Raw genomic sequence first — 57,671 nt, 5'->3', positions numbered from 1 at the left:
CAGCGTTATGCGTCGATCAATACTTCTCGATCTTCGCCGCTGCTTCCAACTGCTTACGGTAGGCCGCGAAATCCTGCTGACCCTCACGGGACGACAGGAAACGACGGTACTGGCTCTTCTCCTCATCCGACGCCGGCGCCGCCTGATTCACGCCATTCAGACGCACAATCACAAAGCTGCCATCCGCCGCCGTCAGGCTGCCATAAACCGGCTTGTCCTTGCCTTCCGGCTTCGGCATACGGAATACAGCCTGCAGCACCTGAGGATCGACACCCTCCTGGCTGCGTGAGGCCGCTTCCACGACCTTCCAGCTCTGGCCTTCCTGCTTGGTCGCCGCATACGGCACTTTACCGTCACGCAGGCCTCCCAGCAGCGCCTCGCCCTTGGTCTTCACCGCATCGCTGGCATGTTCCTTCGCCAGTTGCGCACGAATCGGCGCCGATACCGCTTCCAACGGCAACTGCTCAGGCTGACGGTGCTCTTTGACATGCACCACCACCACGGTCTCGGGATCCAGCTCCAGCGCGGAACTGTTGGAACCCTCTTCCATCACTTCCGGGCTGAAAGCCGCCTGAATCACCGCACGGTTGGCTGCAACGCCTTCGCCACCCTCGCGACCGAACGGCGCAGTGGTCTGCACTTTCAGTCCCAGATCCTGAGCAGGCTGCGACAGATCCGACGCTTCGAACGCCGCGTCTTCCAGTTTCTTGCTTGCATCGACAAACTTCTGCTCGACCTGCTGAGACTTCAGGTCGTGGGTCAGCTTGTCTTTCAGACTGGCGAACGTCGGCACCGACGGTGCTTCAACGCCCAGCAGCTTGATCAAGTGCCAGCCGAACTGACTGCGAACAGGTGCGGACACCTGATCCTTGTTCAGCGCGTACAGCGCGTCCTCGAAGGCCGGGTCATAGACCCCCTTGCCGGCATAGCCCAAGTCACCGCCCTTGGTCGACGAGCCCGGATCCTGGGAGAACTCCTTGGCCAGCGCAGCGAAATCTTCGCCTTTGGCCACACGCTGCTGGATTTCTTCAATCTTGGCTTTCGCCTGAGCGTCCGTGGTCTTGTCGTTGACTTCGATCAGGATGTGGGCCGCACGGCGCTGCTCGGCCAAGTTGGCGATCTCTTTCTGATACGCCGCCTGCAGGTCTTCGTCCTTCACCGACACTTTGTCGAAGAAGGAGGACTTCTTCAGTTCGATGTAGTCGAGGACCACTTGCTCAGGACTCAGAAACTCTTTGGCGTGCTGATCGTAGTGCGCCTTGATCTCGTCGTCGGTGACTTTCACGCTCGACGGATCGGCCGGCAGGGTCAGCGTCGCGAAATCCCGGGTCTGTTTTTCCAGACGGGCGAATGCGTCGACTTGGGCGTCAGTGACGAATGCACTGCCGCCAATACCGGCACGAATCTGGCCGATCAGCATTTCCTGGCCCAGGATCTGGCGGAACTGCAGACGGGAATAGCCGAGCTGGCGAATGACCTGATCGAAGCGATCAGCACTGAATTTACCGTCGACCTGAAATTCAGGGGTCAGCAGCATCTGCTGGTCCAGCGCAGCTTCGGAGAAACCGAACTTGGAATCGGCGGCGCCCTGCAACAGCAGCTTGCGGTCGATCAAGCCCTTGAGGGCCGAGTCACGCAGCATCTTTTCGTTGAGCATTGCAGGATCGAAATCCTTGCCCAGCTGTTGCATCAGCTGACGGCGTTGCATTTCAACCGCTTGACCCAGTTCAGCCTGGGTGACTTCTTCGCCATTCACCTTCGCAGCATCCTGCGAGTGGCTGGTTGCGCGGAAGATGGCATCGAACCCGGTCAGGGCCATCAGAGCGATGATGACCCCGATGATGGTTTTGGCAATCCAGCCCTGTGAATTGTCCCTGATATTCTGCAGCATGTATCCCCCAGAGGGTTGTACTCGACTCACCAGGCTGCTGCACACGGTAACGCGGAGCGTGGGTTGAATCCGGATAGAAGAAAGGCGCATCGGAGGATGCGCCTTCTCGTAACTTGCAAAGCGGACGGGGTTCGATGTGCGTTCCCCGAGTGACAGTCCAGCGCTTGACCAACCGCACTTGCCGCTTCACGCCCTGAACAGAGATAACGCTGTCCTGGGCGGGCAAAGTAAAAAGAAACTTAGTTGACGGCTTCTTTCAGAGCTTTACCGGCTTTGAAACCTGGTTTCTTGGCCGCTGGAATTTCCAGGGTTTTACCGGTCTGAGGGTTACGGCCGGTACGGGCAGGACGATCAGTGACAGAGAACGTGCCGAAGCCTACCAGTACAACAGAGTCGCCACCCTTGAGAGCGCCAGTGACGGATTCGATTACAGCGTCCAGCGCACGGCCGGCAGCAGCTTTCGGGATGTCAGCGGATGCGGCGATGGCATCAATCAGTTCCGACTTGTTCACTCTAAGTCCCCTTATGTATTTGAGTATTTCTAAGTTTTTTTTGGTGTAACCAAACGAACACTGAGCGGCCTGAACAGGCTTGAAGAGCCGCTTTATAGCAAGGGCTCCAAAAACCTGTCAAGGAAGGCCTCCCAGACTAATGCGTGCTGATCCTCTCCTTGGCGTCAGACTCGCGCTTTTCATCCTTGGCAACCATCTCGGGAGCCACGTCCGGCAAGGGCTCTGGCGCGTATTGCAGCGCAATTTGCAAGACCTCGTCAATCCATTTAACCGGTTTGATCTGCAGGTCGGCCTTGATGTTGACAGGGATCTCCTTCAGATCGCGAACGTTCTCCTCGGGGATGATCACTGTCTTGATGCCACCACGGTGAGCAGCCAGCAATTTCTCCTTGAGACCGCCGATTGCCAGCACCTGTCCACGGAGGGTGATTTCACCCGTCATGGCCACGTCGGCACGAACCGGAATCCCGGTCAGGGCGGACACCAGCGCCGTGCACATGCCTACGCCTGCGCTCGGGCCGTCTTTTGGCGTCGCACCTTCCGGCATATGGATGTGCGTGTCGCGCTTCTCGTGGAAGTCCAGAGGGATGCCCAGGCTCTTCGCACGGCTGCGCACAACGGTCAGCGCGGCAGTGATCGACTCGACCATCACATCGCCCAGCGAACCGGTCTTGATCAGTTGACCCTTGCCCGGAACGACCGCCGCTTCGATGGTCAGCAGCTCGCCACCCACCTGCGTCCACGCCAGACCGGTCACCTGACCGACCTGATCCTGCTGCTCGGCGAGGCCATAACGGAATTTGCGCACACCCAGGAAGTTCTCGAGCATGTCCGCGGTCACGGTCACGGAGAAACGCTTCTCGTGGGCGTGTTCCTTGACCGCTTTACGGCACACCTTGGCGATCTGACGCTCGAGGCTACGTACGCCCGCTTCACGGGTGTAGTAACGGATGATGTCGCGAATCGCCTCGACCTCGAACTCGACCTCGCCTTTCTTCAAGCCGTTGGCAGCGATCTGCTTGGGCGAGAGGTACTTGGTGGCGATGTTGATCTTCTCGTCTTCGGTGTAACCGGGCAGACGAATCACTTCCATACGGTCAAGAAGCGCCGGTGGAATGTTCATCGAGTTGGCGGTGCACAGGAACATTACGTCGGACAGGTCGTAGTCGACTTCCAGGTAATGGTCGTTGAAGTTGTGGTTCTGCTCGGGGTCGAGCACTTCCAGCAATGCCGACGCCGGGTCACCGCGCATGTCACTGCCCATCTTGTCGATTTCATCGAGCAGGAACAACGGGTTGCGCACACCAACCTTGGTCATTTTCTGGATCAGACGACCAGGCATGGAACCGATGTAGGTGCGACGGTGGCCACGAATTTCAGCTTCATCGCGCACGCCGCCCAGCGCCATACGGACGAACTTGCGGTTGGTGGCGTGGGCGATCGACTCCGCCAGCGAGGTTTTACCCACACCAGGAGGACCGACCAGGCACAACACCGGGCCGCGAATCTTCTTCACGCGCTTTTGCACGGCGAGGTATTCGAGGATGCGCTCTTTGACTTCATCCAGACCGTAGTGGTCGGCGTCGAGGATGTCCTCGGCGCGGGCGAGGTCCAAACGGACCTTGCTCTGAGCCTTCCACGGCACCTGAACCAGCCAGTCGATGTAGGAACGAACGACGGTGGCCTCGGCGGACATCGGCGACATCTGCTTGAGCTTGTTGAGCTCAGCGGTCGCTTTGGTCATCGCGTCTTTAGGCAGACCGGCGGCATCGATGCGCTTTTTCAGCTCTTCGATTTCGTTGTGGCCCTCTTCGCTGTCGCCGAGCTCCTTCTGAATAGCCTTCATCTGCTCATTCAGGTAGTACTCGCGCTGACTGCGCTCCATCTGTTTTTTCACGCGACCGCGGATGCGCTTCTCGACCTGCAGCAAGTCAATTTCGGCATCCAGCAACGCCAGCACGTGTTCGACACGGGCCGACAGGTCAATGATCTCGAGAATTTCCTGCTTCTGTTCGATCTTCAGCGCCATGTGGGCAGCCATGGTGTCGACCAGACGACCCGGCTCATCGATGCTGTTGAGGGAGGAAAGCACTTCCGCCGGGACTTTTTTGCCCAGTTGGACGTATTGTTCGAACTGAGCCAGCAGGCTGCGGACGAAGACCTCGGATTCACGATCCGGCGCGTCCACTTCATCGATCAGCGCGACTTCGGCGCGGCAATGGCCGTCGACCTCGATGAAGCGCTCGACCGAGCCACGCTGCTCGCCTTCAACCAGAACCTTCACAGTGCCATCCGGCAGCTTCAGCAGCTGCAGCACGGTGGCGACGGTGCCAACGTTGTACAGCGCGTCTTCACCGGGATCGTCGTCGGCCGGGTTCCGTTGCGCCAGCAGCAGGATTTGCTTGTCGCCGGTCATCGCCGCTTCAAGGGCCTCGATCGACTTCTCGCGCCCCACGAACAGCGGAATAACCATATGCGGGTAAACCACAACATCGCGCAGTGGCAAGAGAGGCAGTTCAATGGTCGTCTTCATGATTTCGCCTCTACGGCGGCCTTCAGGCCATGGACAGATATAAATAAGCTGAAAATCAAGATGGGGGTTGAACCTTAAAAAAACAAGCGCCGCTTTGAGTTAAAGCGAAAGGACCCTGAAACGCGGGCCGGACTTGAGGGAAACGCGAAAAGGGCCCGAGGGCCCTTTTCGTTTCCAGTCGCCCGGTGCGTTGCCAGCAGGCTACGCGTCCGGTGCCGCCTTGGCAGGTGGCTCGCTGTTTTCATAGATCAACAGCGGCTTGGAGGTGCCCTCGATCACGCTCTCATCGATAACCACCTTGCTCACGTCGGATTGCGACGGGATCTCGTACATGGTGTCGAGCAGAACGCCCTCGAGGATGGAGCGCAGACCGCGAGCACCAGTCTTGCGCTCAAGCGCACGACGGGCAACCGATTTCAACGCATCCGGGCGGAACTCGAGGTCCACGCCTTCCATTTCGAACAATTTGCCGTATTGCTTGGTCAGCGCGTTCTTCGGTTCGGTCAGAATCTGCATCAGCGCAGCTTCGTCCAGTTCGTCCAGCGTCGCCAGTACAGGCAGACGACCCACGAACTCCGGGATCAGACCGAACTTGACCAGATCGTCAGGCTCGACTTCACGCAGGGATTCGCCGACCTTCTTGCCCTCTTCCTTGCTGCGCACTTCGGCGTTGAAGCCGATGCCGCCTTTGGTGGAGCGATTCTGGATGACCTTTTCCAGGCCAGAGAACGCACCGCCGCAGATGAAGAGGATATTGCGCGTGTCCACCTGCAGGAATTCCTGCTGTGGGTGCTTGCGACCACCTTGAGGCGGAACGGAAGCCACGGTGCCTTCAATCAGCTTCAGCAAGGCCTGCTGCACGCCCTCGCCCGACACATCACGGGTGATGGAAGGGTTGTCGGACTTGCGCGAAATCTTGTCGATCTCGTCGATGTAGACGATACCCATCTGGGCCTTTTCGACATCGTAATCGCACTTCTGCAACAGCTTCTGAATGATGTTCTCGACGTCCTCACCCACATAACCAGCTTCGGTCAGGGTGGTGGCGTCGGCGATGGTGAAAGGAACGTTGAGCAAACGAGCCAGCGTTTCCGCCAGCAGGGTCTTGCCGGAGCCCGTCGGGCCGATCAGCAGGATGTTGCTCTTGCCCAGCTCAACGTCGTCGTTTTTCTTGTCGCGCTGGTTCAGTCGCTTGTAGTGGTTGTACACCGCTACTGCGAGAACCTTTTTGGCACGCTCCTGACCAATGACGTACTGGTCAAGGATGCCGCTGATTTCTTTAGGCGATGGCAATTTATGCGCGCTGCTTTCGGCCTGTGCTTCCTGCACCTCCTCGCGGATGATGTCGTTGCACAGGTCGACGCACTCGTCACAAACAAATACCGAGGGGCCGGCAATCAACTTGCGCACTTCATGCTGGCTTTTGCCGCAGAAGGAGCAATAAAGCAGTTTGCCGTTGTCCTCGCCGTTGCGGGTGTCAGTCATTCGATCGATCCAATCCGGTAGGCTTGCAACACAAGATGAAGGCAATTGCTCGATTTTTCAAGTCCGCAGGCGGCACGGAAGTACCGACCGCCCGGGATCATTGCCCTTCACGCAGTCATTTGGTCATTTGACGCCGATCGATGACCGAGTCCACCAGACCGTATTCGGCAGCGCGTTCTGCGCTCATGAAATTGTCGCGGTTGGTGTCGCGTTCGATCGTTTCGAGCGACTGGCCGGTGTGGTGCGCCAGCAGTTCGTTCAGACGTTGACGGATGAACAGGATTTCCCGTGCGTGGATGTCGATGTCCGACGCCTGGCCCTGAAAACCGCCCAACGGCTGGTGAATCATGACCCGGGAGTTCGGCAGTGCGAAACGCTTGCCCTTGGCGCCACCGGCCAACAGGAAAGCGCCCATGCTGCAGGCCTGGCCCATGACGGTCGTGGAAACGTCAGGCTTGATGAACTGCATGGTGTCGTAGATCGCCATGCCCGCAGTCACCGAACCGCCTGGGGAGTTGATGTAAAGATGGATATCCTTGTCCGGGTTTTCCGCTTCAAGGAACAGCAGCTGCGCCGAGATGAGGTTGGCCATGTAGTCTTCAACCGGACCGACCAGGAAGATGACGCGTTCCTTGAGCAGGCGGGAGTAGATGTCATAGGCGCGCTCGCCACGGGCGGACTGCTCGATAACCATCGGGACCAGGCCGCCAGCGGCCTGGATGTCAGAGTTCTGCTGAATATAAGAATTGCGGGACATGTCTCGCATTCACTCCCAAATAGTCATGTCTTGAATACGCATAAGCCAGCGCGAAGGCTGGCTTATGGTGTTTTCGAACGAGAGAAGGAAATCAGTCGGCTTGTGGAGCTTCAACCGGCTTGACTGCCTCTTCGTACGAGACCGCTTTATCGGTCACGCTCGCTTTCTGCAAAACAGTATCCACAACTTGTTCTTCCAGCACAACCGAACGAACTTCGTTCATTTGCTGTTCGTTCTTGTAGTACCAGGCCACAACCTGCTCTGGCTCCTGGTAAGCGGAAGCCATTTCCTGAATCAGCTCGCGAACGCGGGTGTCGTCAGGCTTGAGGTCGAACTGCTTGACGACTTCAGCCACGATCAGACCCAGTTCAACGCGGCGCTTGGCCTGCTCTTCGAACAGCTCTGCCGGCAGCTGGTCAGGCTTGATGTTGCCGCCGAACTGCTGAACAGCCTGGACGCGCAGACGGTTCACTTCGTTTTCCAGCAGCGCTTTAGGCACTTCGATCGGGTTGGCGGCCAGCAGACCGTCCATTACCTGATTCTTGACCTTGGACTTGATGGCCTGACGCAGCTCGCGCTCCATGTTCTTGCGAACTTCGGTGCGGAAGCCTTCGATGTTGGTTTCCTTGATGCCGAACTGCTTGAAGAACGTTTCGTTCAGCTCAGGCAGGGTCGGTGCCGACACAGTATTGACAGTGACGGTGAACTCGGCGGTTTTGCCAGCCAGCTCCAGATTCTGATAATCCTCTGGGAAGGTCAGGTTCAGAACGGGCTCTTCGCCGGCTTTGGCGCCAACCAGACCGTCTTCGAAACCCGGGATCATGCGACCCGAACCCAGCACCAGCTGAGTACCGGTGGCCGAACCGCCAGCGAATGCTTCACCGTCGATCTTGCCAACGAAGTCGATGTTCAGCTGGTCTTCGTTTTGCGCAGCGCGGTCGGCTACTTCGAAGCTGACATTCTGCTTGCGCAGGATTTCCAGCATGTTGTCCAGATCGGAATCAGCGACGTCAGCCGACAGACGCTCGACGGAAATGGAGTCGAAACCGGCAACGGTAAATTCAGGGAACACTTCGAAAGTAGCGATGTACTCGAGGTCCTTGCCCTTTTCGAAGGTTTTCGGCTCGACGGAAGGTGCGCCAGCCGGGTTCAGCTTTTGCTCGACGACGGCTTCGTAGAAGGTCGCCTGGATCAGGTCGCCCAGTGCGTCTTGACGAGCACCGTCTTCGTAACGCTGGCGGATCACGCTCATAGGCACTTTGCCTGGGCGGAAGCCCGGGATCTTGGCTTTACGTGCGGTCTGCTGCAGACGCTTGTTGACTTCAGTCTCGATGCGCTCAGCGGGCACGCCAATGGTCATGCGGCGCTCGAGAGCGGAAGTGTTTTCAACAGAAACTTGCATGGATATTCCTCGTTGCACAGACGTTAGCCGGCCGTTTCCGACCCCAGAATCAAGGGCAAGCATTCTAGTGGGTCAAACTCAAGAAGTCACCCTACTGAACAAGGGTAAATAAAGTGGCATGCAGCCCGGGTATCGCAGACGAATGTTTCAGCCTGCGCGAGGTGTCTGGAACGCACCTGATACGCCCCTATATAAAGGAAGCAAAAGGACGACCGAAACATGATCCAGTCCCTGGAAGCACACCGGACGAGCCCCGCGTTCCTGGACCCATCAAGCTCGCACCGCGTCAAAAAGCAGTACGCTGAAACAAAAAAAGCCGCACAAGGCGGCCTTCTTTCATCCCTCAACACCCGAGGTGTTGCGAGACCTGTAACTGGTGCGGACGGAGAGACTCGAACTCTCACACCTTGCGGCGCTGGAACCTAAATCCAGTGTGTCTACCAATTCCACCACATCCGCGTTTTAAAGCGCTTAAAGCAAAGGCGCCAGATTATGAATCTGGCGCCTTTTCGAATATGGGGTGGACGAAGGGGATCGAACCCTCGACAACGGGAGTCACAATCCCGTGCTCTACCAACTGAGCTACGCCCACCATATTGCGTTGTAACCGACGCATTCAACTTGAATGCTACTTGTGCCAAAGCTGCCTAATGGCGCACCCGGCAGGACTCGAACCTGCGACCATCCGCTTAGAAGGCGGATGCTCTATCCAGCTGAGCTACGGGCACTTATTTCATTTGCCTTCGTAAGACTGCAAATTAAGAGCTTTCAATCACGCTGAGCAGATCTTAACTCTACCTGACTTATTCAACCTTTCGACCTGATTTGCCGCTTCCGGCTAATCCTGTGTGGGGTTGTGCCCGACAAGTGCGACGAATCTTATAGACGGCCCAAAAGGTCGTCAACACTTTTTTCAAAAAAATTCAGTTAATTAAAGGGGTTAGCTTATTAAGCGGACCAACCGTCTTTGCCCTTGGGTCAGGTCATGCGAGAATGCGCGCTCTTTTTCCCTCCCCTTCCGATGGTTAATCACGCGTAATGACTGCAAAACTAATAGACGGCAAAGCGATCGCAGCCAACCTGCGCCAGCAGATCGCCCAACGAGTCGCCCAGCGTCGCCAGCAAGGCCTGCGCACGCCGGGCCTCGCGGTGATTCTGGTCGGCAGCGACCCCGCCTCTCAGGTTTACGTCTCGCACAAACGCAAAGACTGCGAAGAGGTCGGCTTCATCTCCCAGGCCTATGACCTGCCCAGTGAAACCACCCAGACCGAACTGACCGATCTGATCGATCGTCTCAACGACGACCCGGCCATCGACGGCATCCTGCTGCAACTGCCGCTGCCCGAGCATCTGGAATCTTCCAGCCTCCTGGAGCGCATCCGCCCGGATAAAGACGTCGATGGCTTCCACCCCTACAACGTAGGGCGACTGGCCCAGCGCATTCCACTGCTGCGGCCCTGCACCCCCAAGGGCATCATGACCCTGCTGGAAAGCACCGGTGTCGACCTGTACGGCAAGGACGCGGTCGTGGTGGGCGCTTCCAACATCGTCGGTCGTCCGATGGCGATGGAGCTGCTGCTGGCGGGCTGCACCGTGACCGTAACCCATCGCTTCACTCAGGACCTGGCCGGACACGTGGGCCGTGCCGATCTGGTGGTCGTGGCGGCGGGCAAGCCGGGCCTGGTCAAGGGCGAGTGGATCAAGGAAGGCGCGATCGTTATCGACGTCGGCATCAACCGTCAGGATGACGGCAAGCTGGTGGGTGATGTGGTGTACGACACCGCCCTGCCCCGTGCCGGCTGGATCACGCCAGTGCCAGGCGGCGTTGGCCCTATGACCCGCGCCTGCCTGCTGGAAAACACACTGTACGCGGCAGAAACGCTGCACGGCTGATCATTCAAGCCGACGCATCAAGACGCGCACATGAAAAACGGCACCCGAGGGTGCCGTTTTTTTATGGGCTGAACGTGGAAGCGTGCAGCTTACTTCTTGGCCGCTTCCCAGCTCTTCAAGAGGTCGGAGTAAGCGATGGTTTCGCCCTTCGGCTTCTCGTTGGCCAGTTTGCGCTGCGGTGCGAGGAAGGCACCGTTGCTCTTCTCGGCTTTGGTGTACCACTCTTCCGCCGAGGTTTCCGGGTTCATCTTCGGCGCGCAACCGCTTGGTTCCTGAACCTTGGAGCGCTCGATCCGGGTCATGATTGCATCCTGGTCCTTGGCCAGACCGTCGAGAGCCGCCTGCGCGGTTTTCTCGCCGGTAACGGCTTCAGCCACATGACTCCACCACAGCTGTGCCAGCTTCGGATAGTCCGGAACGTTGGTGCCGGTTGGCGACCATTGCACGCGGGCCGGGCTGCGATAGAACTCGACCAGACCACCGAGTTTCGGCGCCAGGGCGGTCATCTCTTTGGAGTTGATGTCCGATTCACGAATCGGCGTCAGGCCCACGATGGTTTTCTTCAGCGAGACGGATTTCGACGTCACGAACTGCGCGTAAAGCCAGGCGGCCAGGCGTTTCTTCTCCTCGGTGGACTTGAGGAAGGTCCAGGAGCCCACGTCTTGGTAACCCAGCTTCATGCCCTCTTTCCAGTAAGGGCCTTTTGGCGATGGAGCCATGCGCCATTTCGGCGTGCCGTCGGCATTCATGACCGGCAGACCCGGCTTGGTCATGTCGGCGGTGAAAGCGGTGTACCAGAAGATCTGCTGAGCAACGTTACCCTGGGACGGCACCGGGCCGGACTCGGAGAACGTCATGCCTGCCGCTTCAGGCGGCGCGTAGGCCTTGAGCCAGTCGATGTACTTCTGAGTGGCGTACACAGCGGCCGGGCCGTTGGTGTCGCCGCCGCGGGTAATGCTCGAACCGACCGGGTGGCAGTCCTCTACGCGGATACCCCACTCGTCGACCGGAAGACCGTTCGGCAAGCCTTTGTCGCCGCTGCCGGCCATGGAGAACCAGGCATCGGTGAAGCGCCAGCCCAGGGACGGGTCTTTCTTGCCGTAGTCCATGTGACCGTAGACTTTCTTGCCGTCGAGTTCCTTGACGTCTTCGCTGAAGAACTTGGCAATGTCTTCATAGGCCGACCAGTTCACCGGAACGCCCAGCTCGTAGCCGTATTTGGCCTTGAATTTCTCTTTCAGGTCAGGACGCTCGAACCAGTCGGCGCGGAACCAGTAAAGGTTGGCAAACTGCTGGTCAGGCAGCTGATAGAGCTTGGCCGGCGTAACGACTTTGCCGGACGCGTCTTTGACTTCTGGCGACGTGGTGAACGAGGTGCCGATGAAGTCCTTGAGGTCGAGGGTCGGAGAAGTGACTTTCGCCCCTTCCGGGCTGGCCATCAGGTCTGTCAGAGACATCGCCTTGCCGTAGCGGAAGTGCGTACCGATCAGGTCGGAGTCGTTCACCCAGCCGTCATAGATACTCTGGTTGGACTGCATGGCGGTCTGCAGTTTCTCGATCACGTCGCCTTCCTGCAGCAGGTCGTGGGTGACCTTGATGCCGGTGATTTCGGTGAACGCCTTGGCCAGGGTTTTGGATTCGTATTCATGGGTGGTCAAGGTTTCGGACACCACCTTGATGTCCATGCCGCGGAACGGCTCGGCGGCCTTGATGAACCACTCCAGTTCCTTGAGCTTCTCGGCATCGGAGAGCGTGCTCGGCTTGAACTCGCTGTCGGCCCATTTCTTCGCCGCATCCTCGTACTGATCGGCCCAAGCCGACACGCTCAAGCCACTGAGCATTACCATCGTCGCTACCGTCACACTATGTCGCAGCTTGTTTTTCTTATTGAACATAGACACCTCTTGTGTTGATTCTTATGTGATCCCGCGTTTCAACCTTCGTCATTCGTTCGCGGCACAAGCGCGTCTGCGCTTGCACCGTCAAAACCTTTCAACCCCAACGCATCACCACCAACAGCCAGACCAGGGACAACCCGGAGGCCACCCAGATATCCCAGCTCGTCGCGCCGATGACCAGCAGATGCAGGTAAGCGCTTCCGAGCAGGCCGATGAACAGACGATCGCCGCGCGTGGTGGCAATCGGCAGAAAACCGCGACGCTCAATACTCGCCGAACGCAGTTCCCAGGCCGTCATCGCCACCAGAATCGCGGCGATGGACGCAAAGAAAATAGCAGTTGGCAGGGTCCAGGACATCCACTCCATTTTTCGACTCCTCAGACACGACCAAGAGCAAAGCCCTTGACCACGTGATTACGAACGAACCAGATCACCAGCATGCCCGGCAGAATGGTCAACACCCCCGCCGCTGCCAGCACCCCCCAATCGATCCCCGACGCTGAAACGGTACGGGTCATGACCGCCGCGATCGGCTTGGCATTGACCGAGGTGAGCGTGCGCGCCAGCAACAATTCGACCCAGGAGAACATGAAGCAGAAGAACGCCGTGACACCGATGCCCGAGCCGATCAGCGGGATGAAAATCTTGCCGAAGAACTTGGGAAAGCTGTAGCCATCGATGTAAGCCGTTTCGTCAATCTCCTTGGGAACCCCGGACATGAACCCTTCCAGAATCCACACCGCCAGCGGCACGTTGAACAAACAATGCGCCAACGCTACCGCAATGTGCGTGTCGAACAGGCCGATGGACGAATAAAGCTGGAAGAACGGCAGCAGGAAAACCGCCGGTGGTGCCATCCGGTTGGTCAGGAGCCAGAAGAACAGGTGTTTGTCGCCGAGGAAACGATAGCGTGAAAACGCGTAGGCCGCAGGCAACGCGACGCTCAGCGATATCACCATATTCAGGCAGACGTAGTACAGCGAGTTGATGTAGCCGCTGTACCAGCTTTCGTCGGTGAAGATAACCTTGTAGTTCGCCAACGTGAAGTCCTGTGGGAACAGGGTCAGGCCGCCGAGGATTTCGGTGTTGGTCTTGAACGACATGTTGACCAGCCAGTAGATCGGCACCAGCAGAAACAGCAGGTAGATCCACAGCGGTATGAGCTTTTTGAACGACACTTTCTCGCGCTTGTTCATGGGCGCTCCTCAGTTCTTTTCGCTGTGGGTCATGGCGGTGTAGAACACCCACGACACCAACAGAATGATCAGGAAATACACCAGCGAGAACGCCGCCGCAGGGCCCAGGTCGAACTGGCCGAGGGCCATGGTCGTCAGGGTCTGGCTGAGGAAGGTCGTGGAGTTGCCCGGACCGCCTCCGGTAAGCACGAACGGCTCGGTGTAGATCATGAAGCTGTCCATGAAGCGCAGCATCACGGCGATGAGCAGCACGCTTTTCATCTTCGGCAGCTGGATGTGTCGGAACACGGCCCAGTTGGACGCCCGATCGATTCGTGCCGCCTGGTAGTACACGTCCGGAATGGCGCGCAGCCCCGAATAGCACAGCAACGCCACCAGTGAGGTCCAGTGCCAGACGTCGATGACCAGCACGGTCACCCAGGCGTCCGACGCATTGGCCGCGTAGTTGTAGCTGATGCCCAGCACGTCGTTGAGGACCCAGCCCAGCAGGCCGATGTCGCCACGGCCGAAGATCTGCCAGATGGTGCCGACCACGTTGAAGGGAATCAGCAACGGAATGGTCATGACGATCAGGCACAGCGACGACCAGCGACCCTTGGTCGGCATGGTCAGGGCGATGCCGATGCCCAGCGGGATTTCAATCAGCAGCACGCACCCGGAGTAGATGAACTGGCGCAGCAGCGAGTCATGCAGACGCGGGTCCTGCAGCACTTGCCGGAACCAGTCGGCGCCGACGAAGTAGCGGCTGGACTGGTCGAAGATGTCCTGCACCGAATAGTTGACCACGGTCATCATCGGAATGATGGCGCTGAACGCCACCAGCAGGAACACCGGCAGCACCAGCCACCAGGCCTTGTTGTTTTGCACTTTAGTCATGGGACACCTCGCTGGCCGGCAGTGTGTTCGTGGCGGCCTCCAGCAGAAATTCATCGGCGTAGAGCATCAGCCATTGCGCCGGGAAACTGATCCAGGCCTGGCCCTGGGGCACCGGCTTGTCTTCCTGCAGGCGCACTTTCAGCGACTGGCCGGCCAGGTTGACGGTGATGATCTTGTAGGTCCCCAGGTCCTCGACATAGGTCACCTCGGCCTGCATGGCGTCGTCGTTGGGGCTGTCCCAGACGTGTACGAACTCGGGGCGAATCCCGACTTTCAGCGTGCTCCACTGAGTCGATGCAAGGCGCTGCTGCAGGGCATCGGGCAATGGCAGGTGAATGCCGCCAAAGCCCACGCCGCCGGCTTCAGGCTTGACCTCGATGAGGTTCATGCCGGGGCTGCCGATGAAGTAGCCGACGAAGGTGTGGTGCGGCTTTTCGAACAGTTCACGCGGGGTGCCGAACTGGACGATCTGGCCGCCGTACATCACCGCGATCTTGTCGGCGAAGGTGGAGGCCTCCAACTGATCGTGGGTGACGTAAACCATGGTGATGTTGAACTGCTCGTGAATCTGCTTAAGCTTGCGGCGCAGTTTCCACTTCAGGTGCGGGTCGATCACGGTCAGCGGTTCGTCGAACAGAATCGCCGACACGTCATCGCGGACCAGTCCGCGGCCCATGGAGACTTTCTGTTTTTCGTCAGCGGTGAGGCCTTTGGCTTTCTTGCTCAACAACGGCTGCAGATCCAGCACGTCGGCGATTTCCTGCACCTTGATCTTCACTTTCGCTTCCGGCATGCCCTGATTGCGCAGCGGAAACGCGAGGTTGTCGTACACCGTCATGGTGTCGTAGACCACCGGAAACTGGAAAACCTGAGCGATGTTGCGCTCCTCCGGCGACATGTCGTTGACCACCGTGGTGTCGAACATGACCTTGCCTTCAGACGGGCTGAGCAGGCCGGAGATGATATTGAGCAGGGTCGATTTGCCGCAGCCGGACGGGCCGAGCAAGGCATACGCGCCGCCCTGCTCCCAGATGTGGGTCATTTCCCGGATGGCATAGTCTTCAGGGCCGGTCGGATTGGCGCTGTAGCTGTGCGCGAGTTTTTGCAAGCGGATCTCGGCCATCAGGCAACCCTCGCCATGCGCAGGCCCGGCGCCTGAATCAGGCCGCCCTGCTGATCGAATACGAACAGTTTGTGAGTCGGGATGTACACGCGAATCGGCGTGTCCACGTCGTACTCGTGGACGCCCGGCAGATGCAGCACCAGCGAGAAATGCTCGTTGCGCACGTGCAGAAAGGTTTCCGAACCGCTGATCTCGGCGAGTTCGACGGTCACCGCCAGTTCGAGGTCGTCGTCGTTGGACGGCACCAGGCTGAGATGGCTCGGGCGCACGCCAAAGCGGTATTCGCCGTCACCGATGCTGCGCAGGTCAACATTCAGCGGGAAGTGCACGAAATTGGCGAAGCTGACTTCGTTGCCTTCGATACGGCCGGGCATCAGGTTGATCGGCGGCTCGGAGAACAATTCGGCGGCCAGCACGGTTTTCGGCTGGTGATACACCTCGGGCGTGCGGCCGCTCTGGATCACGCGGCCTTCGTGCAGAATCGTGGTGGTCCCGCCCAGCGCCAGCGCTTCGTTCGGCTCGGTGGTGGCGTAAATGGCGATGGTGTTGCGCGTTTCGAACAGCTGGCGCATTTCCTGACGCAGCTCTTCGCGCAGCTTGTAGTCGAGGTTGACCAGCGGCTCATCGAACAGAATCAGCTCGGCGTCCTTGACCAGCGCCCGCGCCATGGCCGTGCGCTGCTGCTGACCGCCGGACAATTCGAGGGGGTGACGGCTGAGGAATTTCTCGATGCGCAGCATCTTCGCGGTTTCGCGGACGCGTCGGTCGATTTCGTCTTTCGACATCTTGGCCTGGCGCAGCGGCGAGGCGATGTTGTCGTAGACGGTCATGCTCGGATAGTTGATGAACTGCTGATAAACCATCGAGACGTTTCGATGACGCACCGCGACCTGGGTGACATCTTTGCCATTCATCAGTATCCGGCCGCTGTCTGGCTTGTCCAGACCGGCCATCAAGCGCATCAGGCTGGTTTTGCCTGATAAGGTGCGCCCCAGCAATACGTTGAATGAGCCGGGTTCAAAGCTCAGCGAAGCATCGTCGATCCAGATCTGACCGTCGACGGCGCGGCTGACGTGCTCAAGCGTGAGAGACATGGCGTGCCCTTTTTATTTGTTTTGTTCGGGGTGTTGCGTGTATGCCGTATGGCAGGTCGTGACATCCGTTGACCGATTGTGCTGACCGATTGTTGGATAGCGACAATCGTGCCAACCGGCCCGCTCAGGCGCTTTCTGGCTGGGATACGCGGACTAGAGCGGTTGCGACAATTTGCCGCACAGACCGGCATTCGTTGATGAACGTAAATGAACAGGAAATGCTGAACACCTGAACAAAATGAACATTGACTTTGAACAATACTGAACAACAATGGGTGGACGTTTTCGAGCAGGGATGCTCTGCCTGGCGGCATCTCGACAACAACAAATAAAAGTACTCGGACGGAGCCATTTCATGGCCACAGCAGGCGCATCCCCCAGCCACGACATGATCATTCAGGACTCCTGGGCCCGTTGCCGCGAGTTCGGCCTCGACCACCAGTCACGCCCGTCCTTCGGTCGCCTGCCCGATCAGCAGGTTTCGCAGCTGCTCGAGCGCCATCATTCCCTGGTGCAGACTACCCATCAGCAGGTGCTGCCCTTCTACGAGAACATCCTGAGCAATTCCAATTGCCTGATCCTGCTCGCCGATCAGCAGGGCCAGGTGCTCAATTCCTGGGGCAACAAGCGCTTCGTCGAGCCGGATCAACAGCCGGGTTTCGTCGCCGGCGCCAGCTGGCTGGAGCAAAGCGCCGGCACCAATGCCATCGGCACTGCGCTGGCCTGTGAACAGGCTGTTCACATTGAACACGATGAACACTTTCTCAAGGCCAACCGTTTCATGACCGGGTCGGCGGCGCCGATTTTCGATGCGTCGCGGAGGATGATCGCGGTGCTCGATGTGTCCAGCGACAGCTTCCTGCCGCCTTCCCACACCCTTGGGATGGTCAAGATGATGAGCCAGACCATCGAAAACCGGCTGATCCTCGACCAGTTCCAGCACAGCCATTTTCAACTGGTGTTCAACACCGGCCTGAACAACCTCGACAGCCAGTGGGCCGGCCTGCTGGTGTTCGATGAAAGCGGCCGTGTGCTCTGCGCCAACCGCCGCGCCGACACCCTGCTGGGCGTCAGCCTGCTCAACGCCAACATCGAGAACCTGTTCAAAGCGCCGGTTGCCGATCTGCTTGACCAAATGGAAGGCCAGCCCTTCCCGCTCCAGGCGTCGGGCCACAACCGTTTCCATTGCGTGCTGAAGCGGCCGAAAGCACCGGTGCTCAAGCTCAGAACGGTGCCGGTGCAGGTGCCGATGCTGTCCCGCCCACTCGCGGTCGGTGTCATTGAGCCCGGCATGGGGGACGAGCGGGTCGAGAAAGCCGCGCGTCAGGGTCAGCGATTGCTGGAGAAGAACGTCCCGCTGTTGATCCTTGGCGAGACGGGTGTGGGCAAGGAAGTGTTCGTCAAGGCCCTGCACCGCGCCAGCTCCCGCGCCGATCAGCCCATGATTGCCGTGAACTGCGCGGCCATCCCGTCGGAGCTGGTCGAGGCTGAATTGTTTGGCTATGAAAAAGGCGCGTTCACCGGCGCTCACCATAAAGGCAGCATCGGGCTGATCCGCAAGGCGGACAAAGGCACGCTGTTTCTCGACGAGATCGGCGACATGCCGCTGCCGGTTCAAGCGCGTCTGTTGCGGGTGTTGCAGGAACGGTGTGTGCAGCCGGTTGGCAGCAGCGAGTTGTACCCAGTGGATATTCGGGTGATTTCCGCCACTCACTGCTCATTGCGCGAACATGTGCAGAACGGACGGTTTCGTCAGGATTTGTACTACCGCATCAGCGGCCTGAACCTGGAGTTGCCGCCGTTGCGGGATCGCAGCGACAAGCCCGCGCTGGTCCGTGCCATCTGGGAACAGCATCGCGAACCGCAGCAGACAGCAGGCTTTGAGCCACAGGTGATGGAGTTGTTCGAACGGCACCCGTGGCCGGGCAACCTGCGGCAGTTGAGCAACGTGATTCAGGTGGCGTTGGCGCTGGCCGATGATCAACCCATTTCCACGGAGCATCTGCCGGAAGACTTTTTTGCCGACCTGGCGATGGGCTGCGAGCGCGTCGAACCCGAGACAGTGTTCAACCGCAAGGCAGCGCTGGACACGCCGGAAGAGCTGAGTGAGTTGCTGCAGGCGGCCGGCGGGAATATCTCGCAGTTGGCGAAACGCCTGGGGGTGAGCCGGAACACGCTGTACAAGCGGCTGAGGGAACAGGGGTTTTGAAGGCTTAGATGGTTCCCACGCTCCGCGTGGCAACCCGCCGATGACGCTCCGCGCCAAATTAGACGCGGAGCGTCAGACGAGGTATTCCCACGCGGGGGGGGTCACCGCAATCAGCACAGAATTGTAACGGTGGCTTGGGCAAGAAGAATTATATGGCTATATTTGGCCAATATTTCCGAATGCGAGCATACGTCATGATTATCGTCCCTCTCGGTGAGGCCAAGGACAATCTGTCAAAACTGGTAGATGACGCTGCGGCGGGCCAGACTATCACGATCGCCAAACATGGTCGCGCAATGGCGCGCCTCGTCCCGATCGGGCGGCCCACCGGTAAACGCATCGGTGCTATGAAAGGTATTCTTCAACTACCGGACGACTTCGATGCGCCGCTTTCTGACTCTGTGCTGGATGATTTCGAAGGCAGTCGCCCATGAGGATACTGCTGGATACTCATATTCTTCTGTGGGCTCTGACTGACGACCCGAAGCTTTCTCCCAAAGCAAAAAAACTGATCGAAACCGCTACTGAGGTTTACATCAGCGCCGCCACGTTTTGGGAGATGTCGATAAAGATTGGCTTGGGGAAACTAACGGCTGATCTTGAGGAGATTCGCGAATACTGCCGAGACAGCGGCTTTATCGAGCTCCCTGTCAGCGTTGAACATGCAATCGCAGTCAAAGATCTGGAACACCATCATCGCGACCCATTCGATAGGCTAATCGTTGCTGCCGCCATCACTGAACCGATGAAGCTAATTACGTCAGACGCGATGGTTGCTAAGTACACGTCGCTCGCAGTGCTGGCTTGAGGCGCCCAAGCGCGAACGGCAGCAGGCCAGTAGAAATCAACAATTTGCCAAACGACCTTCGGGACGCTGATCGTTCCCACGCTCCGCGTGGTAACCCCGCCCAAGACGCTCCGCGTCAACGAAGACGCGGAGCGTCCGGCGAGGCATTCCCACGCGGAGCGTAGGAACGATCAAGGATAGGCGTTTACCGAGGGTTGCCGATCAATCCGCCAAACGCCAGGTGGTGCTGCCTTTGCTGTCTTCCAGCACCACGCCCATGGCGGTGAGCTGATCGCGGATGCGGTCGGACTCAGCCCAATTCTTGTCGGCGCGTGCCTGCAGGCGTGCGGCGATCAAGGCTTCGACTTCGGCAGCATCCACCCGCCCTTCGGCGCCGGCGCGCAGGAAGTCATCGGATTCCAGCTGCAACACGCCCAACACGCTGGCCAGCTCCTTCAAACGTGCCGCCAAGCCTGCCGCTGCGTTGACATCGCTGTCGCGCAGGCGGTTGATCTCGCGAACCATCTCGAACAGCACGGCGCACGCTTCCGGGGTCCCGAAGTCGTCGTTCATGGCAGTCGAAAAACGCTCGACGTACGCCTCGCCCCCCGCAGGCTCGGCGACCGGCAGGCCTTTGAGCGCGTGGTAGAACCGCTCCAGCGCGCCTTTCGATTCTTTCAGGCTGTCTTCGGAATAGTTGATCGCGCTGCGGTAGTGGCTCGACACCAGCAGGTAACGCACCACTTCCGGGTGGTATTTATCCAGCACGTCGCGGATGGTGAAGAAGTTGTTCAAGGACTTGGACATCTTCTCGCCATTGATGCGGATCATGCCGCAGTGCAACCAGGCGTTGGCGTAGGTCTTGCCGGTCGCGGCTTCGCTCTGGGCAATCTCGTTCTCGTGGTGCGGGAATTCCAGATCGCTGCCGCCGCCATGGATGTCGAAGGTCTCACCCAGGCAGCAGGTGGACATCACCGAGCACTCGATGTGCCAGCCCGGACGTCCCGCACCCCACGGCGATTCCCAGCTCGGTTCGCCCGGCTTGACGCCTTTCCACAGCACGAAATCCAGCGGATCGTCCTTGGCTTCGTCGACCTCGATCCGCGCGCCGATGCGCAGGTCTTCGATCTTCTTGCGCGACAGCTTGCCGTAGCCGAGGAATTTGCCGACGCGGTAGTACACGTCGCCATTGCCCGGGGCGTAGGCATAGCCCTTGTCGATCAGGCGCTGGATCATGTCGTGCATGCCGCCGATGTAATCGGTCGCGCGTGGTTCCATGTCCGGCTTGAGGATGTTCAGGCGCGCTTCGTCCTCGTGCATCGCGTCAATCATGCGCGCGGTCAGGGCATCGAACGCCTCGCCGTTTTCACGGGCGCGGTTGATGATCTTGTCGTCGATGTCGGTGATGTTGCGCACGTAGGTCAGGTCGTAGCCGCTGAAACGCAGCCAGCGGGTGACGACGTCGAACGCCACCATGCTGCGGCCGTGGCCCAGGTGGCAGTAGTCGTACACGGTCATCCCGCAGACGTACATGCGCACCTTGTTGCCATCCAGCGGCTTGAAGACTTCTTTGCTCTTGCTGAGCGTGTTGTAGATAGAAAGCACGTTGCCTACCTTAGCTCCACGAATCGCGGAGCGTCACAGTCCGGTTAAAGACCGGATGACCGGGTTTCGAGTCCTTCAGATCCGCGCTGAAATAGCCTTCGCGTTCGAACTGGAAACGGTCTTCCGGCTGAGCGTCAGCCAGCGACGGTTCAGCGCGACAACCGGTCAGGACCTGCAAGGAGCCTGGGTTGATGTTGTCCAGGAAGGTCTTGCCCTCTTCTGCTTTCTCAGGGTTTGCCGACAGGAACAGACGGTCGTACAGACGCACTTCGCACTCGATGCTTTCCGCCGCCGGCACCCAGTGCACAACGCCTTTGACCTTGCGGCCTTCAGGGTTCTTGCCCAGGGTTTCCGGGTCGTAGGAGCAGCGCAGCTCGACGATGTTGCCGTCGGCGTCCTTGATCGATTCGTCGGCGCGAATCACGTAGCTGCCACGCAGGCGCACTTCGCCGTTCGGTTCCAGGCGCTTGTAGCCCTTCGGCGGCTCTTCCATGAAGTCGTCACGGTCGATGTAGATCTCGCGGGAGAACGGCAGCTTGCGCACGCCGAGTTCTTCCTTCTGCGGATGGCGCGGCAGTTCGAGGTGGTCGACCTGGCCTTCCGGGTAATTGGTGATCACGACTTTCAGCGGACGCAGCACGCACATGGCGCGCGGGGCGTTGTGGTCCAGGTCCTGACGGATGCTGAACTCCAGCATGCCGAAATCGACCACGCCGTCGGAGCGGTTGGTGCCGATCATTTCGCAGAAATTGCGGATCGACACCGGGGTGTAACCGCGGCGGCGGAAGCCTGACAGCGTCGACATGCGCGGATCGTCCCAGCCCTGCACGTGCTTTTCGTCGACCAGTTGTTTGAGCTTGCGCTTGCTGGTGATGGTGTAGTTCAGGTTCAGGCGCGAGAACTCGTACTGACGCGGCTTGCACGGCACCGGCAGATTGTCGAGGAACCACTCATAGAGCGGGCGATGGCTCTCGAATTCCAGGGTGCAGATCGAATGGGTGATGCCTTCGATGGCGTCAGACTGACCGTGGGTGAAATCGTAGATCGGGTAGATGCACCACTTGTCACCGGTCTGGTGGTGGTGCGCGTGACGAATGCGGTAGAGGATCGGATCACGCAGGTTCATGTTCGGCGAAGCCATGTCGATCTTGGCACGCAGGACGCGGGCGCCGTCTTCGAACTCGCCGGCTTTCATGCGGCCGAACAGGTCAAGGTTTTCTTCGACGCTGCGATCGCGGAACGGGCTGTTCTTGCCCGGCTCGGTCAGGGTGCCGCGGTATTCGCGAGCTTGTTCGGGGGTCAGGTCATCGACGTAGGCCTTGCCCGCTTCGATGAGATGGACCGCCCAGGCGTACAGCTGGTCGAAGTACTGCGAGGCATAACGCACTTCGCCGGACCACTCGAAGCCCAGCCATTTGACGTCGCTTTCAATGGCGTCGATGTATTCCTGGTCTTCCTTCGCCGGGTTGGTGTCGTCAAAGCGCAGATGCGTAACGCCACCGAATTCCTGAGCCAGACCGAAGTTGACGCAGATCGACTTGGCATGACCGATGTGCAGGTAGCCGTTGGGCTCCGGCGGGAAGCGGGTCACGATCTGGATGTGCTTGCCCGAGTCCAGGTCAGCCTGCACGATCGGGCGCAGGAAGTTGGTTGGAATTGCAGGGCCTGCCTTGGAATTCGCAGCGGCATCTTGAGTGGGCTTGCTCATAGGATCCTTGTACGGGTCGCGGCCAGGAAGGCCGGTTAAATCAAAGCGCCTATCATAGCCGAAGCTGTCAAGCCCCTGACAGCGCGCTGTGACAAAACTGCCGAGATGGGCCTGCGCTCAGCGAGAACCGCCGGCGCAATCGCAACTACCCGAGCAGCGGCTACCCTCTGTAAACTGCGCGCCTGGTGTGCATCAGCGGCACTGGCCTCGCATCTCGATGGCCGACTGCCGCGATCACTGCCTCTCACCACGACTTCAAAGAGCGAGCTGACCATGTCGAAAGTAAAGCTGACCACCAACCACGGTGAAATCGTTCTGCAACTGAACGCAGAAAAGGCGCCGCTGACCGTCGCCAACTTCATCGAATACGTCAAAGCCGGCCACTACGAAAACACCGTGTTTCACCGCGTGATCGGTAATTTCATGATCCAGGGCGGCGGCTTCGAACCGGGCATGAAAGAGAAGAAAGACAAGCGCCCGAGCATCCAGAACGAAGCCGACAACGGTCTGCCGAACAAGAAGTATTCGGTGTCCATGGCCCGCACCATGGAGCCCCATTCAGCCTCGGCGCAATTCTTCATCAACGTCGCCGACAACGACTTCCTCAACCACAGCGCCAAGACCGTACAGGGCTGGGGTTACGCCGTGTTCGCCGAGGTGGTCGAAGGCACTGAGGTGGTCGACAAGATCAAAGGCGTCGCCACCACGTCCAAGGCGGGTCATCAAGACGTGCCGGCTGACGACGTGATCATCGAGAAAGCCGAGATCGTTGAGTGATATTGCTGATCTCCGATTTGCACCTGGAAGAAGGACGCCCTGACATTACCCAGGCGTTTCTCGGCCTGCTGAACGGCCGCGCGCGCAACGCTGAGTCGCTGTACATCCTTGGGGATTTTTTCGAGGCCTGGATCGGCGATGACGCCATGTCGCCCTTTCAGCGCTCCATCTGCCAGGCGCTGCGCGCGTTAAGCGACAGCGGCACCCGGGTGTTCCTGATGCACGGCAATCGCGACTTCATGATCGGCAAGGCGTTCTGCAAAGCGGCGGCCTGCACGCTGCTCAAGGACCCAAGCGTCGTACACTTCAACGGAGAGCCGGTGCTGCTGATGCACGGCGACAGCCTGTGTACCCGGGACGAAGCCTACATGCGTATGCGCCGTTACCTGCGCCATCCGCTGACGCGATGGGTGTTGCGTCATCTACCGCTGAGCACCCGGCACAAGCTGGCGCGCAAGCTGCGCAGCGAAAGCCGTGCGCAGACACGAATGAAGGCCAACGACATTGTCGATGTGACGCCGCACGAAGTGCCGCGGGTGATGACCGAGTCTGGCGTGAAGACGCTGATTCACGGCCACACCCACCGGCCTGCGGTTCACGACGTGCAGCTGGGTGAGACCACGGCGCAGCGCATTGTGCTGGGGGATTGGGACCGCGAGGGGTGGTTGCTGCAGATCGATGAGTCGGGCTTTCATCTGGAGTCGTTTGCGTTTGAGCCCTGACCAGATCACCGGTGCGTCAGAAGTGAACACCGATGATCGTCGAACGCCAAACCTGTGGGAGCGAGCTTGCTCGCGAAGGCTTACTTTCTGACACCAGAGAAAGTGGCTGAATGTCCCGGCCTCTTCGTGAGCAAGCTCACTCCCCCATGACCTGTGTTTGACGCCGACAGCGCGGCGTCAATGCCCTCCCCCGGGCGCAGCCTTCGCGGTAAACGGTGGCTTGGCCAGCCAGATGATCAGGATCAGCGACAGGAAGATCCAGCCCATCATGTAGAAATAGTCCACCGTCGACATCATGTAGGCCTGACTGGTGACCATCGAATCAAGCTGCGCGTAGGCCTGGTTGCTCGCCCCGCCCAGGGTCTCCAGCGCATGCCGCGTTGTCGGCTCGTAAGCGTTCACGTTTTCGCTCAGATACGCATGATGCTGATTGGCGCGGCGGATCCAGATCCAGGTGGTCAATGACGCCGCGAAGCTGCCGCCAAGGTTACGCAGGAACGTCGCCAGCCCCGAGCCGTCGGCAATCTGCGACGGCGGCAGGTCCGACAGCAGAATGCTCAAGGTCGGCATGAAGAACAGCGCCACGCCTGCGCCCATGAACAACTGCACCAGAGCGATGTGGGTGAAATCCACCTGACTGGTGAAATCCGCACGCATGAAGCAGCTCAGGCCGATCGCCAGAAACGCCAGACCGGCCAACAGACGCAAGTCGAACTTATGCGCGTAGCGACCGACAAAGGGCGACATCAACACCGGCAGCACCCCGAGCGGTGCTACTGCCAGCCCGGCATAGGTGGCCGTATAACCCATCTGCGTTTGCAGCCATTGCGGCAGAATCAGGTTGATACCGAAAAACCCCGCATAACCGCCCACCAGGCAGATCGTCCCAAAGCGAAAGTTGCGGAACGCAAACAGCCGAAGATTGACGACCGGATGGTCATCGGTCATTTCCCAGATCACGAACGCCACCAGGCCAATGGCTGAAATCACCGAGCCAATGATGATGAAGTTCGACTCGAACCAGTCCAGGTCATTGCCTTTGTCGAGCACGATCTGCAGCGCACCCACACCAATGATCAACGTGATCAAGCCCACATAATCCATGGGCTGGCGACTGGTGCTGACCGGACGTGTGGCCATTTGCTGACGCACCACGAACGCCGCGAACAGACCGATCGGCACGTTGATGAAGAAGATCCACGGCCAGCTATAACTGTCGGTGATCCAGCCGCCGAGAATCGGGCCGGCGATCGGCGCCACAACGGTGACCATCGCCAGCAGTGCCAGCGCCATCCCCCGTTTCGCCGGGGGATATACCGCGATCAGCAGGGTCTGGGTCATCGGGTACAACGGTCCGGCGACCATGCCCTGCACGACCCGAAAGCCCACCAGTTCGGGCATCGACGTGGATATGCCGCAGAGGAACGAAGCCATCACGAACAGCAGCGTGGCCCAAAGAAACAGCTTCACTTCACCGAAGCGTCGACTGAGCCAGCCGGTCAGCGGCAGCGCGATGGCGTTACTGACCGCGAACGAGGTGATGACCCACGTGCCCTGCTCCGAACTCACGCCGAGGTTGCCGGAGATGGTCGGCAAGGCCACGTTGGCGATGGTCGTGTCGAGCACTTGCATGAAAGTCGCCAGCGACAGGCCGATGGTGGTCAGCAACAGGCTTGGCGGCGTAAAAGAAGCGGGAGCGTTAGTACTCATCGCGAATCCTTTGACACTCGAAGATCACCCCGGCCGGCTGAAGCGGGCCGGGGCAGATGGATTGGCGAATCAGCGCTGGACCGTCTTGCCGCTGGTTGACGCGCTGTTCTCGTGGATCACGCGGGCAATCATCGTGTCGGCATCGGCCAGTTGCTTGGCGTAGACATCGGTGGTGAACAGCGGCTGCTTCGGCGGTTGCTGCGCCAGCACCGGACCGCTCTGGTCATGCAGGTTCACGTCAACGGTGGTCGACAGACCGATGCGCAGCGGGTGCCTGGCCAGTTCATCGGCGTTGATGCGAACCCGCACCGGCACACGCTGCACGATCTTGATCCAGTTACCGGTGGCGTTTTGCGCAGGCAGCAAGGCAAACGCACTGCCGGTGCCGGCGCCGACGCTGTCCACGGTGCCGCTGTACTTGACGTCGCCGCCATACAGGTCGGCTTCGATGTCCACCGGCTGGCCGATGCGCATCTGGCCGAGCTGGGTTTCCTTGAAGTTGGCGTCGATCCACAGCTGGTCGAGGGGAATCACGGCCATCAGCGCAGTGCCCGGCTGAACCCGCTGGCCCAGTTGCACGGTGCGCTTGGCAACGTAACCGGTGACCGGGGCGATCAGCGTGCTGCGCGCGTTGCTCAGGTAGGCCTGACGCAGTTGCGCGGCAGCCGATTTGACGTCCGGGTGCGAAGAGACCTGGGTGTCATCCACCAGCGCGCTGCTGGTTGCCAGTTGCTGCTGGATGTTGGTCAACGCGTTCTGTGCGGTGGTCAGGTCATCCTTGGCGTGGGACAGCTCTTCCTGAGAAATTGCCCCGCCCGCCGCCAGACTGCGACGACGGTTGTAGTTGTCCTGGGCTCTCTGCACTTCGGCGCGCTGGGCCGCCAGCTGCGCTTTCATGCCGTCGACGTTGCTATACAGACCGCGCACCTGACGCACTACTTTTGCCAGATTGGCTTCGGCACTTTGCAGCGCCACTTCGGCGTCATTTGGGTCGAACTGCACCAGCACCTGACCTTCGCGGACCAGATCGCCGTCGTCGGCGCCGATGCTCACCACGGTGCCGGTGACTTGCGGGGTGATCTCCACGACGTTGCCGTTGACGTAGGCATCGTCGGTGCTCTCGCTCCATCGCCCGTACATTTCGTACCAGGCCCAGACACCCACCGCACCGAGCACCACGACCAGCAGCAGGCCAAGGAACAGCAGCTTGCGCTTGCGCGGGTTCTTGGCCGGTTTGGTCTGCTCGGCGCCTTTGTCGCCGCCTTTGTCAGCGCTGTTGCCGGGCGCCGATGCGTTGGCGTCCTTTTGTTCGTTTGCAGGGTTGTTGTCGGTAGTGGCAGTGGCCATGACGATTACCTTAATGAGTCAGCGAAGCAGTTGACGGGACGACCGGGGCGGCGTTTTCGCCGGGCTTGCTGTCTTCGAAGCCTCCCCCGAGGGCCTGCATCAACTGGATCGAAAGATCGATTCGTTCCGCGTTGAGATCAGCCTGTTGGCGTTGCGATTGCAGCAGTTGTTGCTCGACGCTCAGCACGTCCAGGTAGTTGCCGATGCCGGATGAGTAGCGCTGAACGACGGTGTCGTAGGATTTCTGAATGACGTCGGTCGCCTGCTGGCGCGCCTCGATCTGGCGGCGGATGTCGCGCAACTGGCCAATGCCATCGCTGACATCCCCCAGCGCCCGGACCAGCGTCTTGTTGTACTGCGCCACGGCGAGGTCGTAGTCGGCGTCCCGCGCATCAAGGTCGGCACGGCGACGGCCACCGTCGAAGATCGGCAGCGACACTGTCGGCGCGACGTTGAAAAAGCGACTGGCCGAGCCGAACATCGCGTCGCCCAACAGCGACTCCACTCCCGCCGACGCGCTCAGGTTGAGGTTCGGGTAGAAGTTGGTCTTGCTGACGTCGATGTTTTTGCTCGCCGCTTCAACCCGCCACCGCGCCGCCACCAGATCGGGGCGACGGCCCAGCAACTCAGCGGGCACAACCGAGGGCAAGGCCACAACAGCGGGTTGCAGCACGGCAGGCCGGCTCAGTTGTTCGCCACGGTCCGGGCCTTTGCCCATCAGCACGGCCAGCTGGATCTTGGCGCTGCGCAGGCTCTTGTCCGCGTCCGCGAGCGATTCGCGGGAGTTGGCTTCAAGGCTCTGGGTCTGCTCGTACTGGTACTCGCTGTCGATGCCCGACTTGAAACGCCGCGCGCCCAGGTCCAGCAGTTGACTGGTGCGCTTGAGGTCTTCGGCCGCCAGGTCGCGGACGAGGTAGGCCTGGCCCAGGTCGCTGTAGGCGCGGGCGACGTCGGCCGCCAGGGTCAGTTGCGCCGCTTGCTGATCGACTTCGCTGGCACGGGCCTGGCCCAATGCCGCTTCCCAGGCAGCGCGCTGGCCGCCCCACAGATCGAAGTTGTAATTGAAGCCGGCGCTCAGGCTGCGCAAGGTGCTATAGCGCCCGCCTGCACCGGTCGGGTCCTGGTCGCGGGCCAGACGGGAACGGCTGACGCCGGCATCGGCATCGACGGTCGGCATGCGTTCGGCGTCGGCGGCATAGGCCTGGGCACTGGCCTGACGGGTACGGGCCGCGGCGATCTGCATGTCCGGGCTGTCGCGCAGCGCTTCAGTGATCAAGCTGTTGAGCTGTGGATCGCCCAGGCTGGTCCACCAGTCGCGCTTGGGCCAGGCCGCCGGTGACAGGGTGATGCCGTTGAGGCTCTGGGCGGTCTGCAGGCTGTTGGCATCGATGCCGACGGCTTCGGTGTTCAGGCCTTTGGAACTGGCGCAACCGGCCAGCACCAGTGCCACGACTATCACGCTCAAGGACGTGCGCAGGGTCGAGCCCCGCTGAATGTGAGTGCTCATCGTTCGGCGATCCGGGCAATCGTGATGGGGTCGCCCGAGGCAACCAGAATTTTCGTCAGAATCTTTTCCAATGCCAGCAGCTCACTGTCTTCCAGGACGCCGACCATCTCGTTCATCGCGTGTGCACCGATTTCCGGGAGCAGATCGGAGAGCGCCTTGCCTTCATCGGTGAGCACCAGTTGCACCTGACGCCGATCGGATTCCGAGCGCGCACGGGACAGCAGGTTTTTCTGCTCAAGACGATCGAGCATGCGGGTCATCGAACCGCTGTCGAGGTTCAACATGCGGCAGATGTCGGCCGGGGTCTCGGCGCAAAACCGCGCGATCATTACCAGCACTTTGAACTGCTGCGCGGTGACGCCGTGGGGCTCGAGATGCCGGTCGAGGATGCGGTTTTTCAGCTGCTCAGCCCGGCCCAGCAGCATGCCCAACAGACTGTCGTGAAAGTTTTCAGGAGTGAAATGTGCCATTGATAGCCACCCATTATCTGCTTAGGCAGTGAATGGTCAGGATCTTACTGCCTAGGCAGCAAACACACAATGAAACAAATTTTAAGGCGCGCGAATTCAGACGAACGTGGTTCGCCTGCTGAATGGGTAGGTTTCTACAGTGGGCTTAGAGCGCCGGCACACCGCTGTGGAAGCGGAAATCTTCGTCCGGGCTAAGGATCAGCTCGCGCTCGGCCAGGCGGATTTCTTCGATCTTGGCGTCGACGTCTGCTTCGTTGCCGTAGGTGTAGGCAAGCTTCAGGTAATCCTGAAAATGCCGGGCTTCGGACTTGAGCAGGCTGGCGTAGAACTTCGACAGGTCTTCGTCCAGATGCGGCACCAGTGCTGCGAAGCGTTCGCAGGAACGCGCTTCAACGATGGCGCCGACGACCAGCGCGTCGGTCAGGCGATAGGGGTTGTGGGTGCGAACGAGTTTGCGCAACGACCCGGCATAGCGCGCCGAACTGATGTTGGCCATCGGGATGTTGCGCTTCTTGATGATGCCGATCACTTGCTCGAAGTGACGCAGCTCTTCGCGCGCCAGCCGCGACATCTTGGCCAGCAGGTCGAACTTGTCGTTGTACTGGAACATGAACTGAAACGCCGCACCGGCGGCCTTCTTTTCATTGTTGGCGTGATCGATCAGCAGGATATCCAGGTTCTGCAAGGCGGCCTGAACCCAACTGTCGGGCGTGGGGCAAAGCAGGAAGGCGTCGATCTCTGGATAAATCTGCATGGGTTCACGGATGGCTGGCTGGGCAAGGCGCAGCATTATACGGAGCCTGACGGGCAGAGCCAGCCTGCGCAGATGAAAAGCCCAGGATTTACTGCCAGCGGGTGAGGGTCACGCCACTGTCAGACCGCACCCATTGCATCCTTGAGGAAGCCGGGCGCGATGTAGCGCTCATAGTGCGCTTCGGACAGCAGGAAGAATTCCCGATCAATGGCATCGCGCAGTTCAGGCAGCGACCAGTCGCGAAACTCCGGCAGCAGCACCATGCCGTAGGCGTCCAGCTGGTTGATCACCCGCGCGCCCCGTGCAATCAACTGGTACGCCCAGCAATATTCCGACTGATGCGGGACGAAACGGATTTTGCGTTGCTCCAGTTGCGCCCGCAACCTGGCCGGGTCGAACACCTCGACTTTCCCGGCCATCACTTGCACCAGCAGCTGTTCCAGGCGCAGCCAGACAGCGCGCTTCGCGTCTTCGTCGTAGCCGTTCCAGTGGATCACTTCGTGGTGGAAGCGCTTGCATCCGCGGCACACGAGGTCGCCGTAGACAGTGGAGCACAGGCCCACGCAGGGCGTTTTGATGATTTGATTGGGCATGACGGAGCAACACGGCGGCGAACGAAACAAGCCAGCATGTTAGCCCTTTGTCTAACGAGGTACACCCTTCAACCTGTAGGGGCTAACTTACCTTCAGCGGTTTTTTACCGTAGAATCACCGGGCCTTTTAAGGCGCCAATGTCCGTTGGAAGCTGTTTTCAAAGCGTCACGAGCACAGTCAGGGCTTTTTACGATGAGTCGGCCAGCCACTTGTCGCACAAAGCCCGCCCCGCAGTCCGGTCCGACGCGAGTTCGCTTGCGTCCCCTCCTCGACCGATCATGCAGGCGTAAAACTTTGAAAACAGCTTCTGTTGGAGATCGTCAGCTTCCTGCCAAGAAACTTTAAAAAGTTCGAGAGCGCCGATGCGGACCTTCTCTGGATGAGCGTCCCGGACACCCATTTGGGACCACTGATGAGGGTAATACTGTGCTTGAAGCCTACCGTAAACACATCGAAGAGCGTGCCGCCCAGGGTATCGTGCCCCAGCCGCTTAACGCCGAACAAACTGCAGGCCTGGTCGAGCTGCTGAAAAACCCACCGGCTGGCGAAGAAGCTTTCCTGCTTGACCTGATCACCAATCGCGTTCCACCGGGCGTTGACGAAGCTGCCTACGTCAAAGCCGGTTTCCTCTCTGCCCTGGCCAAGGGCGAAGTTCAATCCCCTCTGCTGGACAAGACGCGCGCCGTCGAACTGCTCGGCACCATGCAGGGCGGCTACAACATCGTGACCATGGTTGACCTGCTCGACGATGCCGAGCTGGCACCGGTCGCCGCACAGCAACTGAAGCACACACTGCTGATGTTCGACGCCTTCCACGACGTCGCTGAAAAAGCGAAGAACGGCAACGCACACGCCAAGGGCGTTATGCAGTCCTGGGCTGACGGCGAGTGGTTCCAGAAGCGTCCGACCCTGGCCGAGAAGATCAGCCTGCGCGTCTTCAAGGTCACCGGCGAAACCAACACCGACGACCTGTCGCCTGCACCTGATGCCTGGTCGCGTCCGGACATCCCGCTGCACGCCCTCGCCATGTTGAAGATGGCCCGTGAAGGGATCGTGCCTGACGTTCAGGGCTCCATCGGCCCGATGAAACAGATCGAAGAAATGCGCGGTCAGGGTTTCCCTATCGCCTACGTTGGCGACGTGGTCGGCACCGGTTCTTCGCGCAAGTCGGCGACCAACTCGGTGCTGTGGTTCTTCGGCGACGACGTCCCGAACGTCCCGAACAAGCGCGCTGGCGGTTTCTGCTTCGGCACCAAGATTGCCCCGATCTTCTACAACACCATGGAAGATGCCGGCGCTCTGCCAATCGAATTCGATGTCTCGAACATCAACATGGGCGACGTCATCGACGTCTACCCGTACGCGGGCAAAGTCTGCAAGCACGACAGCGAAGAAGTCATCACCACCTTCGAACTGAAGACCCCGGTGCTGCTCGACGAAGTCCGTGCTGGCGGTCGTATCCCGCTGATCATCGGCCGTGGCCTGACCGACAAGGCGCGCGCCGAGCTGGGCCTTGGTCCGACCGACCTGTTCAAGCTGCCTGAAGCCCCTGTCGATACCGGCAAAGGTTTCACCCTGGCGCAGAAAATGGTGGGCAAGGCATGCGGTCTGCCGGAAGGCAAAGGTGTGCGTCCTGGCACCTACTGCGAACCGAAGATGACCACCGTCGGTTCCCAGGACACCACAGGTCCCATGACCCGTGATGAACTGAAAGACCTGGCGTGCCTGGGCTTCTCGACCGATCTGGTGATGCAGTCGTTCTGCCACACCGCGGCATATCCGAAGCCGATCGACGTGACCACGCACCACACGCTGCCTGACTTCATCATGACCCGCGGCGGCGTTTCCCTGCGTCCGGGCGATGGCATCATCCACAGCTGGCTGAACCGCATGCTGCTGCCGGACACCGTCGGTACCGGCGGTGACTCGCACACCCGCTTCCCGATGGGTATCTCGTTCCCGGCCGGTTCGGGTCTGGTGGCGTTTGCCGCGGCCACCGGCGTCATGCCGCTGGACATGCCGGAGTCGATCCTGGTCCGCTTCAAGGGCGAGATGCAACCGGGCATCACCCTGCGTGACCTGGTGCATGCGATCCCTTACTTCGCGATCCAGAACGGTTTGCTGACCGTCGAGAAGAAAGGCAAGAAAAACGCCTTCTCGGGCCGCATCCTGGAAATCGAAGGCCTGGACAACCTGAGCATCGAGCAGGCATTCGAACTGTCCGATGCCTCGGCCGAGCGTTCTGCCGCAGGTTGCACGATCAAGCTGTCGAAAGAGTCGATCACCGAATACCTGAACTCGAACATCACGCTGCTGCGCTGGATGATCGAACAGGGTTACGGCGATCCGCGCACGCTGGAGCGTCGTGCTCAGGCGATGGAAGCCTGGGTGGCCAATCCGGAGCTCATGGTTGCGGACGCTGATGCCGAATACGAAGAAATCATCGAGATCGATCTGGCCGACATCAAAGAGCCTGTGCTCTGCGCGCCAAACGATCCGGACGACGCGCGTCTGCTGTCCAGCGTTGCCGGCGAGAAGATCGACGAAGTGTTCATCGGTTCGTGCATGACCAACATCGGCCACTTCCGCGCGGCGGGCAAGTTGCTGGATCAGGTCAAGGGTCAGCTTCCAACGCGTCTGTGGCTGTCGCCGCCGACCAAGATGGACGCTCATCAATTGACCGAGGAAGGCTACTACGGGATCTACGGCAAGGCTGGCGCGCGCATGGAAATGCCGGGCTGCTCGCTGTGTATGGGTAACCAGGCACGTGTGGAGCCGAATTCGACGGTTGTTTCGACGTCGACCCGTAACTTCCCGAACCGTCTGGGTGATGGGGCGAACGTGTATCTGGCGTCGGCTGAGTTGGCGTCTGTGGCGTCGATTCTGGGTCGTCTGCCGACGGTCGAGGAGTATATGGAGTACGCGGGCAAGATCGACAGCATGGCTGCTGATGTTTATCGCTACTTGAGCTTCGATCAGATCGCGGAGTTCCGTGAGGCTGCAGCGAACGCTAATATTCCGGTTGTTCAGGCTTAACAGCTGAGACCGTGTTGAGAAAACCCCGCTTCGGCGGGGTTTTTTGTTTTTAAGATCAAGGGCGTCTGCCTGGGGGCAGACTGTTTCGCCTTCGGCGAGTTACTTGGAAAAGCACCCCAAGTAACCAAGGGTGCTTGCTCCTGGTTTGGCCCGACTTCGTCGGGTTCCCTCACTTCGACGACGCTCCGTGGGCCCGCGCCGAACGGACATCCATGTCCTGACGGCGCTCTCGCCGCATCCATGCGGCTCGACCCACTGCGCATCGTCTACGTTCGGCCTGCACCCAAGTCGCGTTTTGCGGTGACTGGGCTTTTTGCGTATGAAGATCAAAAGCAGATCAAAAGCTTCCCGGCTGAAGCCGGTCCTACTGACACAGCGCATGCTTTTTGTAGGACCGGCTTTAGCCGGGAAGACGGCCCCACTGACTGCATGCGTTGCTTTTAGTGGGACCGGCTTTAGCCGGGAAGGGGCCGGTGTGGGCGAGGGCAATTTCACGGCCTGGCACGTTGATCGTTCCCACGCTCCGCGTGGGCATGCATCCCGTGACGCTGCGCGTCACAACGTGCGATATCCATGCTTCTAGCCGTAGCCACGCCCGCAATCAGCCGCTTAGACTGTCCCCTCTTTCTGTTTTCAAAGGATGAATCCAGTGAATGTTGCTGTTGATCAGGTGGTGATCCATCGTTTCACCGAGGCCCATATCGAGGGTGTCACTGCGTTGTATAACGACCCCAGTGTGTGTCGTCAGGTGCTTCAGATGCCGTATCAGTCGGCCGATGTCTGGCGCAAACGGCTGGCGGGGGCGGATGACCGGTCTGTGAAGCTGGTCGCTTTGCATCAGGGTCAGGTGATCGGCAACATCGGTCTGGAGCAATACGCGCGCATTCGCCAGCGTCATGTCGGCGCGATCGGCATGGGCATCGCGGCGGCCTGGCAGGGCAAAGGGGTGGGGTCGAGGCTCATGGCCGCTGTGCTGGAAGTCGCGGACAACTGGATGAACCTGCACCGGGTGGAACTCACTGTGTTTGCCGACAACGAAGCCGCTTTGGCGCTGTACCGCAAATTCGGCTTCGAAACCGAAGGCCGCCTGCGGGACTACGCCATACGCGACGGCGTCCTCGTCGACGCCATCAGCATGGCGCGCTTTAAATAACCGCTCAGCCTGTGGAAGAGCGACGCAGAGCGTCTGGGGATGCATGCCCACGCGGAGCGTGGGAATGATCAACAGCATTCGCGAGCAAGCTCGCTCCCACAGGCAGGGTGTCCGATCAGCAAAACTGCCAGCGCTCACACTGGCCCCTTCCCGGCTAAAGCCGGTCCCACTAAAAGCACACCGCGTACACCCTGTGGGACCGGCTTCAGCCGGGAAGCTGTTGATCTGCCTTGCTTTTGATCTTTGAACACAAACAGTCCAGACACCGCCAATCGCGACTTGGGTGCAGGCTGAACGCAGGTTTCGCGCAGTGGGCCGAGCGGCATGGATGCCGCGAGAGCCGCCCCCCGCCATGGATGGCGGATGGCGGCGGGCCAACGTAGCGAGACCGGAGTGAAGGAACCCTGAGGAACGAAGGGCCAAACCAGGAGCAAGCACCCTTAGTTACTTGGGGTGCTTTTCCAAGTAACTCGCCGAAGGCGAAACAGTCTGCCCCCAGGCAGACGCCCTTGACCTTGATCTCCCCAACGCAAAAACAAAAAAAGCCCCGCGTCTCACAACGCGGGGCTTCCGATTACAGACGACTAAACCATCACACCACCGCCGTCTGCCCACTCATTGCCAGGTCCAGCAACTCACGGTTAGCGACCGCATACATCGCATAATCGTTACCGCTCGCCGCACGCAACTCCAACAACATCGCGCGCCAGCGCTCGACCATCGGCAAATGCTGCTCCAGCCACAGACTCAAACGCTCCTCGACATCCGCAGGACCATTCGCCATCTGCAACACTGACACCGTAATCGCCCGCTGCTGCCAATCGATATCATCACGGAACGCCTCACGGGCCAGCGCCTGCCAATTGTTCTCCACCGGCAACGCACTGATCTGCTGCAGATACCACGTCACATCCAGCGAACTGCCCACCGCGAAATACACCTTCGCCACGTCCGCTGCATTCTGACCAGTCACATCAGACGCCTCGATGATCGGCAACAGCGTGTACAGGTGACTCGTACCCGCCACCATCCGCGCCAGCAGCTCCGGCACGCCGGCCGCGACGTACTCCTGATAACGCGTCTGCCAGACCTCACGGGTCGGGCCTTCCAGCAACTCGTCCAGCTTCAGACCCAGTGCCGCGATGTGCGGACCGAAGTGCGCCACATCACGCCCTGCGTCCAGCTCATTGCGACGGCTGCGCAAGAACCAGCGCGTCGCGCGACGACCCAGACGCATCAACTCATCCATCAACGCCAGCTGAATCTCCGCCGGGACCTTGTAGTCCAGCGCCTCGATCTGACGGAACCAGTGCGGGAGGTGGAAAATGTCACGCACGATCACGTAAGCACCGGCCACGTTGGCGGCGGTCATGCCGGTCGACTCTTTGAGCCGCTGCACGAAGGTGATGCCCATGTGGTTGACCAGATCGTTGGCGATCTGCGTGCTGACGATTTCGCGCTTCAGACGGTGGCGACGCATCGACTCGGAGAACTTAGCGCCCAGTGACGGCGGGAACGCCGTTTCCATGTCACGCGCCAGATAGTCGTCGTCCGGAACGCGGGATTCCAGCAGCGCTTCCTTGAGGTCGATCTTGCTGTAGGAGATCAGCACCGACAGCTCGGCCCGGGTCAGGCCTTTCTTCTCGGCGATGCGCTCGGCCAGTTGATCTTCCGCCGGCAGGAACTCGATGGCACGGTCCAGCTTGCCCCGCACTTCCAGGTCGCTCATCAGGCGCTTGTACTCGGCGATGCGCTCGTAGGCACGGCGCTCCGCCAGAGACAGGGCCTGGGTCTGCTTATAGTTGTTGCCGAGGACGAGGTTGCCCACTTCGTCGGTCATGCTTTCGAGCAGCAGGTTGCGCTGCTTCTCGGTCATGTCGCCGGCCTGGACCACTTCGTTCAGCAGGATCTTGATGTTCACTTCGTGGTCGGAGCAGTCCACACCACCGGCGTTGTCGATGAAGTCGGTATTGGTCGCGCCGCCCATAAGGCCGAATTCGACGCGGCCCAGCTGGGTCATGCCCAGGTTGCCGCCCTCGCCCACTACCTTGCAGCGCAGCTGATTGCCGTTGACGCGCAGTGCGTCGTTGGCCTTGTCGCCGACGTCTGCGTGGGTCTCGGTGCTGGCTTTGACGTAGGTGCCGATGCCGCCGTTCCACAGCAGATCCACCGGCGCCATGAGCAGCGCGTGCATCAGCTCGGTCGGGGTCAGTTTGTCAGCGGTGATGTCGAAGCGCGCTTTCATCTGCGGGGTGATCGCGATGCTTTTCGCACTGCGCGGGAAGATACCGCCGCCTGCGGACATCAGGCTGGTGTCGTAATCGGTCCACGCCGAACGCGGCAGGTCGAACAGACGCTGACGCTCGGCAAAGCTGCTGGCCGGGTCCGGATTCGGGTCGATGAAGATATGCAGGTGGTTGAAGGCCGCGACCAGTTGCAGCTTGTCGGACATCAACAGGCCGTTACCGAACACGTCACCGGCCATGTCGCCGACGCCGATCACGCTGATGCTGTCCTGCTGCACGTTGATGCCGCGCTCGCGGAAGTGGCGCTGTACGCCAACCCACGCGCCCTTGGCGGTGATGCCCATTTTCTTGTGGTCGTAACCTGCCGAGCCGCCGGACGCGAAGGCGTCGCCGAGCCAGAAACCGTAGTCGATGGCGATGCCGTTGGCGATGTCGGAGAAGGTCGCGGTGCCTTTGTCGGCGGCGACGACCAGGTACGGGTCATCGTCGTCATGGCGCACGACGTTGGCCGGCGGCACCAGTGCGCCTTCTTTCAGGTTGTCGGTGATGTCCAGCAGACCGGAGATGAAGAGGCGGTAGCAGGCGATCGCTTCGGCCTGAATCTCGTCGCGGGTCCCGGTGGTCGGCAGACGACGGGGCAGGAAACCGCCCTTGGCGCCGACCGGCACGATGACCGAGTTCTTCACCTGCTGGGCTTTGACCAGACCCAGCACTTCGGTGCGGAAGTCTTCTTCACGGTCGGACCAGCGCAGGCCGCCACGGGCCACGTTACCGAAGCGCAGGTGAACGCCTTCGACGCGCGGCGAGTAGACGAAGATTTCAAACTTCGGCACCGGCTTCGGCAGCTCGGGGATCAGGCGCGGGTTGAACTTGAAGCTGAAGTAGCTCTTGCTCTGGCCGTTGGCGTCGGTCTGGTAGAAGTTGGTGCGCATGGTCGCCTTGATCAGGTCAAGGTAGCGACGCAGGATGCGGTCTTCGTTGAGCACTTGCACGCCGTCCAGCGCGGTCAGAATGGCCTGCTCCAGACGCTGCTGCATGTCGTCGAGGTCGCCGCCGCTCAGCTTGCGCGCCAGATAGAAGCGGGTCTTGAACAGACGCGTCAGCTCGCGAGCGATGTCGGCGTGGTTGTTCAGCGTGCTGGCGATGTAACCCAGGTCGAAGCCCAGGCGGATCTGCTTCAGGTAACGCGCGTAGGCACGCAGCAACGCCACGTCGCGCCACGGCAAACCGGCGGTCAGCACCAGACGGTTGAAGGCATCGTTCTCGGCTTCGCCACGAACGATGTGGACAAAGGCGTCCTGCAGCGTGTCGTTGAGCTGTTGCAGGTCCAGGTTCAGACCTTCGCCGTAAGTGAACGCAAAATCGTGAATCCAGAACTCGCGGCCGTTGGTGTGGCGCAGGCGGTACGGGAATTCACCGAGTACGCGCAGGCCGAGGTTTTCCAGAATCGGCAAAACGTCGGACAGCGCCAGCGGCGTGTCAGCGTGGTACAGCTTGCAGTGCAGCTGCGCCTTGTCGCCGGACAGCGGCTGGTAAAAGCTCATGACCAGCGGATTGGCTTCGGACAGGCTCAGCACGTGTTGCATGTCGACTACGGCGGAGTGCGCGGCGAAACGCTCGCGGTAGCCGGCCGGGAAACCTTTCGGGAAGTCGGCCAGCACGTTGGTGCCCTGAGCTTCGCCGAAGCTTTCGATGACCAGACTGGCGTAATCGTCTTTCCACGAACGGCAGGCCTGGATGACTTCGTTTTCCAGCTGCTGCGGATCGATGTCGAGGGTGACTTTCGGGTCCACACGCAGGATCAGTTGCACCCGCGCCAGTACCGACTCGGAGAAGAAGGTCCAGAACTCGCAGTCGGTGGCTTTCAGGCGATCCATCAGCACTTGCTGAATCTTCTGACGGACTTCGGTGGAATAGACGTCGCGCGGCACATAGGCCAGGCAGTAGCAGAAACGGCCGTACGGGTCCTTGCGCAGGAACACGCGAATCTTGTTGCGCTCCTGGATCTGCACGATCGACATGACGGTGGTGAACAGCTCGTCCACCGGGGTCTGGAACAGGTCGTCGCGGGGCAGCACTTCAACCACTTGCGCCAGTTCCTTGCCCAGGTGCGCCTTGGCGTCGAACCCGGAGCGGCGCTCGACTTCGGCGACCTTGCGGCGGATGTAAGGAATGGCACGCACGCTTTCGCCATACACCGAGGAGGTGTACAGGCCCATGAAGCGCGATTCCTTGATGACCTTGCCGTCGGCGTCGATCTGGCGGATCGACACGTAGTCCGGGTACGCCGGTCGATGCACGCGGCTCGGGTGCGCAGCCTTGGCGAACGACAGCAGGGTCGGCTCCTGCAGGTAGTTCACTGCATAGCCTTCGATGTGCAGGTCTTCGGCGGTGAGCCCTGCGCGCAGTAGTTTGGTCAGGCCAAGGAAGGACGACGGGTCGTACTGGAGCTGACCGCCCTCGCCTTCGCTGCTGACGGTGAATTCTTCATAGCCGAGGAACGTGAAGTGGTTGTTGACCAGCCATTCGAGGAACACCTTGACCTCGGATTTCTCCTCCGGGTCAATGGTGTACTCCGTGGCGTCGATGCCGGCCAGCAGCTCGTGGAGCTTGGCTTTCATCGGCTCGAAGTCTTCCACCGCGACGCGGACTTCACCCAGCACCTGCTCCAGTTCGCGGGCGAGCACGTTCAGCTCCGCGGCATTGGCGCAACGGTCGATCTCCAGGTACATCAACGATTCTTGCAGCACGCCGTCGCCGCTGGTGCCTTTTGGCAGCAGTTCGAGCAGTTGGCCCTTCTCGTCGCGACGCACGCTGAGCACAGTGGTCTGCAGCGTGTGGATGCTGTAGCCGCGGCGGTTCAGTTCGGTGCGCACCGAGTCGACCAGGAATGGCAGGTCATGGTGCAGCACTTCGACGGCGGTGTGGGTGGACTGCCAGCCGTGACGTTCGTAATCGGGGTTGTAGACCCGCACTTCAGGCGTGCCGTGCTCGAAGCGTTCAAGCAGGCGCCAGGCCGAGAGGGTGCAACCGGCCAGGTCAGAGAGTCTGCGCTGGGTGAGTTCGTCGAGGGAGATGATGCCGAAGAATTGTTCGGCGAACAGCGCCACTTGTGGCAGTGCCTGTTCGCTGATGTGCTGAGCCAGTGCCGCTCGCAGTTGGTGCTGGAAGTCGGACTTGCTGGCTGCGGTGAAGAACGCCATCTGTGGTACTCCGATTGGCTTGAGCTTTTATATAGGAGAGATGCGTGTGTCGGGTGGAGCTTTGTGTTTGCCTCGTTTGCGTCTGGTCGATGATAGTCAGCATAACGTGACAGAGGGCAATGCGATTGGCACTGCGTGAATTACTAACGCTTTTGGTGTGTGTGCCGTCACATTTGTTCGGCTCGGGTGCAGCTTAACGAGTGGCGCCCTGAATCTGCTTGCGATGCTGCGACATATTCGGACATCGGGTTGCAGGCAGGGTGCTTCGCTGGGCCTGTTCCGTAAGAAGATCAAGGGCTTGAGGGGACTGATTTATTTACAGCGCTTCACCGTAAATTAATCTGTCCCCGGGGTACGCGGTGCGGCTAGAAGAAGATCAAGAGCGTCGGCCTAACGGCCTTGGTTTCGCCTTCGGCGAGTTACNACGACGCTCCGTGGGCCCGCGCCGAACGGACATCCATGTCCTGACGGCGCTCTCGCGGCATCCATGCCGCTCGGCCCACTGCGCGTCGTCTGCGTTCGGCCTGCACCCAAGTCGCATTTGGCGGTGTCTGGACTTTTTGTGCATGAAGATCAAAAGCAAAAGCTTCCCGGCTGAAGCCGGTCCTACTGAGTGCTAAGGGGACTGATTTATTTACAGCGCTTCACCGTAAATTAATCTGTCCCCGGCGGATCGGTCATTCAACTGCCAACCGCAATATCCAGCAAATCTCCCACAAGACTGGCAAAATCCATCCCTGCCCTGCCCCCCAGCCACAGGAATCACCGCCATGCAAATGACCACCGACAGCTTCATCTATAACCCATGCGACGAGGAGGAAGATGATATGGCGCTGGCCTGTTGCCATGGCAGCAGCACCGGTGATCTGTTTCTGCTCGCGCGTTTCCCCGATGAGGATGAGGTCGATATCACGTTTCGTGACGACACTATTCATGTCGAAGACAACATCACCGTCACCCTGAGCGCCACTCGGCTGTTGGTCGAAATCAACGCCGCCGACGCCAAACCCTTGGGCGGCGACGCCACGTACGACATTACCCACAGCACACCTGCCAATGAGCTGACCGAGCTGGACGCCACGCTGCGGATCATCCTCAGCGGTGTCGGGACGTACGTCAGCCAGATCAACTGAGACCTCCCCGGCATCGGGCCCCAATTGACGCAAATGTAAGACAGTTCTTGTTTTTGCCCAGTCCTTTGCTGAAAAGCCGAAAAAACCCGCCGGCCGATTAGTCGGCGCCCCTGCGATGGATTAAAGTAACGCCCCCAGCTTCGGCGCCACTTGGCGCTGCTGCCTCTCCTGCCAGGAACTGTCATCGATGGAACATCGTGAAGCGTTGATCGCGCTGCGGACCTTTCTCTCCACCCAGATTCTCGGGCAGGAGAAACTGGTTGAGCGCTTGCTGATCGCGCTGCTGGCCGACGGTCACATGCTGGTCGAAGGCGCGCCGGGACTGGCGAAGACCAAGGCGATCAAAGAGCTGGCTGAAGGCATCGAAGCACAATTCCATCGCATTCAGTTCACCCCCGACCTGCTCCCGGCCGACATCACCGGCACCGAAATTTATCGACCGGAAACCGGCAGTTTCGTGTTCCAGCAAGGCCCCATCTTTCACAATCTGGTGCTCGCCGACGAAATCAACCGTGCGCCGGCCAAGGTGCAGTCTGCCTTGCTGGAGGCCATGGCCGAGCGTCAGGTCAGTGTCGGGCGCAGTACCTACGACCTGTCGCCGCTGTTTCTGGTGATGGCGACGCAAAACCCCATCGAGCAGGAAGGCACCTACCCGCTGCCCGAAGCGCAGCTCGATCGGTTTCTGATGCACGTCAAGATCGGCTTCCCGGACGCCACCGTCGAACGCAAGATCCTCCAGCAGGCCCGGGGCGAAGCGCTCAACGGCGAGACCAAGCCGGAGCGCCGGGTCAGCCAGCAGGCGATCTTCGCGGCGCGCAAGGAAATCCTCGGGCTGTACATGGCTGACGCCGTTGAGGAATACCTGGTGCAGCTGGTGATGGCGACCCGCACGCCCGCCAAGTTCGATGCCGAGCTGGCCGAGTGGATCGGTTATGGCGCAAGCCCCCGCGGTTCGATTTCCCTGGACCGCTGCGCCCGGGCCCACGCCTGGCTGGCCGGGCGGGATTTCGTCAGCCCGGAGGACATCCAGGCGATGGTCTTCGACGTGCTGCGTCACCGCATCATTCTGTCGTTCGAAGCAGAAGCGGCGGGCATCGATCAAGACCGCGTGATCCAGCGCATTCTCGACGTCGTGGCCGTCGCCTGACCCCATGCAACCCTATCTGATTTCCCAACCGGGCATTCGCATCAGCCTCGCCGAGCTGATTGAGATGCGTCATCGCGTGCGGGAAGTGCAGCTGTTCTCCACCCCCAGCCAGCGCAGCCCGCTGATTGGTCTGCACCATTCCAAGCTGCGGGGGCGCGGGGTGGACTTCGATCAGGTCAGGGTCTATCAGGCCGGCGACGACGTCAGGACCATCGACTGGCGCGTCACCGCCCGCACGCAAGAACCCCACACCAAGCTGTTTCACGAAGAACGCGAGCGGCCGATTTTCATCATGGTCGAGCAAAGCCGCCGCCTGTTTTTCGGGTCCGGGCTGATGTTCAAGTCAGTCCTCGCCGCCCAGGCTGCCGCGCTGGTGGGATGGGCCGCACTGGGCCACAACGACCGGGTCGGCGGGCTGGTGTTTGGTGACAACGAGCATTACGAAATCAAGCCGCGACGCAGCAAGCAAAGCCTGCTGCAACTGCTGAACCGGCTGGTGCGAGTCAATCAGTCGCTGCATACCGAAGCGGCTGCCGACCGTGACACCTTCGGCGTGGCGCTGCGTCGTGCGCGGGAGGTGATGCGTCCGGGCAGTCTGGCGATCATCCTGTGCGACGAGCGCGCGCTGTCCGATTCGGCCGAACAGCAACTGGCCTTGCTGTCACGGCATTGCGACCTGTTGCTGCTGCCGCTGTCCGACCCGCTGGACCACGCGTTGCCCGCCGCCGGTTTATTGCGCTTCGCTGACCGCGGCGCGCACCTGGAGCTCGACACCCTTAACGCCGACCTGCGCCAGAGCTACCGTGCCCAGGGCGAAGCGCGTCAGGCGCGCTGGGAACTGCTGGCGCAGAAACTGCGCGTGCTGTTGATGCCGCTGAGCACCCAGCGTGAAATGGTCGAGCAATTGCGCGAGTACCTCAACGGCCAGCGTCCGGTGAAACAGCCATGAGTGCGCTGGACCAGCTGCAACCGCTGATCCTGCCGGAGCCGGTCGGGTTCTGGCCGCCCGCGCCGGGCTGGTGGCTGTTGCTGATCCTGCTGCCCGCGCTCGGCTACGGCCTGTGGCGGGCGCGCACGCTGCTGCCAAAAAAGGCCAGCGCTGACACCGTCGAGCCATTGGACCCCTTGCGCCAGGCCGCACTGGTCGAACTCGCGCAGATGCCCAAACCCTACGACGGCGCACCGGCCGGAGCCTGGCTGCAACAGATCAACGGCCTGCTCAAGCGCCTGTGCCGCAATCACTACCCCTACAGCCAGAGCCACACCCTCAATGGCCGCAAATGGCTGGCGTTCCTCGACAACCGCTGCCCGGCCGCCGGCCTCACGCGCTGGATGATCCTCGTCGAGGGCGCCTACAAGCCCGAATGCAAACTCGACGACAAGGCCATCAACGGCCTGACCCAGTCGGTCGAGACCTGGATTCGCAAGCATGTTTGAGTTCGCCTGGCCGTGGCTTTTCGCCCTCCTCCCGCTGCCCTGGCTGATGCGGCTTGTGCTGCCCGCCGCAGACAGCGGCGAAGCGGCGCTGAACGTCAGCTTTCTCCAGGAGCTGGAAGGTCTGGCCGGGCGCCGTGCGCGAACCCATTTGCCGGGCTGGCGGCGACAATTGCCGTTCGTGACCGTCTGGCTCCTGTTGCTGGTCGCTGCCGCCCGTCCACAATGGCTGGGCGAGCCGTTACCGGTTGCCGCCAGCGGCCGCGATCTGCTGGTCGCAGTGGACGTGTCGGGATCGATGGATTACCCGGACATGGTCTGGAAAAACGACGAGGTCAGCCGCCTGACCCTGGTAAAAACCCTGCTGGGGGACTTTCTTGAGCACCGTCAGGGTGATCGCATCGGCCTGATTCTGTTCGGCAGCCAGGCATATCTGCAGGCGCCGCTGACCTTTGACCGCAAGACCGTGCGGCTCTGGCTGGACGAAGCACGCATAGGCATTGCCGGCAAAAACACCGCTATCGGCGACGCGATCGGCCTGGCGTTGAAGCGTCTGCGCCAACGCCCGGCCCAGAGCCGCGTGCTGATTCTGGTCACCGACGGCGCCAACAACGCGGGCCAGATCGACCCGAGAACGGCCGCGCGTCTGGCCGCCAGCGAAGGCGTGAAAATCTACCCCATCGGCATCGGTGCCGATCCCGATAAAGGCGCCACCAGCATTCTTGGCCTCAACCCCAGCCTGGATCTGGACGAGCCTGCGCTGCGGGAAATCGCCGCGGTCAGCGGTGGGCAGTATTTCCGCGCGCGCAACGGCGCCGAACTCGCCGGCATCGGCAAGGCGCTGGACCGGCTTGAGCCGGTGGCACAGCAACCGACCCAGGCACGTCCGGCCCGGGCGCTTTATCACGTGCCGTTGGCGATGGCCCTGTTGCTGAGCCTTCTGCTGGTGGTCCAGGAGCGCTGGCCGAACAACCCGGTTTACCGCCTTTTTTCGCGCCGCCCGACGCTTGTACAGGCCACGCTGTGGCGTGAACGCTTGAAGCGCCTGACGAGGCGCCCATGATCGACTTTCTCTCCGGTCTATGGCCCCATTGGTCCCGCCCTGGCTGGCTGCTCCTGTTGCCCGCGCTCGGCTGGCTGTTGTGGCGGTTATGGAATCGGCAGAAGCGCGTCGGGCGCTGGCAGATGATTTTGCCCAGCGTGTTTCATTCAGCGTTGCTCAGTGGCGGCGGTGGCCGGGACAGCAAATGGCCGTGGGTGGTACTGGGTCTCGGCTGGTTGCTGGCGGTCCTGGCACTGCTCGGCCCGAGCTGGCAGCGTGTCGAGCAGAACAGTCAGCGGCCGGTTGATCCACTGGTGGTGATGCTCGAACTGACGCCGGAAATGCTCGCCGCCGACAGCCCGCCCACCCGCCTGGAACAGGCGCGACGCAAAGTGCTCGACCTGTTACAGGCGCGCAGCGATTCACAGACCGCGATCATCGTGTATGCCGGCAGCGCCCACACGCTGGTGCCGCTGTCGGACGACCTGGCGACCAGCAAAAACCTGCTGGATGCGATCAAGCCGTCGATCATGCCCGAAGCCGGCCAGCGCGCAGACCTCGCCGTGCGCAAGGCTCTCGACTTGCTGGAACAGGGCGACCTCGGTCAAGGGCGGCTGCTGTGGATCGGTTCGTCCCTCAGCGACGCCGAGCGTCAGGGCATTCGCACCGCGATGACCGGCCGGGACGCCCCTCCTTTATTGATGCTCGGCGTCGGCACCGCTGAAGGCGCGCCAGTCACCCAGGAGAAAGGCGGTTTTCTGAAGGACGCCCAGGGCGGCATCCTTGTGCCGCGTCTGGACGGGCCGGTGCTGAAGGATTTCGCCGACGGCATGGGCGGTCGCTACACGTCGCTGCGTCTGGACAACCAGGACCTCAACGACCTCGGCCTGCTCGACGGTCCGAAGAGTCTGATCAGCCAGGGCCAGAAAGTGCGCCTCGACCGCTGGGCCGACCAGGGCTACTGGTTGCTGTTGCCGCTTCTGCTGCTGGCCGGTTGCGCCGGGCGACGCGGTTGGTTGTTGTGCCTGCCGTTGCTGCTGATGGCCGTGCCGCAACCCAGCTATGCCTCTGGTTTCGACGACCTGTGGCGCCGCCCCGATCAACAGGGCGAGCACCTGCTCAAGCGGCATCACCCGGCAGAAGCCGCGCGGCATTTCGAAGACCCGCAGTGGCAAGGTGTCGCGCTATACCAGGCCGGTGACTACGCCGGCGCCGTCCAGCGCTTTGCCCAGGGCAGCAGCGCCGCCGACCATTACAATCGCGGCAATGCGCTGGCCCGAAGCGGTGAGCTGGAAGCCGCCATCGACGCCTATGAACAGGCGCTGGAGCGTCAACCGGACTTCCCGGCGGCGTTGGTCAACAAGGCGTTGGTGGAACAGGTGCTGGAGCAGACCAAGGCATCGGATCAGGCAAAAGCCGACGAGAAGGCGAAGACTGACGAGAATGCGGACAAGGCCCGCGAAGGCAATGCCGGACAGTCGTCATCGAGCGCGCAGTCGGCGCCGCAGGAGGCCAATGCCGACCGCTCGGCCAGCGATCAGCAAAGCGCCACCGACGAGCAGGCTTCCGGCGCAGGATCCGACAGCGATGAGCCGGCGCGTGCCTCCGGCAAACCGGGCGACGGGCAAATCGATGGCGAGCAGAAACAGGCGCTCGAACAATGGCTGCGGCAGATCCCCGACGAACCCGGTGAGCTGTTGCGGCGCAAATTCTGGTACGAACAACAGCAGCATCAGGAAAAGACCCGATGAGTCGTCTGCACAGGTTGCTGATTGCAGGAATGTGGTGCCTGTTCGCCCTGGTGGCACAGGCCGACAGTGTGGGCTCCACGCTGCAATCCAGCGTCGACCGCACGCGCGTCAACACCGGTGAAACCGTTGAACTGACCCTTGAAACCGACGACGCGACCGTCTTCGGCAGGCCGGACATGACCGCGCTGGACGCCGACTTCGAAGTGCGCGACACCCGCCAGCTCAACAGCCTGACCACACTGGAAGGCAACGTTCACGCGACGACTCGCTGGCTGATCACGCTGATGCCGCGCCACAGCGGCTCGATTGAGGTCCCGTCGCTGAAGCTGGGCGAAATGATCAGCAAGCCGATCGTACTGCAGGTGGTCGATGTCGGCCCCGTCACCCAGGGTCAGGAGCAGAAGCTCGCCCCGGTGTTCATGGAGGCGAGCCTCGATCAGGACAGCGTGTATGTTCAGGCGCAGGTCTTGCTGACCGTGCGCATCTACCACTCGGTGTCGCTGTTCGACGACAGCAGCCTGACGCCGCTGCAAGTGCCGGACGCGCGCATCGAAAAGCTCGGCGACACCCGCACGTACGAGAAGCAGATCAACGGCATTCGCCACGGCGTGATCGAAATGCGCTACGCGCTGTACCCCCAGCACAGCGGTAAGCTGACCATCCCGGCCCAGGCGTTCAGCGCCACGCTGGTTCAGGACACCACCGACGCCAGTGCGGCCGCCGCCATGGCACCGGGCGCAATCGCCAGCGGGCCGAAGCCGGGCCGATTGATGCACGTGACGTCGCTGCCCCTGACCCTCGACGTCAAGCCGCAACCGGCGCACTACCCCGCCGACACGTCATGGCTGCCGGCGCGCAGCATCAGCCTCAGTGAAAACTGGAGCCCGGAACCGGCCCACAGCCAGGTCGGCGACTCCCTCACGCGCACCTTGCAACTGAAAGCCGAAGGCTTGTCCAGCGCGCAGTTGCCGCCGCTGCCTGCCACCGACGTCAGCGCATTGCGGCGTTACCCCGATCAGCCGCAACTGAGCAACAAGCCCGGTGAGCGCGGTTTGACCGGCGTGCGCGAGGAGCGGGAAGCGCTCGTCCCCAACCGTCCCGGCGCCATCGAGATTCCCGCTATCGATCTGGTCTGGTGGAACACCCAGGAAGATCACCTTGAACACAGCGCCCTGCCCGCCCGCACCTTGCAGGTCAGCCTTAACCCGGCGTTTGCGGTGGACACGCCCGTAAGCGACAACAGCAATGTGACGGTGATCGGCCCGCCGGTGTGGCCGTGGCAGTTGAGCACAGTGCTGTTGAGCTTCACCACGTTGCTGGGCTTCGGCCTGTGGTGGCGCGGTCGTTGGCAACCGGCGCTGGCCCGGGTCGCGCAAACGGGGCCGAGTCCGCGTACAGTGCTCGACGACCTGAAACGCGCCTCCCTGGCCAACGATCCCCACGCCACCCGCCAGGCGCTGGACGCCTGGGCCCGACAACAGCCGGAAACCCTGGCCGATATGGCTGCGCGCTTCGTGCCGCTGTCCCATGCGCTGGACGGCCTGAACGGCGCGTTGTACAGCGAGACCGAAAAACTGTGGCTGGGCGAAGACCTCTGGCGCGCCGTCAAAGCGCTGCCCGCCATCGAAAACCCCCAGGACCCGAGTGGGGGCGACAGCTTGCCGCCGCTTTATCCGAAATGATTTCCATCGATCAGCGCATTCTCCGGTCACAGATAAAATGCGCTGATTGTTAAACCAAGGTAACCCCATGCGTCTGTTCCACACCTCCGACTGGCACCTCGGCCAGAACCTCCATGGTCAGGAGCGAGATTTCGAACACGCCGGCTTCCTGACCTGGCTGCTGGCCCGTCTCGCCGAGCGCAAACCGGATGTCCTGCTGATCGCCGGCGACATCTTTGACACGGTCAATCCGCCGGTCAAATCCCAGGAGCGGCTGTACGACTTCATCGTCAGCGCCCACGAACAGAACCCGCACCTGACCATCGTCATGATCGCCGGCAACCACGACTCCGGCTCGCGCATCGAGTTGCCCGCGCCGCTGATGCGACGCCTGCGCACCCACGCGCTGGGCCGGGTGCTGTGGCTCGACGATGGCGTGCTGGACGTTGACCGACTGCTGCTTCCACTGAGCAACGCCAAGGGCAAAGTCCTCGGCTGGTGCCTGGCGTTGCCTTTTCTGCGGCCGGCCGAAGTCACCGGCGCGGCGTTGGGCGACAACTACTTGCGCGGCATCGGGCAGGTCCACGACATGCTTATCGCCGCGGCGAATCAGCGGCGCAAGAAAGGCCAGGCCCTGATCGCCATCAGCCACGCGCACATGGCCGGCGGCTCGGTGTCGGAAGACTCCGAACGCAGCCTGATCATCGGCAACGCCGAAGCCCTGCCCGCCAGCCTCTTCGGCGAAAGCATCACCTACGTGGCGCTCGGGCATCTGCACAAACCCCAGCGAATCAACGGCGAGGACCGCATTCGCTACTGCGGCTCTCCCATCCCGCTGTCGTTTTCGGAAATCGGCTACCAGCATCAGATCCTCGAAATCGAGTGCGACGGCGACAAGCTGGTCAGCGTCAAACCCCTGCTGATTCCCCGCGCCGTGAACTTGCAACGGGTCGGCCCGGCGCCACTGGCCGAGCTGTTGCTGCAACTGCGGGATCTTCCGGACATCGATTTGCTGGCTGACGTCGACCGTCAGCCGTGGCTCGAAGTCCGTGTGCGTCTGGACGAACCTCAGCCGGACCTGCGCAACCAGATCGAAGCCGCGCTGGAGGGCAAGGCCGTGCGACTGGTGCGCATCGCCGCCGAATACGCCGGCAAGGGCAGTCGTGATGAAGACGCCAATCAAGACCTGATCGAACTGGACCAGTTGAGCCCGCAGGAACTGTTCAGCCGTGCATGGCAGGACAGCTACGGCAGCGAAGTGGATGAGCAGACGCTGCAGGACTTCGCGACCCTGCTTCAGGACGTGCAGCTGGAGAGCGAGCAGCCATGAAAATCCTCGCCATTCGCCTGAAAAACCTCGCCTCGCTGGCCGGCCCGTTCGAGCTGGATTTCACCGCCGAGCCCCTCGCCAGCGCCGGCCTGTTCGCCATCACCGGCCCCACCGGCGCGGGCAAAAGCACGCTGCTGGACGCCCTCTGCCTGGCGCTGTTCGGCGCGATTCCCCGGCTCAACAACATCGGCCAGTCCCGCGTGCCGGAGATCGACGGCGACATCAGCACCAACGACCCGCGTAACCTGCTGCGTCGCGGCACCGGCAGCGGTTACGCCGAGGTGGATTTCGTCGGCATCGACAAGCGCCGTTATCGCGCGCGCTGGGAAGCCAACCGCGCCCGTGACAACGCCACGAAAAAACTCCAGGCCAGCCGCCAGACGCTGATCGACCTGGACAGCGAGCAGATTCTCAGCACGCAGAACAAGACCGAGTACAAGACCCTGCTGGAAGCGCGCCTGGGGCTGAACTTCGAGCAGTTCACCCGGGCGGTGATGCTGGCGCAAAGCGAATTCAGCGCCTTCCTCAAGGCCGACGACAAAGACCGCAGCGAACTGCTGGAAAAGCTCACTGACACGGCGATCTACAGCCAGCTGGGCCGTCGCGCCTACAGCAAAAGCAAGGAAGCCGAAGAAGCGCTGAAAACCCTTCAGGCCCAGGCCGGCACGCTGACGCCGATGGAGCCTGCGCAGCGCGCCGAGCTTGAGCAGCGCTTCAACGACGCTCAACAGCAACTGAAGCTGGAACAGGCGCAACTGCGCCAGTTGGAGCTCAAGCAGCAATGGTTCAAGGAATTGAATCGCCTGCGCGACAGCCACCAGGCCGCCAACGAACAGCTCGCCAGCGCCCAGCAGACGTGGGACGCACACAGCGCCGATCGTCAGCAGCTCGCGTTGTTGGAGCGTCTGGCGCCGCAGCGGCATCTGTTCGGTCAGCGCGCCCGGCTGCAGGCTCAGCTCGCGCCGCTCACCGCCGCGATTCAGACCCATCAGCTCAAGCAAACCGGGCTCAATGGGCGCATCGCCGAGCTGGACAGCACACGCATCAGCGCCGACGGCGCGTTGCAGCAGGCGCAGGAACAACTGCTCAACGCGCGGCCGGCCCTGAGTGAAGCGCTTGAACAGCAGGCCCAGCTCAATCATCTGAATCAGGAGCTGCAACCGCTCGGCGAGCAGGCGCGCGCCGCGCAGCAAGCCAGCATTGAGGGCCAGTCGACGCTCGAGCACCTGGGCGAGCAGCAACGCCAGGTCGAAGTGCGTTTGCAATCGATCGCCGAGCAACTGGAGCAGAGCGCGTCGCTGACCACCTTGAGTCAGTCGTGGAGCGCCTACAGGCCGCGTCTGCAGCAAACCGTGCAACTCAGCGCGCGTCTGATCCAGGGCCGTGGCGAGCTGCCGCAGCTGGAAAAAAACGCCACCCTCGCCGAGCAGACCCTGAGCGAACGCCGCAGCGCCCTGCAGGCGCTTTACGACGACGCCGAGGTCAAGGCCGATGCGGTCAGCCACGACATCGAGCGGCTGGGGCAACTGCTGCAAGACAACCGCCAGCAGCACAGCGCCAGCGACTCACTTGAACGTCTGTGGCAGCGCCATCAGGACGTCGCCGGCCGCCTGCTCGACGTGCAAACCCGCCAGCAGCAGGCCACCGAACGTCGTGCCCAAGGCATCGCCCAGGGCCTGAAACTCAAGGCCGAACATGAAGCCGCCGAGCAGGCGCTGAAGGTCACCGTTGAACTGCTGCAACGCCAGCGCCTGACCCGCAGCGCCAGTGTCGAGCAACTGCGCGAGCAATTGGTCGATCAGCAACCGTGCCCGGTGTGCGGCAGCGAAGACCATCCGTATCACCAGTCCGAGGCACTGCTTGAAGCGCTGTCGGGCCACGACGACGGCGAGGAAGCGCGCGCCCGGCAGACCGTCGGGCAGCTCAGCGAAAAGCTCGCCGAGCTGCGCGCCGAAGTTGCTGAGCTGAACAATCAGCTTAAGCAGTCCAAGCCGCAGCAAGACCAACTGGCCGAACAGTTGCAAACCCTCGCGCCTGAACTGGAAGCTCACCCGCTGCATCCGCGCCTGATGGAGCAACCCGAGCACCTGCGCGGGGACTGGCTGAGTGAACGCCTGCATCAACTGGCCCAGGACATCCTCAGCGCCGAGCAGCGCCAGAGCCGTCTGCTGAAAGTGCAACGGGATGCCGAATCCCTGCAGCAGCAGGTGCTCGATGCCCGCGAGGCCAGTCAGCAGGCGATGAAGCTGCTGGACGATCAGCAACGCCACATCGCTCTGGACAACCAGGAGTTCGAAGCGGCGCTGCAGGAGTTCGAGCCCCTGCTCCCCGCCGAAAGCCTGAGCCAGTGGCGCGAGTCGGCGACCCAGAGCTTCATGCAGCTGGACAACGACATTGCCGCCCGCGTCGAGCAGCTCGATCAGCAAAAGACCGAACAACAGGAGCACAGCGAGCGGGCGCAAAAACTGGAGCGCGAGCAGGTTGCGCAGCAGAGTCGCGAGACAGAACATCAGAAGTTGCAGGCGCAACGCGCTGCCCGTCAGCAGCAGCAACAGACGGTGCAACAACAATTGGCGCAGACCCTCGGCGACCATGCATCGCCCGAGCGCTGGCAGCACGCCCTTGAGCAGGCTGTCGAGCAGGCCCGTGAGGCTCAGGCCGCCATCGCCCACGAACTTCAAGCGGCGCGCAGCGAACTGATCAAGGTGACTGCGGAGCTGGAGGGCGAACAACAGCGCTTGCAAACCCTCGAACAGGAGGTGGCAGAGCTCGAACGGCAGATCGCCGAGTGGCGCAGCAGCCACAGCGAGCTCGACGATGCCGCCCTTGAAGCCTTGCTGGGGCTGAGCGACGACAGCGTCAGCGGGTTGCGTCAGCAATTGCAGTCCAGCGAAAAAGCCCTGGAGCAAGCCAAGGTTCTGGTGGCAGAGCGCGCGGCGCAGTTGCAGCAGCATCAGGCCCAGCACAGTGACAGTGGCGACGCCGAGCAGTTACTCGCGGCGTTGACAGCAGCGCAGGCGCAATCGGTGGTTCAGGATCAGCTGTGCGCCGACCTGCGCGCCCAGGTCAGCGAAGACAACCGCCGTCGCGACGCCAGCAGCGAGCTGCAAGAGCGCATCGCTCACGCCCAGTCCGAATACCAGCGCTGGGGCCGCCTCAACGCGCTGATAGGCTCGGCCACCGGCGACACGTTCCGCAAGATCGCCCAGGCCTACAACCTTGATCTGCTGGTGCACCACGCCAACGCGCAGCTCAAGCAACTGGTGCGTCGCTATCGCCTGAAACGCGGCGGCAGCATGCTCGGCCTGCTGGTCATGGACACCGAAATGGGCGACGAACTGCGCTCGGTTCACTCGCTCTCGGGCGGGGAAACGTTCTTGGTCTCCCTGGCCTTGGCGTTGGGCCTGGCGTCCATGGCGTCCAGCACGCTGAAGATTGAATCGCTGTTCATCGACGAAGGCTTCGGCAGCCTCGACCCCGAATCCCTGCAACTGGCCATGGACGCCCTCGACGGACTGCAGGCCCAGGGCCGCAAGGTCGGGGTGATCTCCCACGTACAGGAAATGCACGAGCGAATCCCCGTGCAGATTCAGGTCCGGCGTCAGGGCAATGGCCTGAGCACCGTCGAGGTCAGCAGCGGCTAAACCGTTTTTTCACGACGCACGGACACGCCTGATGGCGTTTCTGTGCAACCCTGTATCCCTTGCGCGGCAGCAGTCGCGCCAAACTCGAAAGAAGGTAAACCACGTGGCAAATTCCAAAGTATTTTTCGACATCACTGCCAACGACGAGCCAATGGGTCGCATCGTCATGGAACTGCACAACGACGTCGTTCCGAAAACCGCTGAAAACTTCCGCGCCCTGTGCACCGGCGAGAAAGGCGATGGCCTGAGCTACAAGGGTTCGTCGTTCCACCGCGTGATCCAGAACTTCATGCTGCAGGGCGGTGATTTCACCAACCACAACGGCACCGGCGGCAAGTCCATTTACGGCAACAAGTTCGAAGACGAAAACTTCACCCTCAAGCACACCGCCCCGGGTGACCTGTCGATGGCCAACGCTGGCCCGAACACCAACGGCAGCCAGTTCTTCATCACCACCATCGTCACCGAATGGCTGGACGGCAAACACGTCGTGTTCGGCAAAGTCGTTGAAGGCATGGACGTGGTCAAGGCCATCGAAGCGCTGGGTTCGCAATCCGGCCGTACCAGCAAGAAAGTCGTCATCGCCGACTGCGGCGAACTGATCGAGGCCTGAGCATGACGTTGGCGCCTCACGCTGAATCGACGGTGCCGACGCTCTACTCGTTTCGCCGCTGCCCCTACGCCATGCGCGCCCGCATGGCGCTGGGGTATTGCGGCGTCCCGGTGACCACGGTGGAAGTCAGCCTCAAGGCCAAACCGGCCGAGATGCTCGAACGCTCACCCAAAGGCACGGTGCCGGTTCTGGTGCTGCAAGACCGGGTGCTGGAGCAAAGTCTGGACATCATGCATTGGGCCCTGGCGCAGCATGACCCGGACGATTGGTCCCTGGCCGACGACGTCGACGGGCAGCGGCAGATCGCCGAGCTGATCGCGGAAAACGACGGCAGCTTCAAGCAGGATCTGGATCACTACAAATACGCCGTGCGGTATCCCGAATTCACCCAGGAAGAATACCGTCAGCGGGGTGAGGATTTTCTGCGCAGGCTGAACGAATTACTGGCGTCACGGGACTTTCTGATCACCGATCGACTGACCCTCGCCGACATCGCCATAGCGCCGTTCATACGGCAGTTCTGCGCGGTGGATGCGGACCGGTTCTGGCAAAGCCCCTACCCCAACCTACAACGCTGGTTACAGCGATTTCTCGCATCGGACCTGTTCATCGCCGCGATGGCCAAGGGCTGATTGCAACGGCGTTGGTTAATAGCCAAACCCTTTCGCTACACCACTTCCATCTGAAAGATCGGCGAAATCATTTCGCTGTGCCGTGGCGGCGGGTTGCCGGCGTTGAGCTTCTGCGAGCGCTGCATCTCGACCGCTTCAGCGACCTCGTTCTTGAACGCCATGCTGCGTGCCACACCGCCCACCGAACCTTCGCCATGGCCAAGCAATGAGCAGCCGTTGTTGATCAGTGCGAAGAACACAATCACCCAGAAGTTCGCGCCTTTCACGACGCACGCCCCTGGGACTGAACAGCCGCGCGATTGAGTTCAATGGACGCTGTTTGCGTCGACATCTGCGACGGGGCATTGAGTGGTGGGTTCGTGCTGATGACGGTGACCACTGCGATGAAAACAACATACAACGCGATGGCGGTATAAGCGCCGTGTTTGATTGAAGTGAGAATGGCAGTGGCCATGTTTGAAGCTCCGGGACGTGTCTGTTTCAGGCGCCCAGAATGCTTGAAGTGATAGTTATTAAAAAACGATGCGTGGCGATTCAAAAGATCGATGGGGTTGATTATTCAAGAAGTTAATCAGCTTGATAGACCAACGCATTGGTCCTATTGACATCAATCCAAGTGGGAGCGAGCTTGCTCGCGAATAGGCTGGGACATCCACCAAATCTCCAGAGGCTGAAATGCAGTCTTCGCGAGCAAGCTCGCTCCCACATGATCGGTGCCTGCTGTTGGAAACCGGGCGTCGTCCCTTGAATCCAGCCCACAAAAAAATCCCCATCGCTTATTCAGCAGACGGGGACCAAAGGGGAGGAAATCAACGCTTTCGCGAACAAGCTCGCCGACACTTGATGCTGGGCCTGACACGCAATGGTCAGTGGGTCGCATCAACCTGTAGAAGACGAAGTTGCTCGCGAAAGCGTTTTCCGGCTTTCAGAAAGTTGCAGATCAAATCAGGTTCTTACAAATCCATTCCCCGGCAACGATACGTTCGTTAACGGGGAATGGATTCACTTCGAAGTGCTGTTCATTGTTGAATCTTGTGATCCAGAGCGGCGTAGAAGTCGGCGCTTTGTTGCAGGTACTTCGGGGTGTAACTCTGGGTCGAACTGACTTTCTTATCGGCGACTTCGACACTGGCATTGGCGGGCAATGCAGCGGTGGCGGAGATGGCGGACGCGGCGATGATGGAGAAGAGATTGAAGTTCATGGTGGGTACCTCGCTGTGGCGTATCGTTTCAAGTCTTGACCGTCGTGGCCGTGGAATGAAAGTTACGCCCGAGGATGTTCTGGAAAAAATCTTTTCTGCCACTAGCCCATATCACTTGAATTGATACAGGCCCGGAGCCCTTGAGAACCAAGGGCTGAGCCTGCGTCAAAGTGTCGCTGAGGTGCTTGCTCGGGGATTACTTGGCCGTGAGGAAATGAAAGTCGGACGGCGAGTCGAAGTCGACTTTCTGCACGGTGTCGCCCAGCAGGCCGGTTTTCGGGTCAAAGCGAACGGTCACGATCTGGTTGCTCTTCTGGTTGGCGATCAGCACAAAGTGGCCGCTCGGGTCGAAGGCGAATTCGCGCGGTTCCTTGCCTTCCACGGCGCGGCGCTGGATTTCCTTGAGCTGGCCGTTGGCAGCATTAATGCTGAACACCAGCAACTCATTCACTTCGCCACGGTTGGCAACGTAGAGGAATTTGCCGTCTGGCGAAGTGTGCAGGCCGCCAGCGGCGCGGTTTTGCTGACCTTCCTTGTTGGCGAGGTCCACCAGCTGCGTGCGCTTGAACACGCCATCGTGATAATCAAACACCGCCACCTGGGCGCTCATTTCCATGGTCAGCCAGGCGTGCTTGCCGTCTTTGCTGAATGTCAGATGGCGCGGACCGCTGCCCGCTGGCAGATCCACTTCAGGCACTTTCGCCGGTTGCAGGGGCTGAGGCTTGGTGGCGTCGTAGTTGAAGACGAACATCTTGTCGGCGCCCAAGTCCATCGCGATCAGGTACTTGCCATCCGGCGTCGGTACCGCGGCGTGGACGTGGGATGAAGCCTGACGCTCCGGATTGACCTTGCTCGCTTCGTGGGTCGCGGTCTGCACCACCGGCGCCAGTTTGCCGTCCTTGCCGACCGGCACTACCGCCAGCAGGCCACCCGGATCGGGGTTCACGGCGTAGTTGGCGACGAAGAGGAAACGGCCGTCCAGGCTCAGGCTGGAATGGGTCGGCTCCTCACTTTTGGTTTCGACCTGATTGAGGAACGACACCGCGTGGGTCTTGGGGTCGATGGTGTAGCTGCTGACTTTGCCGACGACGTCAGTCTGGCCCGGCCCGTTTTCGTTGACCGCGAACAGGTGGCGCTGGTCCTTGGAGAGGGTCAGCCAGGACGGGTTTTCAGTGTTGATCACCTGACGCGGTTTGGCGTCGAGCTGACCGGTTTGGGTATTGAAACCGAGTCGGTAGATGCCTTCGCTGGCGCCGGCGGTGTAGGAACCCACCAGTACGTCGTAATCAGTCATGGGTTTGGCCTGAGCAGAGAGCGCGGAAAGGCTGCTGGCGAGCGCTAACCACGGCAGAAGTCTGGGAGTCATTTGGGGTGTTCTCTTTTTGGAGTTGTTGGCGCGGCGTGCGCGCAGGGGTTTCCGGCTATGACAGCGGATTGCGGAAAGTAGTTGCCGACTGGGCGCTGTGAAACTGCGAGGGCATGAGGCTTGCCGGGGTTGGATTGACTTACGGTTGACGGGACTGTCAGATTTTTTGTGTGCGGGCCGGTTACGGCCTGCCGTTAGGCAGGCCGTGCTCTTACCAGGCCGGCCTG

At 60.8% G+C, this 57,671-nt stretch carries 43 protein-coding genes, 3 tRNA genes and 1 pseudogene; 19 read left to right on the top strand and 28 right to left on the bottom strand.

What is annotated here, in order from left to right:
• Positions 1-16 precede the first annotated feature (16 nt).
• From IFT99_RS20315 to IFT99_RS20275, 9 genes are all read right to left on the bottom strand, one after another.
• The gene (locus IFT99_RS20315; protein ID WP_192134661.1) at positions 17-1,891 is read right to left on the bottom strand and encodes a SurA N-terminal domain-containing protein; all 1,875 of its coding nucleotides are present in this window, start codon (positions 1,889-1,891) and stop codon (positions 17-19) included.
• 239 nt (positions 1,892-2,130) lie between these two features.
• Complete coding sequence (locus tag IFT99_RS20310) at positions 2,131-2,403, bottom strand: HU family DNA-binding protein (RefSeq protein ID WP_065986445.1); 273 nt, start codon at positions 2,401-2,403, stop codon at positions 2,131-2,133.
• 136 nt (positions 2,404-2,539) lie between these two features.
• On the bottom strand, positions 2,540-4,936 hold the full coding sequence (lon, locus tag IFT99_RS20305) for an endopeptidase La (RefSeq protein ID WP_192134659.1): 2,397 nt from the start codon (positions 4,934-4,936) through the stop codon (positions 2,540-2,542).
• A gap of 201 nt (positions 4,937-5,137) precedes the next feature.
• On the bottom strand, positions 5,138-6,421 hold the full coding sequence (gene clpX / locus IFT99_RS20300; protein WP_037013640.1) for an ATP-dependent Clp protease ATP-binding subunit ClpX: 1,284 nt from the start codon (positions 6,419-6,421) through the stop codon (positions 5,138-5,140).
• A gap of 115 nt (positions 6,422-6,536) precedes the next feature.
• Positions 6,537-7,178: an ATP-dependent Clp endopeptidase proteolytic subunit ClpP gene (gene clpP, locus IFT99_RS20295; RefSeq protein ID WP_065986441.1), complete on the bottom strand. Its 642-nt coding sequence runs from the start codon at positions 7,176-7,178 to the stop codon at positions 6,537-6,539.
• A 91-nt stretch (positions 7,179-7,269) separates the two neighbouring features.
• Positions 7,270-8,580: a trigger factor gene (tig, locus tag IFT99_RS20290; RefSeq protein ID WP_192134657.1), complete on the bottom strand. Its 1,311-nt coding sequence runs from the start codon at positions 8,578-8,580 to the stop codon at positions 7,270-7,272.
• Positions 8,581-8,954: 374 nt separating this feature from the next.
• A tRNA-Leu gene (locus tag IFT99_RS20285) sits at positions 8,955-9,039 on the bottom strand.
• A gap of 57 nt (positions 9,040-9,096) precedes the next feature.
• Positions 9,097-9,172 (bottom strand) — tRNA-His (locus tag IFT99_RS20280).
• A gap of 59 nt (positions 9,173-9,231) precedes the next feature.
• A tRNA-Arg gene (locus IFT99_RS20275) sits at positions 9,232-9,308 on the bottom strand.
• A gap of 310 nt (positions 9,309-9,618) precedes the next feature.
• On the opposite strand from IFT99_RS20275, the gene folD reads away from it, so the two are divergent.
• Entirely contained in the window at positions 9,619-10,473 is an 855-nt protein-coding gene (gene folD, locus IFT99_RS20270) for a bifunctional methylenetetrahydrofolate dehydrogenase/methenyltetrahydrofolate cyclohydrolase FolD (protein WP_192134655.1), read from the top strand.
• Positions 10,474-10,562: 89 nt separating this feature from the next.
• On the opposite strand, the gene IFT99_RS20265 is transcribed toward folD, so the two are convergent.
• The 6 genes from IFT99_RS20265 to IFT99_RS20240 all read right to left on the bottom strand — a co-directional run bounded on the left by IFT99_RS20265 (position 10,563) and on the right by IFT99_RS20240 (position 16,661).
• The gene (locus tag IFT99_RS20265; protein WP_065986437.1) at positions 10,563-12,368 is read right to left on the bottom strand and encodes an ABC transporter substrate-binding protein; all 1,806 of its coding nucleotides are present in this window, start codon (positions 12,366-12,368) and stop codon (positions 10,563-10,565) included.
• A gap of 97 nt (positions 12,369-12,465) precedes the next feature.
• Positions 12,466-12,738 (bottom strand): DUF2160 domain-containing protein, encoded by a 273-nt coding sequence (locus tag IFT99_RS20260; RefSeq protein ID WP_065986436.1) that lies wholly within the window; start codon positions 12,736-12,738, stop codon positions 12,466-12,468.
• Positions 12,739-12,749: 11 nt separating this feature from the next.
• Positions 12,750-13,550, bottom strand: coding sequence for a carbohydrate ABC transporter permease (locus IFT99_RS20255; protein WP_074892149.1), 801 nt, complete (start codon positions 13,548-13,550; stop codon positions 12,750-12,752).
• A 27-nt stretch (positions 13,551-13,577) separates the two neighbouring features.
• Complete coding sequence (locus IFT99_RS20250) at positions 13,578-14,444, bottom strand: carbohydrate ABC transporter permease (protein ID WP_192134653.1); 867 nt, start codon at positions 14,442-14,444, stop codon at positions 13,578-13,580.
• Positions 14,437-15,567 carry an ABC transporter ATP-binding protein gene (locus IFT99_RS20245; RefSeq protein ID WP_065986432.1) on the bottom strand — a complete coding sequence of 377 codons (1,131 nt, stop codon included), beginning with the start codon at positions 15,565-15,567 and terminating at the stop codon, positions 14,437-14,439. Before IFT99_RS20245 ends, IFT99_RS20250 begins: the two co-directional genes overlap by 8 nt.
• Complete coding sequence (locus IFT99_RS20240; protein WP_065986430.1) at positions 15,567-16,661, bottom strand: ABC transporter ATP-binding protein; 1,095 nt, start codon at positions 16,659-16,661, stop codon at positions 15,567-15,569. The genes IFT99_RS20245 and IFT99_RS20240 overlap by 1 nt, the downstream gene beginning before the upstream one ends.
• Positions 16,662-17,016: 355 nt before the next feature.
• Here IFT99_RS20240 and IFT99_RS20235 point away from each other — a divergent pair, with 355 nt between their 5' ends.
• The 3 genes from IFT99_RS20235 (at position 17,017) to IFT99_RS20225 (ending at position 19,678) form a co-directional block, all read left to right on the top strand.
• Positions 17,017-18,870, top strand: coding sequence for a sigma-54-dependent Fis family transcriptional regulator (locus IFT99_RS20235; RefSeq protein WP_192134651.1), 1,854 nt, complete (start codon positions 17,017-17,019; stop codon positions 18,868-18,870).
• A gap of 194 nt (positions 18,871-19,064) precedes the next feature.
• On the top strand, positions 19,065-19,304 hold the full coding sequence (locus IFT99_RS20230; protein ID WP_065986546.1) for a type II toxin-antitoxin system Phd/YefM family antitoxin: 240 nt from the start codon (positions 19,065-19,067) through the stop codon (positions 19,302-19,304).
• Positions 19,301-19,678, top strand: coding sequence for a type II toxin-antitoxin system VapC family toxin (locus tag IFT99_RS20225; protein WP_065986426.1), 378 nt, complete (start codon positions 19,301-19,303; stop codon positions 19,676-19,678). Before IFT99_RS20230 ends, IFT99_RS20225 begins: the two co-directional genes overlap by 4 nt.
• Positions 19,679-19,879: 201 nt before the next feature.
• Here IFT99_RS20225 and cysS read toward each other — a convergent pair whose 3' ends face one another.
• Positions 19,880-21,262 carry a cysteine--tRNA ligase gene (gene cysS / locus IFT99_RS20220; protein ID WP_192134649.1) on the bottom strand — a complete coding sequence of 461 codons (1,383 nt, stop codon included), beginning with the start codon at positions 21,260-21,262 and terminating at the stop codon, positions 19,880-19,882.
• A 10-nt stretch (positions 21,263-21,272) separates the two neighbouring features.
• On the bottom strand, positions 21,273-22,970 hold the full coding sequence (locus tag IFT99_RS20215) for a glutamine--tRNA ligase/YqeY domain fusion protein (protein WP_192134647.1): 1,698 nt from the start codon (positions 22,968-22,970) through the stop codon (positions 21,273-21,275).
• A 273-nt stretch (positions 22,971-23,243) separates the two neighbouring features.
• Between IFT99_RS20215 and IFT99_RS20210 the strand changes: the two genes are divergently transcribed.
• Together IFT99_RS20210 and IFT99_RS20205 are read left to right on the top strand one after the other, a co-directional pair.
• On the top strand, positions 23,244-23,747 hold the full coding sequence (locus tag IFT99_RS20210) for a peptidylprolyl isomerase (protein ID WP_065986423.1): 504 nt from the start codon (positions 23,244-23,246) through the stop codon (positions 23,745-23,747).
• Positions 23,744-24,469, top strand: coding sequence for a UDP-2,3-diacylglucosamine diphosphatase (locus tag IFT99_RS20205; RefSeq protein ID WP_192134646.1), 726 nt, complete (start codon positions 23,744-23,746; stop codon positions 24,467-24,469). The genes IFT99_RS20210 and IFT99_RS20205 overlap by 4 nt, the downstream gene beginning before the upstream one ends.
• Before the next feature lie 177 nt (positions 24,470-24,646).
• On the opposite strand, the gene IFT99_RS20200 is transcribed toward IFT99_RS20205, so the two are convergent.
• From IFT99_RS20200 to IFT99_RS20175, 6 genes are all read right to left on the bottom strand, one after another.
• Positions 24,647-26,179: a DHA2 family efflux MFS transporter permease subunit gene (locus IFT99_RS20200; RefSeq protein WP_065986421.1), complete on the bottom strand. Its 1,533-nt coding sequence runs from the start codon at positions 26,177-26,179 to the stop codon at positions 24,647-24,649.
• Positions 26,180-26,248: 69 nt separating this feature from the next.
• The gene (locus tag IFT99_RS20195; RefSeq protein ID WP_192134644.1) at positions 26,249-27,526 is read right to left on the bottom strand and encodes an HlyD family efflux transporter periplasmic adaptor subunit; all 1,278 of its coding nucleotides are present in this window, start codon (positions 27,524-27,526) and stop codon (positions 26,249-26,251) included.
• Between the two features lie 10 nt (positions 27,527-27,536).
• Positions 27,537-29,033, bottom strand: coding sequence for an efflux transporter outer membrane subunit (locus IFT99_RS20190; RefSeq protein ID WP_192134642.1), 1,497 nt, complete (start codon positions 29,031-29,033; stop codon positions 27,537-27,539).
• Entirely contained in the window at positions 29,030-29,503 is a 474-nt protein-coding gene (locus IFT99_RS20185; protein WP_192134640.1) for a MarR family winged helix-turn-helix transcriptional regulator, read from the bottom strand. The genes IFT99_RS20190 and IFT99_RS20185 overlap by 4 nt, the downstream gene beginning before the upstream one ends.
• Positions 29,504-29,648: 145 nt before the next feature.
• Positions 29,649-30,257, bottom strand: coding sequence for a tRNA-(ms[2]io[6]A)-hydroxylase (gene miaE / locus IFT99_RS20180; RefSeq protein ID WP_065986544.1), 609 nt, complete (start codon positions 30,255-30,257; stop codon positions 29,649-29,651).
• 119 nt (positions 30,258-30,376) lie between these two features.
• Positions 30,377-30,850, bottom strand: a complete 474-nt coding sequence (locus IFT99_RS20175) for a DUF1289 domain-containing protein (protein WP_065986417.1) — start codon at positions 30,848-30,850, stop codon at positions 30,377-30,379.
• A 427-nt stretch (positions 30,851-31,277) separates the two neighbouring features.
• On the opposite strand from IFT99_RS20175, the gene acnB reads away from it, so the two are divergent.
• Together acnB and IFT99_RS20165 are read left to right on the top strand one after the other, a co-directional pair.
• Complete coding sequence (acnB, locus tag IFT99_RS20170; RefSeq protein WP_192134638.1) at positions 31,278-33,887, top strand: bifunctional aconitate hydratase 2/2-methylisocitrate dehydratase; 2,610 nt, start codon at positions 31,278-31,280, stop codon at positions 33,885-33,887.
• Between the two features lie 649 nt (positions 33,888-34,536).
• A complete protein-coding gene (locus tag IFT99_RS20165) occupies positions 34,537-35,040 on the top strand; it encodes a GNAT family N-acetyltransferase (protein WP_342214636.1) in 504 nt (167 codons plus the stop codon).
• A gap of 592 nt (positions 35,041-35,632) precedes the next feature.
• Here the strand turns inward: IFT99_RS20165 and IFT99_RS20160 are convergent.
• On the bottom strand, positions 35,633-40,489 hold the full coding sequence (locus tag IFT99_RS20160) for an NAD-glutamate dehydrogenase (protein WP_192134634.1): 4,857 nt from the start codon (positions 40,487-40,489) through the stop codon (positions 35,633-35,635).
• Between the two features lie 770 nt (positions 40,490-41,259).
• Here IFT99_RS20160 and IFT99_RS20155 point away from each other — a divergent pair.
• The 11 genes and pseudogenes from IFT99_RS20155 (at position 41,260) to IFT99_RS20105 (ending at position 54,876) form a co-directional block, all read left to right on the top strand.
• On the top strand, positions 41,260-41,622 hold the full coding sequence (locus IFT99_RS20155; RefSeq protein ID WP_192134633.1) for a hypothetical protein: 363 nt from the start codon (positions 41,260-41,262) through the stop codon (positions 41,620-41,622).
• A 187-nt stretch (positions 41,623-41,809) separates the two neighbouring features.
• A complete protein-coding gene (locus IFT99_RS20150; RefSeq protein ID WP_037013687.1) occupies positions 41,810-42,769 on the top strand; it encodes an AAA family ATPase in 960 nt (319 codons plus the stop codon).
• A 4-nt stretch (positions 42,770-42,773) separates the two neighbouring features.
• Positions 42,774-43,718 (top strand): DUF58 domain-containing protein, encoded by a 945-nt coding sequence (locus IFT99_RS20145; protein ID WP_065986160.1) that lies wholly within the window; start codon positions 42,774-42,776, stop codon positions 43,716-43,718.
• On the top strand, positions 43,715-44,206 hold the full coding sequence (locus IFT99_RS20140; RefSeq protein ID WP_065986161.1) for a DUF4381 domain-containing protein: 492 nt from the start codon (positions 43,715-43,717) through the stop codon (positions 44,204-44,206). The genes IFT99_RS20145 and IFT99_RS20140 overlap by 4 nt, the downstream gene beginning before the upstream one ends.
• On the top strand, positions 44,199-45,266 hold the full coding sequence (locus IFT99_RS20135) for a vWA domain-containing protein (RefSeq protein WP_192134631.1): 1,068 nt from the start codon (positions 44,199-44,201) through the stop codon (positions 45,264-45,266). Before IFT99_RS20140 ends, IFT99_RS20135 begins: the two co-directional genes overlap by 8 nt.
• Positions 45,263-46,631: pseudogene (locus tag IFT99_RS20130) on the top strand (VWA domain-containing protein); the annotation flags it as partial. The gene IFT99_RS20135 and the pseudogene IFT99_RS20130, both read left to right, overlap by 4 nt.
• 361 nt (positions 46,632-46,992) lie before the next feature.
• Positions 46,993-48,678, top strand: a complete 1,686-nt coding sequence (locus tag IFT99_RS20125) for a BatD family protein (protein WP_192134627.1) — start codon at positions 46,993-46,995, stop codon at positions 48,676-48,678.
• Between the two features lie 67 nt (positions 48,679-48,745).
• On the top strand, positions 48,746-49,987 hold the full coding sequence (locus IFT99_RS20120; RefSeq protein WP_065986165.1) for an exonuclease SbcCD subunit D C-terminal domain-containing protein: 1,242 nt from the start codon (positions 48,746-48,748) through the stop codon (positions 49,985-49,987).
• Complete coding sequence (locus IFT99_RS20115) at positions 49,984-53,631, top strand: AAA family ATPase (RefSeq protein WP_192134619.1); 3,648 nt, start codon at positions 49,984-49,986, stop codon at positions 53,629-53,631. The genes IFT99_RS20120 and IFT99_RS20115 overlap by 4 nt, the downstream gene beginning before the upstream one ends.
• Before the next feature lie 103 nt (positions 53,632-53,734).
• On the top strand, positions 53,735-54,244 hold the full coding sequence (locus IFT99_RS20110) for a peptidylprolyl isomerase (RefSeq protein ID WP_213016667.1): 510 nt from the start codon (positions 53,735-53,737) through the stop codon (positions 54,242-54,244).
• Between the two features lie 2 nt (positions 54,245-54,246).
• Positions 54,247-54,876, top strand: coding sequence for a glutathione S-transferase (locus tag IFT99_RS20105; RefSeq protein ID WP_192134615.1), 630 nt, complete (start codon positions 54,247-54,249; stop codon positions 54,874-54,876).
• A 35-nt stretch (positions 54,877-54,911) separates the two neighbouring features.
• Here IFT99_RS20105 and IFT99_RS20100 read toward each other — a convergent pair whose 3' ends face one another.
• The 4 genes from IFT99_RS20100 to IFT99_RS20085 form a co-directional block, all read right to left on the bottom strand.
• A complete protein-coding gene (locus tag IFT99_RS20100; protein WP_192134613.1) occupies positions 54,912-55,142 on the bottom strand; it encodes a hypothetical protein in 231 nt (76 codons plus the stop codon).
• The gene (locus IFT99_RS20095) at positions 55,139-55,330 is read right to left on the bottom strand and encodes a hypothetical protein (RefSeq protein WP_192134612.1); all 192 of its coding nucleotides are present in this window, start codon (positions 55,328-55,330) and stop codon (positions 55,139-55,141) included. The genes IFT99_RS20100 and IFT99_RS20095 overlap by 4 nt, the downstream gene beginning before the upstream one ends.
• Before the next feature lie 565 nt (positions 55,331-55,895).
• A complete protein-coding gene (locus IFT99_RS20090) occupies positions 55,896-56,078 on the bottom strand; it encodes a hypothetical protein (RefSeq protein ID WP_192134610.1) in 183 nt (60 codons plus the stop codon).
• Positions 56,079-56,274: 196 nt separating this feature from the next.
• Complete coding sequence (locus tag IFT99_RS20085) at positions 56,275-57,444, bottom strand: lactonase family protein (RefSeq protein ID WP_192134608.1); 1,170 nt, start codon at positions 57,442-57,444, stop codon at positions 56,275-56,277.
• Between the last annotated feature and the right edge of the window lie 227 nt (positions 57,445-57,671).

Origin of the sequence: Pseudomonas sp. CFBP 8772, from assembly GCF_014841665.1 — a bacterium.
In the GTDB taxonomy this organism is placed as follows: Bacteria; Pseudomonadota; Gammaproteobacteria; order Pseudomonadales; family Pseudomonadaceae; genus Aquipseudomonas; species Aquipseudomonas graminis_B.
Note: the sequence above shows the minus strand (reverse complement) of the source record. Positions and strands in the feature narration are given on the sequence as shown.

Coding starts and splice junctions, on each gene's coding strand:
- IFT99_RS20315 (WP_192134661.1), bottom strand. CDS start 1,891: ATGCTGCAGAATATCAGGGACAATTCACAGGGCTGGATTGCCAAAACC.
- lon (WP_192134659.1), bottom strand. CDS start 4,936: ATGAAGACGACCATTGAACTGCCTCTCTTGCCACTGCGCGATGTTGTG.
- clpX (WP_037013640.1), bottom strand. CDS start 6,421: ATGACTGACACCCGCAACGGCGAGGACAACGGCAAACTGCTTTATTGC.
- clpP (WP_065986441.1), bottom strand. CDS start 7,178: ATGTCCCGCAATTCTTATATTCAGCAGAACTCTGACATCCAGGCCGCT.
- tig (WP_192134657.1), bottom strand. CDS start 8,580: ATGCAAGTTTCTGTTGAAAACACTTCCGCTCTCGAGCGCCGCATGACC.
- folD (WP_192134655.1), top strand. CDS start 9,619: ATGACTGCAAAACTAATAGACGGCAAAGCGATCGCAGCCAACCTGCGC.
- IFT99_RS20265 (WP_065986437.1), bottom strand. CDS start 12,368: ATGTTCAATAAGAAAAACAAGCTGCGACATAGTGTGACGGTAGCGACG.
- IFT99_RS20260 (WP_065986436.1), bottom strand. CDS start 12,738: ATGGAGTGGATGTCCTGGACCCTGCCAACTGCTATTTTCTTTGCGTCC.
- IFT99_RS20250 (WP_192134653.1), bottom strand. CDS start 14,444: ATGACTAAAGTGCAAAACAACAAGGCCTGGTGGCTGGTGCTGCCGGTG.
- IFT99_RS20245 (WP_065986432.1), bottom strand. CDS start 15,567: ATGGCCGAGATCCGCTTGCAAAAACTCGCGCACAGCTACAGCGCCAAT.
- IFT99_RS20240 (WP_065986430.1), bottom strand. CDS start 16,661: ATGTCTCTCACGCTTGAGCACGTCAGCCGCGCCGTCGACGGTCAGATC.
- IFT99_RS20235 (WP_192134651.1), top strand. CDS start 17,017: ATGGCCACAGCAGGCGCATCCCCCAGCCACGACATGATCATTCAGGAC.
- IFT99_RS20230 (WP_065986546.1), top strand. CDS start 19,065: ATGATTATCGTCCCTCTCGGTGAGGCCAAGGACAATCTGTCAAAACTG.
- IFT99_RS20225 (WP_065986426.1), top strand. CDS start 19,301: ATGAGGATACTGCTGGATACTCATATTCTTCTGTGGGCTCTGACTGAC.
- IFT99_RS20215 (WP_192134647.1), bottom strand. CDS start 22,970: ATGAGCAAGCCCACTCAAGATGCCGCTGCGAATTCCAAGGCAGGCCCT.
- IFT99_RS20210 (WP_065986423.1), top strand. CDS start 23,244: ATGTCGAAAGTAAAGCTGACCACCAACCACGGTGAAATCGTTCTGCAA.
- IFT99_RS20200 (WP_065986421.1), bottom strand. CDS start 26,179: ATGAGTACTAACGCTCCCGCTTCTTTTACGCCGCCAAGCCTGTTGCTG.
- IFT99_RS20195 (WP_192134644.1), bottom strand. CDS start 27,526: ATGGCCACTGCCACTACCGACAACAACCCTGCAAACGAACAAAAGGAC.
- IFT99_RS20190 (WP_192134642.1), bottom strand. CDS start 29,033: ATGAGCACTCACATTCAGCGGGGCTCGACCCTGCGCACGTCCTTGAGC.
- IFT99_RS20185 (WP_192134640.1), bottom strand. CDS start 29,503: ATGGCACATTTCACTCCTGAAAACTTTCACGACAGTCTGTTGGGCATG.
- miaE (WP_065986544.1), bottom strand. CDS start 30,257: ATGCAGATTTATCCAGAGATCGACGCCTTCCTGCTTTGCCCCACGCCC.
- IFT99_RS20175 (WP_065986417.1), bottom strand. CDS start 30,850: ATGCCCAATCAAATCATCAAAACGCCCTGCGTGGGCCTGTGCTCCACT.
- IFT99_RS20160 (WP_192134634.1), bottom strand. CDS start 40,489: ATGGCGTTCTTCACCGCAGCCAGCAAGTCCGACTTCCAGCACCAACTG.
- IFT99_RS20155 (WP_192134633.1), top strand. CDS start 41,260: ATGCAAATGACCACCGACAGCTTCATCTATAACCCATGCGACGAGGAG.
- IFT99_RS20150 (WP_037013687.1), top strand. CDS start 41,810: ATGGAACATCGTGAAGCGTTGATCGCGCTGCGGACCTTTCTCTCCACC.
- IFT99_RS20145 (WP_065986160.1), top strand. CDS start 42,774: ATGCAACCCTATCTGATTTCCCAACCGGGCATTCGCATCAGCCTCGCC.
- IFT99_RS20140 (WP_065986161.1), top strand. CDS start 43,715: ATGAGTGCGCTGGACCAGCTGCAACCGCTGATCCTGCCGGAGCCGGTC.
- IFT99_RS20135 (WP_192134631.1), top strand. CDS start 44,199: ATGTTTGAGTTCGCCTGGCCGTGGCTTTTCGCCCTCCTCCCGCTGCCC.
- IFT99_RS20125 (WP_192134627.1), top strand. CDS start 46,993: ATGAGTCGTCTGCACAGGTTGCTGATTGCAGGAATGTGGTGCCTGTTC.
- IFT99_RS20120 (WP_065986165.1), top strand. CDS start 48,746: ATGCGTCTGTTCCACACCTCCGACTGGCACCTCGGCCAGAACCTCCAT.
- IFT99_RS20115 (WP_192134619.1), top strand. CDS start 49,984: ATGAAAATCCTCGCCATTCGCCTGAAAAACCTCGCCTCGCTGGCCGGC.
- IFT99_RS20105 (WP_192134615.1), top strand. CDS start 54,247: ATGACGTTGGCGCCTCACGCTGAATCGACGGTGCCGACGCTCTACTCG.
- IFT99_RS20095 (WP_192134612.1), bottom strand. CDS start 55,330: ATGGCCACTGCCATTCTCACTTCAATCAAACACGGCGCTTATACCGCC.
- IFT99_RS20090 (WP_192134610.1), bottom strand. CDS start 56,078: ATGAACTTCAATCTCTTCTCCATCATCGCCGCGTCCGCCATCTCCGCC.
- IFT99_RS20085 (WP_192134608.1), bottom strand. CDS start 57,444: ATGACTCCCAGACTTCTGCCGTGGTTAGCGCTCGCCAGCAGCCTTTCC.